Consider the following 54,622-nt stretch of genomic DNA (forward strand, 5'->3'; position numbering starts at 1 on the left):
CAGCAGTTTGTCGTAGCTAATCTCGTCGCCCTCGTGGGTCTCGACGGTGTGGGCGTCGGGGTTGACGTCCGTGACGAGCGTGTTCAGCCGGAGGTCGATGTCGCGCTCGTCGTACCAGTCGGTCTCGTGGATGCTGATGGGGGCTTCCGGGAGCTTCCCCTTCGCGAACTCCTTGATGAGAATCCGGTTGTAGAGGGCCTCGCCCTCGTCTGTGACGACGGTGACGTCGGCGTCGGGAGCCTCCTCGCGGATCGCCTCGGCGGCGGAGCTGCCCGCGATGCCGTCGCCGATTATCACGTAGGACTCGCTCATAGTTGGGGTGTCGCCTTCCGGGTTAAAGTGGATTGCTATCTCTCCGGCGGGCGGAGAATGTTGCGCGAACGCGGCGCACGCGGGCGATTCCACCCGGCCGGCGCGCGCAGTCGGCGCCGCGTCGGGACGTTCTTTAGGCCCGCGTCCGTACCCGCGGACGTGAAACTCCACCAGAACGCCAAGCACTTCGCGTCCCGGAAGGCGCTGGAACTGCCCGGCGTGCGCTCGGTCGCGAAGAAGGGGCTGGTCGACCTCCACGTCCGCATCTTCTCGGGGAAGGCCGACGAGGCCCACCGGGAGCAGCGACGCGCCCACCTCGAAGACTTCTTCGACGCGACGATGGACATGTACCTCGCCGCACTGCAGGCGGGCTACACGGAGGCGGAGGCCCGCGAGACCACGCACATCGTCGCGAACTTCGACTTCTACAACCACGGCTGGGCGGAGATGCTGGAGTTCCCGCCGAGCGAGCTCACCGACCACTACGAGCGCTACGAGGCGTTCTTCGACGCCCACGGCATCAGCGTCGACGACCCGCTCGGCGAGTTCCGGCCCGCCGACGGCGTCGCGGACGCCCCGGCGACGCCCGAGCGCCTCGACGAGGCGGACTTCGAGCACGCGGAAGGCGGCTACGCCGACGACGTCTACGTCGAGACCGAGGACGGCGAGGTACAGCGCGGCGACGTCGAGGAGCCCGAGGACGTCGACCCCTCGAAGAGCCCCGGGACGTAGCGCCGGTACAGCTACGGGCGTGGGCGCCGAACACTCGCCCGACATGTCGGACTCGTCAGTCGGTCGCCGCCGCTTCCTCGAACTCTGCGGCGCCAGCGCACTCGCAGCACTCGCCGGCTGCTCGTCGTCCGCGCCGCAGGAAGGGGAGACTGCGATTACCGACGCGCCGCAGTCGACAGCGCGACGAGCCGAACCGGACAGCCCGTACGCGGAGGTCTACCGGGAGACCATCGACTCCGTCGTCCTCGTTCGCGCCGGCGGCAGTCAGGGCACCGGGTTCGTGTACGACGACTCCCACGTCGTCACGAACGCCCACGTCGTCGGCCGGGCGAGCGAGGCCGCCGTCCGGTTCAGCGAGGGCGACTGGAGCACGGGCCCGGTCGCGGGCACCGACCCCCACAGCGACCTCGCGGTCGTCGAACTGGAGTCGCTGCCCGACGGCGCGGCCCCGCTGCCGTTCGCGGACGGCGAGCCCGTGGTCGGGCAGGAAGTGGTCGCCATCGGCAACCCCTACAACCTGAACGGTTCGGCGACCACCGGCGTCGTCTCCGGCGTCGACCGGCTCATCCCGTCGCCGACCGGCTACCGGATTCCGGACGCCATCCAGACCGACGCCGCCGTCAACCCCGGCAACAGCGGCGGGCCGCTGATGTCGCTTGACGGGTCGGTGTTCGCGGTCATCAACTCCGGCGGCGGCGAAAACATCGCGTTCGGCATCTCCGCGGCGCTCACCCAGCGGGTCGTCCCCGAACTCGTCGCGTCCGGCGACTACGACCACGCGCACGTCGGCGCGTCGTTCACGAACGTCACGCCCCAGATTGCCGCGGCGAACGACCTCGACGAGCCCCGTGGCTTGCTCGTCGTCGACGTCGCCCCGGACGGCCCCGCCGCGGGGACGCTGCGGCCGTCGGAGCCCGCCTACGTGGACGGCCGCGCGCTCCCGGTCGGCGGCGACGTCCTCCTCGAAATCGACGGCACGACCGTGCCGACGCCGGAGGACCTCTGGAGCTACCTCGCGCTCGAAACGCGGCCCGGCGACGCCGTCGAACTCGCGGTGCTCCGGGACGGGAGCCGCGAGACCGTCGACCTCGAACTCGGAACGCGGCCGGCGACGCGGTTCTGACTACCGCTCGCCGGCGATGCGGTCCGCGCACTCGTAGCCGGCGACGATGCCGCCGTTCAGCGAGCGCTCGGGGTACTGGGCGCGCGAGGCCATCCCCGCGTAGTAGACGCCCTCGGCGACCTCGGTGTCGAGGTGGTACGGAATCACCATGTCGAGGTAGCCGCGCTCGTAGACGGGCGCCGTCCGGGGGTTGCGCGCGGTCGAAATCCAGTTGACGTGCGAGCGGTCGAACTCGGGGAACAGGTCTTCGATGCCGTCGAGCCAGTGGTCGGCGACCTCGTCGTCGCTCATCTGCCAGACCGGGTCGTCGGGGCTCTGGATGTACTTGGGGACGTAGAGGAGGTGTTCGCCGCCGTAGCGCTCGGGCGGCACGAAGTTCGTGTGCTCGATGAGCGCGCCGAAGGGCGCGTCGTCGGCGATGTTCAGCCAGTACGTGTCCGTGAGCTGGCGGTCCATGCTGACGATAGAGCAGACCGTGCCTTGGAACGTAATCTCGCACTCGTAGCCGGTCAGGGCTTCGAGGACGTTCGGCATCGCGGCGACGACGACGGCGTCGGCGTCGACGGTCTCGACGTTCGTGAAGCCGTCCTCGTCGGGCGCGTGCTCGACGGTCACCGTCTGGAGTTCGCCGCCGGCGGTGCCGACGTTCGTCACGCGCGCGTTCGTGTCGATGTTGTCGCGGCCCACGTCCTCGACGAGCGCGTCGTTCAGCCGGCCGAAGCCGCCGTCGAGGTAGCCCAGCGGCTCGCCGCGCAGGAGGTCGCGCTCGCCGCGGAACTTGATGCGGCCGAGCAGCCACGCCGCCGAGACGTCCTCCATGCGCTCGCCGAACTTCGCTTCCAGCAGCGGTTCGAAGAACGTCTCGTAGACGTTTCGCGTGGTGTGTTCGATGCAGAACTCCTTGACCGGGACGTCCTCGAAGTCTTCGAGGTCGTCGTACGTGTCGAAAGAGGGGATGCCGCCGCGCACGTCCACGTCGAGCGTGAGCATCCCCAGCCGGAACTTGTCGTAGAGGCTCCAGTGCGGGAACGCCAGAATCTCCCACGGCTTGTCCATCGGGTGGACGGTGCCGTCGACGTAGTAGGCGTTCTTCCCGATGGGCCACTGGAGGTCGTCGCCGAGGCCCAACTCGTCCAGCAACTCGACGATGGTCTCCTCGCTGGCGGAGAGGTGGTGGTAGAACGTCTCGATGGGGTCGCCGGCCGTCTCCGTCGTCGCCGCGAGGCCGCCCACCTGCTCGGAGGCCTCGAAGACGCGCACGTCGTGGCCGTGGCCCTGCAGCCGGCGCGCGACGGCCAGTCCCGCGATGCCGCCGCCGACGATGGCAATCATGCTCGCAGGTCGGGCGCGACTCCGGGTTAACGTTGTGGTCGCCGCGCGGTTGCGGAGTCCGCTACGCTTTTGCGAGGGCCCCGGTAACTGACGGGCATGGTTACCGTCCGCGCGCCGGCGACGAGTGCGAACCTCGGCAGCGGCTTCGACGTGTTCGGGGTGGCGCTCGACCGACCTGCGGACGTCGTCCACGTCGAGCGCGCCGCCGAGACGACCATCGACGTGACCGGGATGGGCGCGGACTTCATCCCGGAGGAGCCGATGGACAACACGGCCGGCGTGGTCGCCGAGGAGCTCGGCGCGCCCGCCCACATCAGCATCGACAAGGGCGTGCGGCCCTCCTCCGGGCTGGGGTCGTCCGCCGCCAGCGCCGCCGGCGCCGCGGTCGCGCTCGCGGAGCTGTACGACCGCGACCTCAGCAAGCGCGAGCTCGTCCGCGTCGCCGCGGAGGGCGAAGCGGCGGTCTCCGGGGACGCGCACGCGGACAACGTCGCGCCCGCCATCCTCGGCGGGTTCACGGTCGTCCGCGAGGACGGCATCGAGCGCGTCGCCGCGGACCTCGCGCTGGTCGTCTGCCTCCCGGACATCGTCGTCTCCACGCGCGACGCCCGCGGCGTCGTCCCCGAGTCGGCGTCCATCGAGGACGTCGTCGACACCGTGGGGTCGGCGGCGACGCTCTCCATCGGGATGTGCCGCAACGACCCCGAGCGCGTCGGCCGCGGCCTCGAAGAACACCTCGTCACGCCCGCCCGCGCGGCGCTCATCGACGGCTACGACGCCGCCTGCGAGGCCGCCCGCGAGGCCGGCGCGACGGGCGTCACGGTCAGCGGCGCGGGCCCCGCGATTCTCGCGGTCTGTCGCGACGACGACCAGCGCCGCGTCGCCAGCGCGCTCGTGGACGGCTTCGAGCGCGACGGCGTCGACGCCACCGCGTACCGCTCGCGAGTCGGGGGCGGCGCGCGCGTCCTCCGGGACTGAGCCGCGCGACGCCGCCTCCCGAGCGCTATATTGTCCTCCGTACGGTTCCTGATTCAAGCTCCCCCTGAAGCGGAAAAACGACCGCGTAAGCCCGTGAAGCGTCACTGGGGTTTTTCTTTGTCTCCGGCGACGTGAGCGTATCCGGGTCGGTGCGGCCGTCGCCGAGGCGGGTGCCGCCGGATGGCTGCTCTCTGCCGACGAGAGACATCTCAACCATGAAACGACGCAACGTCCTGTTCGGAATCGGTGCGACAGTCAGCGCGGGTGCCGCCGTCGGCACCGGCGCGTTCTCGAACGTCTCCAGCCAGCGACAGCTCACCGTCACGGTCGCCGGCGACGCCTCGGGCCTGCTCTCCCTGCGACCGCACGCCGGGCCGAACGGCGAGTACGCCGACGACGCCGGCGACAAGCTCGCGCTGTCGCTGGGCGACGGCGGCGCGGGGCTGACCCGCGGCTCCCAGTACGAGTTCGACGCGGTGCTCCGCGTCGGCAATCAGGGCACCCAGCCGGTGTACGTCTGGACGGAGGTCGACTCCGAGGCGTTCGCCGACGACGCCCTCCACCTCTACCAGTCGGACGCGGAGGTGCCGTTCGACGCCTCGAACCCCGCCGAGGTCGGCGTCGGCGGCGACCGCGCGCTCGGCGTGTACGTCGACACGACGGGCGTCGAGACGGACAGCTACGACGCGACGATTACGGTCCACGCGAGCGACGAACCGCCCGAGGGGAGCGCGCCCGGCGACGAGCCCGACGAGGAGCCCAGCGAGTACGTCGACTCGCTGGTCTTCGACTCGACGGCGAGCCTGCTCGCGGAGGACGGCTTCCTCGACGAGAGCAGCGTCGTCGTCTCCGCGATGGACACCGCTGCGTCCACGGACGCGGACGGGAACGGCGACGCCACCGCGTACCCGGACGGCGAACCGCTCCCGCTGGTCGCCGCCGACGGCCCCGTGGTCGCGTTCGGCGTGCCGTTCGCGCAGAACAGCGTGAACTTCGGCGAGTACGGCAACGAGGAAGTGCTGTTGAACGTCCTCGACGAGTACGCCGGCTCCGGCACCGTGCTCTGGGACGAGAGCCACGGCCAGTTCTACGACCTCGCCAGCCACTCCGCGTTCGAGGCGTACGCCGAGGAGAACGGCTACGAGGTGACCGCCGCGTCGTCGCTGCCCGGGAACCTCGCTGGCGCGAGCGCCGTCGTCGTCACGTCGCCCGCCGACGCGTTCACGGACGACGAGCTGAGCGTCCTGTCGATGTTCGCCAGCGACGGCGGGCTCGTCGTCCTGATGGACCAGTCCGACTTCAGCGACTACGACCAGACGGCGAACCTCAACGAGGTCGCGGAGGCCCTCGACACCTCGATTCGGTTCAACGACAACCAGGTCGTCGACGAGCAGAACAACGCCGGAACGGACTTCGTGCCGGTGACGTCGTCGTTCAACACCGACGACTACGCGAGTCTGCTCGCCGACCGCGAGGGGCTCGGCCTCGAACTCGACGTCACCGAGGAGTACGAGGTCGAGGTCGTCAGCGTGACCGACGGCGACACCGTCGACGTGCAGTTCGACGACGGCACGACGGCGGAGGTGCGGACGGTCGGCCACGACACGCCCGAAACCAGCGCCGAGAACGAGCGCCCCCAAGAGTGGGAGGGCATCGACGACCCGGACACGCTCCTGACGTGGGGCGACGAGGCCACGAGCTACGCCGAGGACCGCCTCGCCGGGGAGACGGTGACGCTGTCCTTCGACGAGGGCGAGGGGCTGCGCGGGAACTACGGGCGACTACTGGGCTTCCTCGAAGTCGACGGCACCCTCTACAACGAGCAGGTCGTCGCGGACGGCTACGCCCGCGTCTACGACTCCGGGCTCGGCCGCCACGACGAGTTCTGGAGCGCGGAGGCGACCGCGCGCGCCGAGGGCCGCGGGCTCTGGGCGGACAGCGACGTCGACGCGACGCCCGTGGTCGGCGACGACCCCGTCGAGGAGCTGTTCGTGCCGTACGCGACGAGCGTCACCGCGACAGGCGAGCTGCCGGGCGAGCGCGTCCCCGTCGAATCCGAGGCCGGCGACCCGCTGGTCGCGGTGGACGACGACGCGAACGTCGCGATGCTCGGCGGCCCGCTGCCCGACGAGTCCTTCGAGAGCGCGGAGGGCGGCCCCGGCGTGGACGGCTACGGGAACTACGTGTTCCTGACGAACCTCGTGGACGCCCTCGCCGGCGACCGGGGCGGCGACGTGCTCGTCGACGGCGGCCACGGCCAGTTCGGCGCCGACCACGCGCTCGCCGCCGAAGACGCCGCCTACTACCTGCGCTATCTGGAGGGCCACGGCATCGGCCTGGAGGGCACGAACGACTACGGCGACGAGTACGGCCCCGACCTCGCGGACGCCCGCGCGCTCGTCGTCACCGCGCCCAGCGAGCCGTTCACGGACGACGAGGTTGCCGCGGTCGCGTCGTTCGCCGAGAGCGGGGGCGCCGTCGTGCTCGCGAGCGCGAGCGGCGACGCGGCCGCGGACGCCCGCCGGCACCTCGACGACCTCGCCGCCGCACTCGGTACTGACCTCCGGACCGGAACGGCGGTCACGGACGACGCGAACAACGTCGGCAGCGCCGACAACCCCGCGACCACGAACTTCGACGAGTCGAGCGCGCTCTTCGACGCGTACGGGGGCGGAGACGGGGACGACGGCGGCAGCGGTTCGACGCCGAGCGTCGAAATCACGGAACTGAACGACACCGACGAGTACGTCGTCTTCGAGAACACCGGGACGGGTGTGGTCGACGTCGGCGGGTGGACGCTCTCGGACAGCGACGGGAACACGTACACCTTCTCTAGCGGGACGCTCGCTTCGGGCGAGACCGCCGTGTTGACCACCAGTCAGACCGGCGACGCCGCGCCGAACGCGGACTACACCTACGACTGGGGGAGCCCGGGATACCGCGGGTACGTCTGGGGTGGGAGCGGCGACACCGCGACGCTCCGCGACGGCGGCGTCGACGCCGGAACGGTCGTCGACACGTTCAGCTACTGACCGGCCCGCGTTCGCCGTCCCGCGACCGCGGGACGCGTAACCGTTATCGGCTTCGCGGCTCCGGCTCCGGGATTCCCGGGGAACCCACCAGAACCGGTTCTTTCTGCCCCTTCGTGGGGTTCGGCGCCGTCGCGTTCCCCCGTCGAGGTAACTGTTTTCCGGTGCAAACTGACAACACTTTTGCCGGTGGAGCCCACCGATGTATCCATGCCAATACAACGACGACAGTTCCTCGCAGCACTCGGCACGGGCGCCACCGCGGCACTCGCCGGCTGTTCGAACCCCTTCGGCGGCTCCAGCGGCGGCGCGGAAGTGAGCGGCGAGACGCTCACGCTCACCACGACCACGAGCACGTACGACACCGGCCTGCTCGACGCGCTGAACGCGCCCTTCGAGGACATGTACGGCGTCACAGTCGACTCGGTCGCGCAGGGCACCGGGCAGGCGCTGGAGACCGCCCGCAACGGCAACTCCGACGTCATCATGGTCCACGCGCGCTCGCTCGAAGACGAGTTCATGCGCAACGGCCACGGCGTCAACCGCCGCGACCTGATGTTCAACGACTTCGTCATCGTCGGGCCGTCCGACGATCCCGCCGGCATCGAGGGGATGGACTCCGCCGCCGAAGCGTTCGCCACCATCGCTGACTCGGGCGCCGGGTTCATCTCGCGGGGCGACAACTCCGGAACCCACACCAAGGAGCTCGGCATCTGGGAGGAAGCCGGCGTCGAACCCGGCGGCAGCTGGTACCAGGAGACCGGCCAGGGGATGGGTGCGGTGCTCAACATCGCCAACGAGCAGGGCGCGTACACGCTCGCGGACCGCGGCACCTACCTCTCCCAGCAGTCCGAAATCGACCTCACGATTCTCGTCCAGGGCCCCATCGAGGGCGGCCCGGAGCTGCTCTCGAACCCCTACGGCATCCTCGCCGCCAACCCCGCGCGCCACGAGGACGCCAACTACGACCTCGCGATGGCGTACATCGGCTACGTCACCAGCCCGCAGGGCCAGCAGGTCATCGAGGACTACACCGCGAACGGCGAGCAGTTGTTCTTCCCGCGCGCGCTCTCCGAGGACCCGGACTTCCAGCAGTACGTCCCCGAGGGCTGGAGCTCCGACTCGAACGAGTGAAGATGGTCGCGGCGCAGGCTGCACTCGTGCCGCTGACAGACGCCCTCTCGCTGCTCGTGCAGGCCGCCGGGCCGCTACTCGTGGAGTTCCCGTTCGAGCCCCAGTACGTCGGCAGCATCATCTACGTCTCGCTGTACGTCAGCATCACCGCGGTCGCGCTCAGCACGCTGTTCAGCGTCCCCGTCGCGCTCGTCGTCGGGTTCACCGACTTCCCCGGCGAACGCCTCGTCAAGGCCGTCATCAACACCGGCATGGGGTTCCCGAGCGTCGTCGTCGGGCTGCTCGTGCTGTTCGCCGTCTCGAACCAGGGGCCGCTGGGCGACCTCAATCTCGTGTTCACGAAGGAAGCGATGATCATGTCGCAGTTCGTGCTCGCGACCCCGCCCATCACGGGCATCGCGCTCGCCGCCGTCACGAGCGTCCGCGAGGACGTCCGGGACGCCGCGTTCGCGCTCGGCGGCACCCGCCTCGACGTGGCGCTGACCGTCGTCAAGGAAGCCCGCTACGGCATCGCGACCGCCGTGCTCGCGGGGTTCGGGCGCGCCATCAGCGAGGTCGGCTCCGTGCTCATCGTCGGCGGGAACATCGCCGGCTCGGACGGCGTCTCGAAGACGCGCACGCTCACCACCGCCGTCCAGCTGGAAGCCCGCCAGGGCCGCTACGAGACCGCGCTCGTGCTCGGCGCCGTGTTGCTCGTGCTCGTGCTCGGCGTGAACGCCGTCGTCGTCCGGTTCGGTGAGGGAGGGCAGATGCGATGACGCTGCGCGCCGACGGCGTCACGCACGCCTACGACGACAGCGAGGCGGTCTTCCGCGACGTCGACCTCCGGGTCCCGCAGGGCGAGGTCGTGGCCATCATCGGGCCGTCCGGCGTCGGGAAGACGACGCTGCTGCGGCTGCTGGGGCTGTTCGCGCCGCCCGACGACGGGACCGTCTCCGTGGACGGCACGGACGCGTGGTCGCTGTCGAGCGACGACCGCCTCGACCTCCGGCGCCGCGTCGGCGTCGTCTTCCAGGAGGCGAGCCTCTTCGACGCGTCGGTCGCGCGCAACGTCGAGTACGGCCTCCGCGTGCGGCGATCGTGGCGCGAGCGCGTCCGCGACGAACTCCGCTCGCTCGTCGGCGACGCGGCGGCGCCGGACGCGGTCCACGACGCCCTCGACGTCGTCGGCCTCGCGGACTACGCGGACCAGCGCGCGGACTCGCTGTCCGGCGGCGAAGCCCAGCGCGTCGCGTTCGCGCGAGCGCTCGCGTACGACCCCGACTTCCTGCTGCTCGACGAACCGACCTCGGACCTCGACCCGCGGAACACCGCCGTCATCGAGGACGCGATGACTGCGGCCGCCGAGCGCGACATCGGCGTCGTCGTCGCCACCCACGACATGAATCAGGCCCAGCGCGTCGCCGACCGCGTCGCCGTCCTCCTCGACGACAGCGTCATCGAGTCGGGGCCCGCGGACCGCGTCTTCGAGGACCCCCGCGACGAGCGCGCGCGGAAGTTCATCGACGGCGAACTCGTCTACTGAGCGACCGCCCAGAACCGCGCGCTCCGCGGGACGTCCCACAGCACGTCGGGTAGGTCGCTGTCCTCGGGGTCGCTGTGTTCGACCTCGTGGCCGCGGTGCTCGAAAATCCGCCGGACGTCGAAGCCGGCGTCCACGAGCGCGTTGTGGAGGTCGCCGACCGAGCGGTCGAAGACCGCCAGCTCCGACTCGTACGTCTCGTCGACGGTGATTTCGCGCGCCTCGTCCCGGAAGTAACTCCCCTCGAAGGTCGCCGTCTCGGCGTCTAGCCCCTCGTAGAGCGGGTGGGGGACGCTCAGCACGAAGACGCCGCCGTCCCGGAGGACGCGGCGCGCTTCCGCGAGCGCGCCGTCGAGGTCCGCGACCATCTGGAACGCCGCCTCCGAGGACGCCAACTCGAAACTGTCGTCGGCGAACGGCACCGCGGTCACGTCCCCCTGCACGAACCGGGCGTCGACGCCGTAGAAGTCACGGAGGCGCCGCGCGTGCGCCAGTTGCTCGCCGGAGAAGTCCACGCCGACGGCGGTGGCGGCGCCGAGGTCCGCAGTCCCGACGGTCCCCTGTCCGCCGCCGCAGCCGAGTTCCACGTAAGCCCGCCCGGCGACGCCGTCGAAGAACGCCGGGAGCCCGCCGGGCGCGTCCGACGCGAACGGCGACGGCGCGGGCGGCGCCTCGCCGTCCGCGGTGTTCGCGTTCCAGATGGCTTGGAAGTCGTCGCTCCACTCGTCCCACAGCCGCCGGTTCTCCCGTCGGTGGTCCGTCATTGGCGACGCTGGCGGCGGCCGCCTCTATCAGTATTTCCCCGGCGTGACACGGAGCCGCACGACTTGTGGCCGCGGCTGGGCGGCGCGGCGAGCGGAGAGAAGCGGGAAGCGGCCTTACAGCCGGTCGAGAATCGCGTCGGCGACCTGCTCGGTGGTGGCGTCGCCGCCGAGGTCGGGCGTCCGCGGGCCGTCCGCGAGCACGCCCTCGACGGCGTCGCGGACGCGCTGGCCCTCGTCGTCGTAGCCGAGGAACTCCAGCAGCATCGCCGCCGACAGCACGGTCGCGCCGGGGTTGGCGACGCCCTGCCCGGCGATGTCCGGCGCGGTGCCGTGGACGGGCTCAAACAGCCCGCGCTCCTCGCCGACGTTCGCCGAGGGCAGCAGGCCGAGCCCGCCGACGAGGCCCGCGGCGAGGTCCGAGAGCACGTCGCCCGCGAGGTTCGGACAGACGACCACGTCGTAGTCGTCGGGGTACAGCGGCAGCCGCGTCGCGAACGCGTCCATCAGCTCCTCGTCGGTCTCGACGCCGCGCTCGTCGGCGACCGAGACCACGGCGTCGCGGAAGCGGCCGTCCGTCTTCCGCATCACGTTCGCCTTGTGCGCGACCGTGAACCCCTCGGCGCCGTCGGGGCCGCGGCCCGCTTCGACGAACTCGCAGGCGAACTCCGCGAGCCGGCGGGACGCCGACGACGTGACGACGCGGGTGAGCGTCGAGAGGTCGTCGCTGAGGTCGTCCTCGTGGCCCGCGTAGACGCCCTCCGTGTTCTCCCGGAGGAACACCACGTCGGTCTCCGGGCGGAGCGCGTCCACGCCCGGGTACGCGCGGGCTGGCCGGATGTTCACGAACGACTCGACCGCCGAGCGCAGCGGCAGGATGACGTCCGCCGCAGTCTCGCCGGCCGCGCCGAACAGCGTCGCGTCAGCAGCTTCGACCGCCGCGCGCGTCTCCGCCGGGAGAGCGGTGCCGGTCTCCTCTTTCACCGCGTCGCCGGCGTCGGCGTGCACGAATTCGAAGTCCCCGACTTCGTCGAGGACGTCCACGGCGACGGGGACGACTTCCTGCCCGATGCCGTCGCCGGGGATGACCGCAATCTCCTCAGACATCCGTGTAGGGGAGACTCTCGGCGGTTTCGCGCACGGTGTCGGCGTTCGCGCCCATCAGCGCGGTCGTGTCCCAGACGCCGTCGACGAGCGCGCGCCGCTGCGCGTCGTCGACCTCCGCGTCGATGGTCGTGTCGCCGTACCGGACTTCCTCGTTCACGACGTCGACCTCAACTTCCTCGTCGGGGTGCTCGTCGATGAAGTCCTGGAGGGCTTCGACGTCCTCCTGCGAGGCGGTGACGGTGGGGATACCGAGCGCGAGGCAGTTGCCCGCGAAAATCTCGGCGAACGACTCGCCGACGATGGCGTCGATGCCCCAGCGCATCAGCGCCTGCGGCGCGTGCTCGCGGGAGGAGCCACAGCCGAAGTTCGAGTTCACCGCCAGGACGGACGCGCCCTGGAAGTGGTCCTCGTTGAACGGGTGGTCTTTGGGGTTGTCGTCGTCGTCGAAGCGCACGTCGAAGAACGCGAACTCGCCGAGGCCGTCGAACGTGACGACCTTCATGAATCGCGCGGGGATGATCTGGTCCGTGTCGATGTCGTTCCCGCGCACGGGGACGCCCGTGCCCGAGACCTGCTTCACGGTCTCTGCGGGCCCGTCGTCGCTCATGCGCGCACCTCCTCGAAGCGCTCCAGTTCACGCACGTCCGTGACCTCGCCGGTCACGGCGGCCGCGGCGACCATCGGCGGGCTCATCAGGACGGTGCGGCCGTCCTTCGAGCCCTGGCGGCCGACGAAGTTCCGGTTCGACGAGGACGCGCACCGCTCGTCGCCGACCAGCTGGTCCTCGTTCATGCCCAGACACATCGAACAGCCGGCGCCGCGCCAGTCGAAGCCGGCGTCCTCGAACACCTCGTCGAGGCCCTCGGCTTCGGCGGCGGCTTTCACGCGCTGGCTGCCCGGTACGACCATCGCGCGCACTGAGTCGTGGACTTCGTGGCCTTTCACGACCTCCGCGGCCTCCCGGAGGTCCGGCAGGCGCGCGTTCGTACAGCTCCCCAGGAACGCCACGTCGATGGGATAGCCCGCCATCGTGTCGCCGGGCTCGACGTCCATGTGTTCCTGCGCGGCGCGCGCGCTGTCTTCCTTGTCCGCGGGCAGGTCCTCGGGCGCGGGAATCTCCTCGGAGATGCCGATGCCCTGGCCGGGCGTCGTCCCCCACGTGACCGTGGGTTCGAGGTCGTCGCCGTCGATCTCCACGACGTCGTCGTACTCGGCGTCCGCGTCGGAGGCGACGGACTCCCAGTAGCGCTTGAGCTCCTCGAACTCCTCGCCGTCGGGGACGCGGTCGCGGCCTTCCAGGTACTCGTAGGTGGTCTCGTCGGGGTTGACGTAGCCCGCGCGAGCGCCGCCCTCGATGGACATGTTACAGATGCTCATGCGGCCCGCCATGTCCATGTCGCGGATGGCTTCGCCGCCGTACTCGTAGACGTAGCCGACGCCGCCGTCGGTGCCGAGCTTCCGGATGACCTGCAGGATGACGTCTTTCGGCGTCACGCCGTCGTCGAGTTCGCCGGTGACCTCGATGCGGCGCACCTTCTGTTTCTCCATGGCGACGCAGCCGGTCGCCAGCACGTCCCGAATCTGGGAGGTGCCGATGCCGAACGCGAGCGCGCCGAACGCACCGTGGGTCGCCGTGTGCGAGTCCCCACAGACGATGGTCATCCCGGGCTGAGTGAGCCCCTGCTCCGGGCCGACCACGTGCACGATGCCCTGCCGGCCCGTCGTCGGGTCGGCGAAGTCGATGTTCGCCGCGCGCACGTTCTCCTCCAGCTCGCTCATCATCTCCTCGGCCGCGTCGTCGCTGTACGGCCGCGACTGGTCGGCGGTCGGGACGATGTGGTCGACGGTCGCGTACGTCCGCTCGGGGTACGCGACGTCGAGGTCGCGCTCCTTGAGCATCCCGAACGCCTGCGGGCTCGTCACCTCGTGGATGAGGTGGAGGCCGACGAACAGCTGCGTCTGCCCGGTCGGCAGTTCGGTGACTGCGTGGCGGTCCCAGACCTTGTCGTAGAGCGTGTGCTCACTCATCGCGTCCGTCCTCGTCCGCTACGGGTTCGCCGCCGCGCTCCCAGACGGGGTTGGCACCCTCGTCCTCGGCAGGCGGCGTCTGGTCGACGTCTTTCATCGTCTGTTCTTCGGTCGCCTCACGTTTACCTCCGTCTGCGGCGACCGCGGGCCCGCGTCGGAACACGGAATCGACGCCGTCGGGCGCCTCCGGGTTCCGCTGGCTGACGTCCGCGAGCGTCTGCTCAGTCATCCGCGGACACCTCCGGCTCCTGCTCGACCTCGGGCTCGTCGTCGGCCCACGCGAACAGCCCGCGCAGGCGCTCGCCGACGTCCTCGATGTCGTGGTCCTGCTCGGCCTGCCGGCGCTGGCGGTACGACGGCCGGCCCGCCTGGTTCTCGGCAATCCACTCGCGGGCGAACTCGCCGTTCTGGACCTCTTCGAGGACCGCCTCCATGTTCTCGCGCACGGAGTCGTCGACGATCTCGTCGCCGCGCGTAAGCCCGCCGTACTCGGCGGTGTCGGAGACGGAGTCCCACATCTCGGTGTTCCCGCCCTCGTACATCAGGTCCACGATGAGCTTGAGCTCGTTCAGCACCTCGAAGTACGCCATCTCGGGGCTGTAGCCGTTGTCCACGAGCGTCTCGTAGCCGTGCTTGACGAGGCTGGTGACGCCGCCGCAGAGGACGGCCTGCTCGCCGAACAGGTCGGACTCGGTCTCCTCCTGGAACGTCGTTTCGAGGACGCCAGCGCGCGTGCAGCCGATGCCGTCGGCGTACGCCAGCGCCTCCTCGCGGGCGTCGCCGGTGGCGTCCTGGTAGACCGCCAGCAGCGCGGGCGTGCCCTCGTCGGCCTCGTAGTTCCGGCGGACGAGGTGACCCGGGGACTTCGGCGCGATCATCGTCACGTCGACGTCCGCCGGCGGCTCGATCTGGCCGTAGTGGATGTTGAACCCGTGCGCGAACTGGAGCGTGTCGCCGGCGTCCAGCTCGGGCTCGATGGCCTCGAAGACGGACGGCTGGACGGTGTCCGGCACGAGCACGGAGACGACGTCCGCCTGCCGGGCGGCTTTCTTCGGCGTGGCGACGCGCAGGCCGTCGGCTTTCACCGCGGACCGCGACGACGAGTCCTCGCGGAGGCCGACGACCACGTCCACCCCGCTGTCGTCGAGGTTCTGGGCGTGAGCGTGGCCCTGGCTGCCGTACCCGAGTACGGCGACGGTCTTGTCGTCGACGTAGCTGCGGTCGACGTCCGATTCGTGGTACACTGGCTGCGTGAAGTCTTCGTCTGCTGTCATTTGAGGTGGTCTGGAACGACTGCTGTCTTGGTCTCGCCACGCGCCAGCGCCGTCTGCCCGGTCCGGGCGATCTCCCGGATGCCGAACTGCCGGTAGGCGTCGATGGCGTCGTTGATCTTCTGCTCGTCGCCGGTCAGCTCCACGGTGATCGTCCGCGGGCCGGCGTCGAGGGTCTTCCCGTTGTACATCTCCGTGATGGCGTGGACCTCGTGGGGGCGGTCGGCGTCGACTTTCACCACCACGAGCTCGCGGGCCACCGCGTCGTCCTCGAGTTCGCGGACGTGAATCACGGGCACGACCTTCTCTAGCTGTTTCTCCACTTGGTCGATGCCGGGGTCGGGCTCCTCGACGACGACCGTGATGCGCGCCCAGTCGTCGTTCTGGGTGTCCGCGACGGTCAGCGACTCGATGTTGAACTGCCGGCGGCTGAACAGCCCGGAGACGCGCGCGAGCACGCCCGGCTCGTGTTCGACGAGCGCGGAGATGACGGTCCGGCGCGGCGGGTGTTCGGCCTCCACTTCGGGGTCGACGCGGATGCCTTGGGAGTTCCGCCGTCCCTTCGGCCGCGGGCGGTCCTCCGGGGCCGGCCCCGGCAGCCCCTCCCGCTCGGTGTTTCGCTCGCTCATAGGTGGTCCTCCGTGAGCGCGAACTGGCCGTTGTCGCCGCCCGACGGCACCATCGGGTAGACGTCCTCGGTCGGGTCGATGTAGACGTCGACCACGGCGGGGCCGTCGGTGGCGAGCGCCTCCTCGATGACGCCGGGGGCGTCGTCGTAGCCCTCGATGCGGAAGCCGTCCGCGCCGAACGCCTCCGCGAGGTCGTCGAACTTCGGCACCCACGGGTACTCGGAGGCCATCCGGCGGCCGTCGAAGAACGCGTCCTGCCACTGGCGGACCATCCCGATGGCCTCGTTGTTCAGGATGAACACCGTGATGTCCATCTGCTCGCGCACCGCGACGACCAGCTCCTGACACGTCATCAAAAACGAGCCGTCGCCGTCGAAGCAGACGACCGACTGGTCGTCGTCGGCGGCGACGCGCGCGCCGATGGCCGACGGCAGCCCGTACCCCATCGCGCCGAGGCCGTGGGAGGACACCCACGTCCGCGGCTCCGTGTACGTCCAGAACTGGCAGGCCCACATCTGGTGTTGGCCGACGCCGGTCGTGACCACGGTGTCGCGGTCGGTCGCCTCGTCGACGGCCTCCACGACGTACTGGGGTTTCAGCGGTTCGTCCTCGGGCGCCGCGTAGTCGAGGCGGTACTCCTCGCGCCACTCGCGGCACTGCTCGACCCACTCGCTGGTCTCCGGCGAGCCCGGCATCGCCTCGTCTAACTGGTCGAGGACGGTGCCGGCGTCGCCGACCAGCGGGTGGTCGGCCTCGACGTTCTTCGAAATCTCGGCGGGGTCGATGTCGACGTGGACGACGTCGGCGTCCGGCGCGAACGAGTCGACGCCGCCCGTGAGGCGGTCGTCGAAGCGCGTGCCGACCGCCAGCAGGCAGTCGGTCAGCGTGATCGCCATGTTCGCGTAGCCGGTGCCGTGCATCCCCGCCATCTCTAAGGCGAGGTCGTGGTCCTCGGGGAACGCGCCGATGCCCGGCATCGTCGTCACGACCGGAATCTCGTGCTCGGTCGCGAACGCGTACAGCTCCTCGGTGGCGTCGCCCTTCACGACGCCGCCGCCCGCCAGAATCACGGGCTCGTCGGCGTCCACGATGGTCTGCGCGGCGGCCGCGACCGTCTCGTCGTCGGCGCGCGTCTGCACGTCGACGGTGCCCGGGACCTCGGGTTCGACCGGGTCGACGTCGGTCTCGCCGGTCGTCACGTCCTTCGGCAGGTCGACGACCGTCGGCCCCTGTCGGCCGTGGTTCGCGAGCGCGAACGCCGTGCTCACGTCCTCGCCGACGCTGTCCGGGCTGGACGCGAAGTAGTTCGACTTCGTGATGGGCGTCGTCACGCCGACGGTGTCGGTCTCTTGGAACGCGTCGTTCCCGACGAGTTCCGTGGGGACCTGTCCCGTGAGCGCGACGACGGGCTCGGAGTCCATGTCGGCGTCCGCCAGCCCGGTCACGAGGTTCGTCGCGCCCGGCCCGGAAGTCGCCATGCAGACGCCGGGGTCGCCGCTGACCGCGCCGTACGCGTCGGCGGCGTGCGCGGCGCCCTGCTCGTGGGCCATCGTCACGTGGTCGAGTTCGGAGTCGTACAGCGCGTCGTAGACGGGCATGATAGCGCCGCCCTGCACGCCGAACACCGTCTCGACGCCCGCCGTCTCCAGCGACGCGACGACGGACTCCGCGCCCGTTCGCGCCGCGGATTCGGTCGGCTCGCCGTCTTCGGCCGGCTCGTCGGCGGCCGCGTCGTCGGCGTCGCCGGGCTCGGTCACTGCGCCGTGGTCTGTCATCGATACCCCTCCCGCGGTGTGGTGTGCGTGGACTGTGTCATTGCGGATGCTGCGGTGGCTGTCGGTCGGTGGTGAGTCGAGTCGGTTCGTGGAGAAGTGATAGTAGGGGAGCTTACGCCCCTACGATACCGACGAGCGCACCGCTGCCCGCGAGAAAGACCGCGCGTGTGGCGTCGGGCAGCATCGTAGCCAGACGGTCGGGCTCGACGAATAAAGCCGTTGCTGGGCGCGCAATACCTGCCGGCGGGCATTACGCCGTCACCTCCTCCGTCTCGCGGTCGATGCCGACCTCGCCCGCGAACGCGCGGAGGACGGCGTCGGTGACGACTTCGTCGTCGCCGGCGTGGGCTTTCACCTTCTTGGTGACCTCGCGTACCTCCTCGTCCGTCGGGACGAACCCGGCGTCTTCGAGGTGGTCGCGGACGGCGTGCGTGCCCGTGTGCTTCCCGAGCACGACTTCGCGCTCGGCCCCCACCATCTCGGGGGTCATCACGCCCGGTTCGAACGTCTCGCTGTTCTCGATGACGCCGGCCGCGTGGATGCCCGACTCGTGGGCGAACGCGTGCGCGCCGACCACGGGCTTGTTCACCGGGACCGGGACAGACGAGCGCTCCGAGACCAGCTTCGAGAGGTCCGTGATGGCGGTCGTGTCGACGCCGGTGTCGGCGCCGTACAGGCTCTCGGCGGCCATCACGACCTCCTCGAAGGCGGCGTTGCCGGCGCGCTCCCCGATGCCGTTGACCGACACCTGCATCTGGTCGGCGCCGTACTCCACGCCCGTCAGGGCGTTGGCGGTCGCCAGCCCGAAGTCGTCGTGCGTGTGCACGTCGATGCGGGCGTCGGTGTGCTGGCCGACGTACTCGACGAGCTCGCCGAACCGCTTGGGCGTGCCGACGCCGCAGGTGTCCGGGATGTTGATCCAGTCGACGCCGACGTCGTCGACCGCTTCGACGATTTCGGCGAGGAACTGGGGGTCCGTGCGCGTGGCGTCCATCGGCGAGAACATCACTTCGGCGCCGGACGCGGCGGCCTGCTCGACCGCGGCGACCGAGCGCGCGACGACGTCCTCGCGCGTGCTGTGCATCGAGTCTTCGATCTGGACGTCGCTGGTGGACGCGAAGACGTGGATCATCCCCACGCCGGCGTCTATCGCGGCTTCGACGTCGGACTCCACGACGCGGGCGAGCCCGCACGTGGTGGCGTCTGTCGAAGCCGCGATGTCGGCGACCGCCTCGGCCTCCTGCTCGCTGTTGGCCGGGAACCCGGCCTCGATGACGTCGACGTTCGCGTCGTCGAGCGCGGCCGCTATGGCGCGCTTGTCGTCGTAGCTGAATGAGGTCCGTGGCGTCTGCTCGCCGTCACGCAGCGTCGTGTCGAAGATTCGTACCGTGTCGAATTCGTTACGCTGGGCTAACGTGCCCTGGAAGAACTCGTTCCCCCGGACTTGCACCGGGCGCCTCGTTGTGAGACATCGTACCACTCTCGCGGAGCCCCGACTATTTACGTGTTTCCCCCTGACAGATACTTGCCCGCGACGGTTCTGCATCATCGTTCGGGTTAGACACCGACAATCGCAGGACGGCAGTACGTCAAAGGGAATATTAGGGAGCTTATCCAGAGGAAGGGTGTGAATGTCCGAACGTCCGAGTGATTCGCCGATTCGGGGGTGGAAATCGGACATTCGTGGAGGGCGCGCGGCGTGCGCGCGCTCACCACACCCCCTCGCGGCCTGCGTAACGGTTATGATACGCGATTGAAACGTGTCGGTGTGCGGTACCGACAGGTGTCACCCAGCACGCATCGACTCCCGACTCGGAGCGGCCCGGAGGCGGTCGCATGAGCGTTCGTGGAACGATACGCGGCCTCGCCGAGCGCGCGAACCCCGCGTTCGCCGTCGGCGTCGTCGGCGTCTCCCTGCTCGCGCTCGTCTACGCCACCACGGTCGCGGACGTCGTCCACCACACGTACGTCCACGTCCTCGCCGGCGTCCTCTGGACCGGCATCGACGTCTTCATCGCCGCCGTGCTCGGCCCCGTCCTCGGCGGCCTTGACGTCGAACAGCGCGCGAACGTCTTCCGGCGGCTCACCCCGAAGACGTCGTTCCTGTTGCCATCGCTGGCGGCGGTCACCGTCGCCAGCGGCATCACGCTCGCGCTCCGCCTGCCCGGGCTCTTCGAGCACGCACAGGTCTGGCTCGCACTCTTCACGTTCGCCGCGCTCGTCCCGACGCTTCTGCTCGTCGGCTGGCAGTTCGACGCCTTCCGCGACTGGCGGTGGCAGGCGTGGTTCGGCGTCGTGCTCGTCGGGTCGCTGGCATTCCTCGCGGTCACCCTGCCGGAGTTCGGGTGGACGGAACCCGTCTTCGTCGTCGCGCTCGCCATCGTCGCCGTTCTCAACGTCCTCGGCTTCGGCGTGCTGATGCCCGGGGAGGTCCGGATGTACCAGCAGATGACCTCCGACGACCCCGACACCCAACTCATCGCCGACATCGGCATGCGCAACGCCAAACTCGGCGGCGTGCAGGGCGCCTTCCAGTTCGTGGTCGTCGCCACGATGGTCTACATCCGGTACGGCGGCTTCTGACCCCAGCGCCGACCACTAGGGTCAGCGCTTCCAGAACGACGGCGTGAACACGACCAGCACGGACAGCACTTCGAGGCGGCCGATCCACATCAGGAAGACCATGTAGAGCTTCCCCAGGTCCGAGAACAGCCGGAAGCTCTCCATCGGGCCGACGACGCCGAAGCCCGGGCCGACGTTCCCCAGCGTGGCGATGGCGACGCTCATCGCGTCCAGCCCGGACAGCGTCACCTTCGGCGTGCGGAAACTGTCCAGATAGAGCAGTACCGTCGAGACCGCGAACAGCCCGAGGAACAGCAGGACGAACGCGAAGACGTCCCGAATCGTCTCCTCGTCGACGGCCTCGTCCTCCAGCCGTATCGCCCGCACCGCCTCGGGGTGGACGGCCGTGAACAGCGACCGGCCGATGGCGCGCTTGACCAGCACCCAGCGCACGATTTTGATGGAGCCGGCCGCCGAGCCCGCCGAGCCGCCGAGGAAGTACGCGAACAGCAGAATCGTCTGCGCCGAGGCGTCCCAGTTGTTGACGTCCATGCTCGCGTACCCGGTCGTCGTCACGACGGCGACGACCTGGAACACCCCCTGTCGGAGCGCGTTCTCGACGTTCCCCGCGATTGCGCCCACGTTCGTCGGCGTCTCCGCGATGCCGACGCCCGCGAACAGGACGCCGGAGACGACCGCGCCGAAGCCGGCGACGGCCAGCAGGTACGACCGGAACTCCGTGTTGTTGGTGAGCCGGCGGGGCTCGCCCTTGAGGACGTACCAGAACAGCGCGAAGTTCGTCCCGGCGACGAGCATGAACGGCACGAACGCCCACTGCACGACGGGCGCGAACGCCTCGACGCTGCGGCCCTCCGGGGAGAAGCCGCCGGTGGGGAGCGTCGTGAGCGCGTGCGCGACCGCGTTGTAGAGGTCCATGTTCGGCGCGACGCCGACCACGTTGAGGGCGTAGTAGACCACCGCCGCCAGCACCGTACACCCCGCGTAGATGACCCACAGGGCGCGCGCCGTCTCCTGAATCCGCGGCGTCAGCTTCTCCAACGAGAGCCCGGGCGCCTCCTGGTTGATGACCTGTGCGCCGCCGACCGAGAGCTTCGGCAGGATGGCGACCATCAACACGAGGATGCCCATGCCGCCGAGCCACTGCGTGAGCTGGCGCCACATCAGCATCGCGTGGCCGTGCTTCTCGACGGATATCTCCCCGAGGACGGTCGCGCCCGTCGTCGTGAACCCGCTCATGCTCTCGAAGAGGGCATCGACGGGACTCGCGACGGTGCCTGTCCCGGCGACCAGGTACGGGACCGTCCCGACGAGCGGGACGACGAGCCACGCGAGGCTCACGAGCAGGAACGCCTCCCGGTTCCCGAGTTCCTCGTCGGTGCGTACCTGTTCCAGCAGCGCGCCGACGCCGACCATGACGGCGGCCCCGGCGGCGAACGGGAGCGGGTCCTCCCCGTAGTAGAGCGCAAGCACGAGCGGGAACAGCGGCGTCACGCCGATGTACTTGAGGACGGTCCCGACGTAGGCGACGCTCACCCGGTAGTTGACGTACGTGCTCGGCGTGCGGACCATCGAACGTCCCCCACAACTGACCGGGGACGGATGGCCGTTTCGGCACGGCTCCGCGGCTCACCGGTGGACAGTCGCCGAACGAAGAAGCCAGAACCGCAGCGCTAGCAGCGACCCGTCAGTTTCCGCGACCCTGCAGTTTCTCCTCCTCGGGGAGGTCGACGTTCGCCTCTCCCTTCATGCCCGAGCCGATGTTCGCGGAAATCTCGGCGAGGCGCTGCGGGTCGTCCCAGTTGTTCACGGCGTCGACGATGGCGCGGCCCATCGCCTCGGGGTCCTCCGCGCCGAAGATGCCGGAACCGACGAAGATACCGTCGCACTCGTGGTGCATCATCAGTGCGGCGTCGGCGGGCGTCGCGATGCCGCCCGCCGCGAAGTTCACGACCGGCAGCCGCCCCATCTCGGCGGTCTCGTGGACGAGGTCGGCGGGCGCCTCGATGTCGCGGGCGTAGTGCTCGCACTCCTCGTAGGTCATCCCTTCGAGCTCGCGGATGGCGCTCTTGATGGTGCGCTGGTGGTGGACGGCCTGATTCACGTCGCCGGTGCCGGCCTCGCCCTTCGTGCGAATCATCGCCGCGCCCTCGTCGATGCGCCGGAGCGCCTCGCCGAGGTTGCGCGCGCCGCAGACGAACGGCGACGTGAACTCGCGCTTGTCGATGTGGTACTTGTCGTCGGCGGGCGTCAGCACCTCGGACTCGTCGATCATGTCCACGCCGACGGCCTCCAGAATCTCGGCTTCCTTCGTGTGGCCGATGCGGGACTTCCCCATCACGGGGATGGAGACCGCGTCGATGATCTCCTGGACGTCCGCGGGGTCGGCCATCCGCGCGACGCCGCCGCGCTTGCGGATGTCCGCCGGCACCGCTTCCAGGGACATCACGGCGACCGCGCCGGCTTCCTCGGCGATCTTCGCCTGCTCGGCGTTCACCACGTCCATGATGACGCCGCCCTTCTGCATCTTCGCGAACCCGCGTTTCACGAGGTCGCTGCCGCGCCGCAAGTCCTCCAGGTCAGTCTCGGTAGCCATACGAGGGTGTTGCGGGCGCCGCCGCTTAATTTGGTTGGTTGCGGAACGACCGCACGGCGCCGTCCCGCGGCTCCCGTGATGGCAAACGATTAGGGAGCCGCCGCCGACGCACCGACAATGACTGACGGAAACGACTCGGACGCGCCGTCCGCGCCCGACGCCCACCCCCCGGAAGGGGACACGGACGTCGACCTGGCGTCGCCGGACGCGCCAGACCCGGAGGAGTCGGTCCGCGAGGCCATCGAGCGGTCGCGCAGCGGCGCGCCCGCGGTCGGCTCGGTCGTCCGCGACCGCTTCACGTCGAACGAGATCTTCCAGCGCATCATCGCGGCCGCCGACGAGGAGATCACCTCGGGCAGCCGCGAGCTGTTCTTCAGCGCGCTCGCGGCCGGCTTCGCCATCACCATCACGTTCATGCTGTACGTGTCGCTGACCGCGACGACGGGCGGCGACCCCGTGCTGAGCGCGCTGCTGTACCCGCTGGGGTTCATCTACATCATCATCGGCGGCTACCAGCTCTACACGGAGAACACGCTCCCGCCGGTCGCGCTGACGCTGGAACGGCTCGCCAGCGTCCCCGCGCTGCTGCGGAACTGGTCGGTCGTGCTCGCGGGGAACTTCCTCGGCGGCGCGCTCGGCGCCGCGGCGCTGGCGTTCGGCAGCGTCATCTCCCCGGAGGCCGCCGCGGTCGCGGTCGAACTCGGCGAGAAGGGCGTCGCGACGGCGTGGTGGAGCCTCTTCTCGAAGGCCGCGTTCGCGGGACTGGTGGTCGCCGGCGTCGTCTGGGTGGAGTACGCCGCCCGCGACACCATCTCGCGGATGGTCGTCGTCTACATCGCGTTCCTCGCGATTCCGCTCGGCGGGCTCTACCACTCGGTCGTCTCGTTCACGGAGATGATGTTCCTCGTCTTCCAGGGGTCGCTGTCGGTGACGACCGGCCTCTGGGAGTTCGTGATTCCCGTGCTGCTCGGGAACACCATCGGCGGCGTGTTGCTGGTCACGGTCGTCAACTACTTCCAGACGACCGAACACCGGCTCGCGTCCGCGCGCTTCGAGGGGTCTGACCGCCAGCTCTCCCTCCGCGAGTGGCTGTTCGGCGGCCTCGTCGGCCGGTCGTACGTCCCGCTCATCGACCACACCGAGGGCGCGCTCGCGGGAGCCGACGAGTACCGCATCGTCGTTCCCATCTCGAACCCGCGCACGGAGACGAACCTCGTGGAGCTGGCGTGCACACTCGCCAGCCAGAAGCCGGGCGCGACCGTCCACGTCGTCCACATCGTCCAGATGCCCGACCGGACGCCCCGGGGCTACCGGGTGGACCAGCACGAGCGCATCGTCGAGAACTCCGACGAGCTGATGGCGGACATCCGCGACCTCGCGGCGGGCTACGACGTCCCCTGCGAGACGTCGACCGTGGTCTCGCACCGCTCGTTCGAGGAGCTGTTCGACGTCGCGAAGCGCAAGCGCGCCGACCTCATGGTGATGGGGTGGGGCGACGACCGCCTCTGGTCGAACGGCCGCGCGGAGCGCCCGCTGGACGAACTCACGAACCGGCTGCCGTCGGACGTGCTCGTGTTCCGTGACCGCGGGCTCGACGCCTCCCGCATCCTGCTCCCGGTCGTGGACAACCCCCACGCCGACCTGAACGCGGAGGTCGCGCGCACGCTCCGCCAGACCGCCGGCTCGGAGGTCACGCTCCTGCGGGTCGTCGGCAGCCCCGCCGAGCACGAGGCCGGCGAGCAGTTCCTCGCCGACTGGGCGGCCGAACACGGCCTCGAAGACGCGACGTTCCGCGTCGACGACTCCGGCGACGTCGAGTCCGCCATCGCCGGCGAGTGCGGCGACCACACGCTGCTGTTGATCGGCGCGACCTCGCAGGGCCTGCTCGCGCGCCTCGCGCGGAACGCCCTCCACTACGACGTCGTCCAGGACGTGGAGACGTCGATGATTCTCGCGGAGCGCGCGACCGACCGCGGCATCCTCCAGCGGCTGTTCGGCCGGTAACCCCGGTCGTTCCGCCAGAGCTATGCGGCGCTGTCGCGACCCCCCGGACATGTCGCTGCCGCCCCGGTCGGACCTCCCGTGGTATCTCGCGCCGCTGCCCGGCTGGCTGGAGGACCTCGCGCTCCGGCTGGCGTGGGTCATCGTCGCAATCAACCTCGCGGGCACCGCGTTCGGGTTCTGGTACTACCGCGTGCAGTTCGAGGCCACGCCGCTGCTGGCGTGGCCGGTCGTCCCGGACAGCCCGGTCGCGACGCTGTTCATCGGGCTGTCGCTGGCCGCGTACAAGCTCGACTTCGACGCGGACTGGCTGCACGCGCTGGCGTTCTTCGGCTGCATCAAGCTCGGGTTGTGGACGCCGTTCGTCCAACTGGTCGTGAACGGACAGGGCGACCTCTGGTGGGTCATGTACTGGTTCCTAATTTTGAGCCACCTCGCGATGGCCGTCGAGGCGTTCGTGATTCACCGCTACGCGAGATTCTCGGTGGGCGCGGTCGCCGTCGCCGCGGCGTGGTACGGCTTCAACGACGTCGTGGATTACTTTGTCACCTTCGCGGGCGGCCCCCACCACACGCTCTTGCGCGCGGAGGTCGTCGCGGGCGTCGGCCACTCGATTCCCGCCCACGACCTCGCGGCGGCTGGCGCGGTCGTGCTCACGCTCCTCGCGACGTGCCTCGCGCTCGCGACGCGCGTGAAGACGCTGGAAGCCCGGCTCGCGGACTGACGCCTGCGGCTTTTTCCGTCCGCCGCCCGTCCGTCCGGTCGTGTACGACGCGATTGCCGACCTCCCCCTGACAGTCGAGGGCGTCGCGCTCGACCGCGTGGAACGCGAGACGCCCGCGTTCACGCGCGCCACCACGGTCGTCTCGCTCTCCGGCGCCGGCGAGACGGGGCGCGGCGAGGACGTCACCTACGAGACGGCCCACCACGACGCGCTGCGGGAACACGAGCGGAAAACACCGGATGGCGAAGCGTTCGACCTCGCGGGCGAGTACGCGCTCGCGGAGTTCTCCGAACTGCTCGCCGAGACCGACCTCTGGCCCGTCGACGACCCGGCACGCGAGGCCTTCCGGAACTACCGCCGCTGGGGGTTCGAGGCGGCCGCGCTCGACCTCGCGCTCCGACAGGCCGGCGAGACGCTCGCCGACCGCCTCGACCGGACGCTGGACCCCGTGCGCTTCGTCGTCAGCAGCCGCCTCCCCGAGGGCGACACCGCGCGCGTGGAGACGCTGCTGGACCGCTACCCGGACGCCGAACTCAAACTCGACCCGACGGGAGAGTGGCCCGAGGAGACGTTCGACTACCTCGCCGACACCGGCGCCGTCCGCGTGCTCGATCTGAAGGGCCACTACGAGGGCACAGACGTCGACCAGTCCCCGGACCCCGACCTCTACGAGCGCGTCTTCGAGACGTTCCCCGACGCCACCGTCGAGGACCCCGCGGTCACGGACGCCACGCGCGAGGTCGTCGCCGACCACGCCGACCGCGTCGCGTGGGACGCCCCGATTCACGGCCTGGACGACGTCCTCGACGCGCCGTTCGACGTGCGCTGGCTGAACGTCAAACCCTCGCGGTTCGGCACGCTCCAGTCCCTCTTCGAGACCCTCGACTGGGCGTTCGAGCACGACGTCGCGCTCTACGGCGGCGGCCAGTTCGAACTCTCGGTCGGCCGCGGTCAGATTCAGGAGCTCGCCGGCCTCTTCTATCCCGCCGGCCCGAACGACGTCGCGCCCGGCGCCTACAACGACGTCGAACTCCCCGAAGAACCGCCGAAGAGCCCGATTTCACCGCCAGACGACCACGCCGGGTTCGGGCTGTAGCTACTGGAATTTAGATTTCCTGGCGGATTGGAAGGGTGAGGGCTTTCAGAAGGTGTTAGCAGCGCCGTCGAACGCGGGACCCACCGACCAAGCTACGAGCCCGAGTCGTCGTTGCGGTGCGCGCGCACCCAGAGTTCCCCGATGCGGGAGAGTCGCGTCCGGTAGGACTTCCCGTGTTCCTCGCGCTCGACGTAGCCCTTGCCGCCGGGGCCGAGTTTGTCGACGGTGTACGTGACTTTCGATCGGAAACTGTCCGTGTACTCCTCGTTGAGGTCGGCGGCGAGGGTCTTCGCGAGGTCGCTGACGGAGTCGAACTCGCCGTGTTCGCCGAGCGTGAACAGGATGAGTTCCTCGAAGGGTTTGACGTTCGAGAAGGAGGCGACGGGGAGTTCGACGACGTGGCTGCCGTCGATTTCCTTCGCGCCGATGGTGGTGCCGCGCTCGTCGAACTCCGCGAGGAGGTCGCGGGCGTCCGCGAGTTGGTCGCGCACGTCGCCGGCGTCGACGTCGCCGTCCGCGACGGCTTCGAGGAGGTCCGCGCTCGCGCGCAGTTCCTCGGCGAGTTCGGTTTCGAGGTACTTCTCGGGGGCCGTGTAGTAGGTGTGGATGCGCTCGCGGTCCCCGGGGCGTTCGACCATGATGGAGTGGGCGGCGGTCGCGAACGCGAACGAGACGGTGCGGGGCATCGACGCGATGTTCACCCAGACTTCGCCGTCGGGGTCGGCGTCGAGTTCGTCCTCGATGAGGTCGTAGGCCTGCTCGAAGGCGTCGTCGTAGTCGTAGACGTCGGCGACGGAGACGCGCTCGGTCTCGGCGCCGAGGAGGTTCCGGAAGTCGTCTTCGAGCTTCTGGGAGATGCGCTGGCTGTACTCGACGTTCGCCTCGCTGCCGACCGCACCCTCCAGGAGCACGACGCGGTCGACGGAGAGCTGTTCGCGCACGAGCGGCGCGATGAGCCGGTCGTAGTCGAAGCCGACCGGGACGACGTGCGTCTGCATGCCCGAGCCTTGGGCAATCCCGCTGAAAAGGCTACCGCGGCGGGGCGTACTTACTTCCCGCGGGACCCCGACGTGGCGACCATGGACTCGGGTCGCGCTCGCACGCTCGCCGGCACGGCGCTCGTCGTCGGCGGCGCGCTCACGGTGCTGGGATTCGTCACGGCGGAAGCGCTCTACCCGGGGTACAGCGCCGCCGACCAGACGATAAGCGCGCTCGGCGCGGCCGACGCGCCGGCGGCGTCGCAGACGACGTTCAACGCGACGATGGTCGTCACCGGCCTGCTCCTGTTGCCCGTGGCGTACGCGCTCCACGAAGTGTACGGCCGGCCGGTGCTCACCGGTGTCTTCGCGGTCACGGCCGTCGGCGTCGCCGGCGTCGGCGCGTTCCCGACCCAGACGGGCGTACCGCACGTCGTCGCGGCGTTCGTCGCGTTCGGCGGGCTCGGTGCGTCGGCGCTCGCGGCCGGGGCGACCGTCCGCGGGCCGATGCGGTACGTCGCGGGCCTGCTCGGCGTCGCGGAACTGCTCGCGCTCGTCGCGTTCGTCGCGCTCGGCGGCGGGACGCCGCTCGGCATCGGCGGGCTGGAGCGGTGGGTCGCGTACCTCGGGGTCGCGTGGGTGCTGGCGTTCGGCGGGTTCCTGTTCGGCGGCGTCGACGCGAGCTAGCAGAAGTCGTCGGTCGATACGACGGTCGCGAACTCGCCGCGGAGGTGGGCGAGCGCCGCGCGGTGGTTGGCGTCGGCGTCGATAGTGTCGCCGTCGCGGGTCTCCCGCTGGAAGGTCGCGGTGGCGTCCGCGACGACCGAGACGTCGAAGCCGAGGTTCTCGGCCATCCGGGCGGTCGTGGAGACGCAGTGGTCGGTCGTTAGCCCGCAGACGACGAGTTCGTCGTGGCCGCGCTCGCGCAGCCACGCTTCGAGGCCGGTGCCGACGAACGCGCTGTTGACGCGCTTCGTGAAGACGGGTTCGTCGTCGCGGGGTTCGGTCTCGGGCTTCCACGCGAACCCGGGTCCGTCGGCGCGCAGCGGGCTGTCGGGCTCCGTGGAGTCGTGGCGGGCGTGGACGACGGGGTCGCCGCGCTCGCGCCACGCCGCCAGCAGCCGGGCGGCGTTCGCTTCGGCGTCGGGGTTGTTGCGCGCGCCGTACGCGGGGTCGTCGAACCCCGTCTGGAAGTCCACGAGCAGGAGGACGGCGCTCATCGCGGCGGCCTCACGCGGTCACCTTCAGCGGGCACGTCTCCGGCGCCTGTTCGTCGTCCTCGCTGAGGAGGTACTGGGGCCACTCGCGGTCGCCGTCGTTGCCCCACTCGCCGAGGTCGGCGTGCGGGCACGCGGCGTCGTCGTAGTCCTCCAGCCGGCTGCGGATGCGGTCGCGGGCCCGCTGGCCGGCGTCGGTGTCGCCCGTGATGCCCTCGAAGATGGTCCGCGGCTGGAACGTCACTTCGAGGCCGACGGGGAACTTCCGGCTCTGCCGGGTGTCGTAGAACGGCGCGCGGGCGGTCGGGAAGATGGGTTCGCCGCCGAAGCAGAACTCCCAGTAGGGGTCGTCGGGGTCGGTGGGGATGTCGGCGGGCCACGGCTCGGGGTCCTCGACGTGGAGGAACTGGAGGACGTGCCAGAAGTGCTCGTGCCAGCGCGCCTCCGGCAGCGACTCCTCGGGGGGCGCGAAGAACACCGCGAAGCTCACGCGGTCGCCGTGGTCCTCGTAGACGTCGAGGAACTCCAGCAGCGCGTCGCGGAGCGCGAACAGCGCGTCCGGGCGCGTCATCGAGTCCACGAACGCGTACAGCGGGCGGCCCTCCTCGACGGACGCCTTCCCGAAGAAACAGGGGAACGGCTCGCCGTCGCGCTCGCCGGTCACGGACTCGGTGAAGTTCCGGAAGTGGCGCTGCGCCCACTCGGGGACGGCGCCGGCCTCGACGCGCTCGGTGGCGGTCTCGTGGTCGAGGACCGCGCCCAGTTCGACCTCGTTCATGGCCGAACGTGTGCGGCCGTCCCCCTTCTGTGTTTCCCGCGGCCACAGTTCGTTCGACGCTCGTTCGAAACGCCGCCGGAGAGCCGGGGATTTCTGGTGGTTCGTCCGGACCGTCAGCGGTTTCTCCGGCTCGCGCCAACTGCGGCTATGAGCAAGTGGCTGTCGTCGGGGCTGCGCCGCGACGTCTGCGTGGTCGTCGCCAGCGAGGGCTCCCCCACCCAGCAGTCGGTCAAGCGCGCGATAGAGCGGAAGAACGACGAGCGCATCCGCCCGAAGCGGTTCAACGGCGCGGTGAACAAGCTCGAAGACGCCGGGATACTCGAGCGCGAGCGCGACGGCGTCCACGACCGCCTCCTGCTCACGGAGGCGGGCGAGCGGCGCCTCCGCGAGCACCGCGAGTGGGTCGACGAGCGCCTCGCCGACTGGTAGCTAGTCGGCGGCCTCGAAGTAGACGCTCGCGTCCTCGCTGGTGGCCTGCGCGGTCACCGCGGAGACGCCGACCGTGAGCACGAGCCCGATGGCCATGCCGACGACCGAGGGGAGCCAGCCCCAGTAGGCGTCCGCGAACACGGGGACACCCTCGACGTACACCGTCGGGCCGAAGACGGTGAGGAGGTAGAACAGCTGGCTGCCGCCGATTCCCGCGAGCATCCCCGAGCGCGTGGTGTCGCGCCAGTAGAGCGCGACGCCGACCGGGAGCGCGAGCTGGGCGAACCCGCCGAAGGCGGTCTCCCCGATGGAGACGAGCGTGCCGGGCGTGAACAGGCTCGCGACGAACGTCGCGGAGGCGAAGACGACGACGCCGATGCGCCCCAGTTTGTTCTCGTAGGCCTCGCTGGCGTCGGCGTTCACGAACGGCCGGTAGAGGTCGCGCGTGAAGTACGACGCGCCCGAGAGCAGCATCGAGTCCGATGAACTCATCATCGCAGCGAGCGCGCCGGCGACCACGAGCGCCGCGAACCAGCCCGGGGTGTATTCGGCGAGCAGCACGGGGAGGATGTTCCCGCCCTCTGGCATCGCGAGCCCGACGCCCTGCGCCCACGACCCGAGCAGGAACGCCGGCACGAACAGGAGCACGACCAGCACCGGCCACAGCGCGAACGTGCGCTTCAGGACTTTCTCGGACTTCCCGACGAAGAACCGCTGGTTCACCTGCGGGAACATCGTCACGCCGAACGCGATGCCGATTGCTTGGGAGAGCATCCACTGCGGCGAGTAGACGCCGCCGCCGAGCGCGCGGAACTCCGTCGGCATCGCCGCGCCGATGCCGCCGGGTTCGGCGGCGAGCGCGCTCGCAATCCACGCGAACGCCAGCCACACCATCGACAGCATGAACACGCCCTGCAGGGTGTCCGTCCACGCGACCCCGCGCATCCCCGACAGCACGACGTAGGCAATCATGAACAGCGTGATGAAGCCCGCGCCCGCCCAGTACGGGACCACTCCATCAGTAAGCGCTTCGAGCGCGGTGCCGGCGCCGACCTGCTGTAACATTACGTACGGGAACAGCCAGAAGATGCTGACCGCGGCGACCAGCCCGCGGAGGGTCGTCGAGCCGAAGCGGTCGCCGAGCATCTCGCCGAGCGTGACGTAGCCGTGCGCGCGGCCGAGCAGCCACTGACGGTAGCCAAGCAGGTACCACAGCAGGCCGAACAGCACGCCGTCCATCAGCCCCATCACGAGAATCCACTCGGGGCCGGAGGAGAACGCGGTGTTCGGGCCGCCGAAGAACGTGAACGCCGACAAGAGGGTGGCGAACGTCGTGAACAGCAACACGCCGGTCCCGAGGCCGCGGCCCGCGAGGTAGTAGTCCTCGGCGGTCTGGTCGGTGACGCGGTAGGCGACCGCGCCGACGGCGAGCGCGACGACCATGTACGCCGCGACGATGCCGATTTCCAGCAGCGCGCTCATTTCGCCACCCCCGCGAACGTCCCCCAGTCGCGGCGCGCGAACGCGGCGAACGCCGCCGCGGTGACGACCATCCAGCCGACGTGCCACCACACCCAGACGGGGAGGCCGGCGACCATCGAGGCGTCGTTCCACAGGAACCACGGAATCGCGAGCGCGATGAGGACGACGAAGGCGATTCCCCAACCGAGCGCCGAACGTGACGTCATCTTACCACCACGTGTCTACTAATGTGGGTTAAATGTTGCTGTAATCCTCTACACTCCGTTCCATAGAAAATTTTTCTCCTAACTCCGAATCGGGCACCTCGACGTCTCCCAACGGTGTTCGGCGACGACCGCGTCCCAGGCGGGCCGAGTCCCGGGACGAGAGCGGGGACGGGCGGTCGACGCTGACGGCCGTCGCGACAGCTATTTCCCGGACGCCTCCATAGTTCTAGGAGAGAACAATACTGATGGAGGACACCGCGAAGTACCTCATTCACGCGGACTTCGTCGCCGACGGGGTCGTCGAGCGCACCGACGTGGTCGGTGCCGCCTTCGGGCAGACCGAGGGCCTGCTGGGCGACGACCTCGACATCCGCGACCTGCAGGACTCCGCGAAGCTCGGCCGCATCGACGTCGCCGTCGACAGCGAGGGCGGCCAGTCCTTCGGCACCATCACCATCGCGTCCAGCCTCGACCGCGTCGAGACCGCGACGCTGGCGGCCGCGCTCGAAGCCGTCGAGCGCATCGGCCCGTGCCGCGCGCAGGTCGAAGTCGACCGCATCGAGGACGTCCGCGCCGCCAAGCGCCGCGAAATCGTCGACCGCGCGAAGGAGCTGCTGGCGTCCGCGTTCGACGAGGGCGCCATCGACTCCGACGACATCCTCCGCGAGGTCCGCGAGAGCGTCCGCGTCGAGGACGTCACCGAGTACGAGGGCTTCCCCGCGGGTCCGAACGTCGCCACCAGCGACGCCGTCCTCGTCGTGGAGGGGCGCGCGGACGTCGTGAACCTCCTCCAGTACGGCATCAAGAACGCCGTCGCCGTCGAGGGGACGAACGTCCCCGACGCCGTCGCCGACCTCACGCGCGAGCGCACCGCGACCGCGTTCCTCGACGGCGACCGCGGCGGCGACCTCATCCTCCGCGAGCTCCGGCAGGTCGGCGACCTCGACTACGTCGCACGGCCGCCGGACGGCGAGTCCGTCGAGGACCTCTCCCGGGGCGCCGTCGACGCCGCGCTCCGCGAGAAGTCCCCCGCGGACACCGCGACGCTCGTGAGCGACCGCGAGGACGACGAGACGCGGCAGGACGCGGTCGCAGACGCGCCCGCCGGAACGACGTCCGCGGTCGAATCCGTCGAGGAGGCGACCGCGGCGACCGACGGCAGCGCGACGCCCGCGCCCGAAGCGACCGCGGCGACGGCGGTGCAGACCGACCCCGAATCCGCGGCGGAGCCGGCCGAACCCGTCTCGAAGACGGTCGGCGACCACGTCGAGGCGGTCGTCGGCTCCGGGACGGTTCGGCTGCTCGGCGACGACCTCGACGTCCTCGCGGAAGCCGACGCCGACGAGGCGATGGAGGCGCTCGAATCCGCCGCCACGGTCCCGCGGGTCGTCGTGCTCGACGGCCCCATAACGCAGCGCCTGCTCGACGTCGCCGCTCAGCGCGGCGTCGCGAAGCTCGTCGGCACCAGCGCTGGCGAGTTCGTCAAACAGCCCGCCGGCGTGCGCGTCCACACCGCCGACGACTACTGATTCTGCAGAAGTTAGGCGAGGCCGACCAGCAGCGCGAGCGCGCCGCCGGCGACGCCGCCCGAGAGGGTCGCGATGAAGTTCACGGCCTGATTCCCGACGACGCCGCCCTCGATGAGCGCGCCGGCGACGCTGTCCGCGGTCATCCCGACGAACCCGGCGGCGACGACGACGCCCGCGCCCGCGAGCCCGAACCCGAAGACGGCGACGCAGATGGCGGCGATGAGACCCGCGCCCGCGAGCCCCGCGAGTTCGCCCTGCCACGTCACCGCGCCGTCGGTCCCGGGTTCGACGCGCTCGAACGTCGTCACGAGCCGCGGGGTGTCGAAGAGGCCGCCGACCTCGCTGGAGAGCGTGTCCGCCAGCGCGGTGGCGACGGCGCCCGCGTACGCGAACTGGTACGCGAGGTCCGACAGCGGCACGTGGGCGTGCGCGGCGTACAGCAACAGCGCGAGCAGCGCCGCCGCGGAGTTCCCGAGGACGTTCCCGGTGCCGCGCGCGCCCTCGTTGTCCTCGGCGACGCCGCGTTCGAGCTTCTGGTCGTAGCGGAATTTCGTCGTGAGACTGCCGATGGCGAAGAACGCGATGAGCACCACGAACCAGCCGTAGTCGCCGAGCACGACCGCCAGCAGCCCGAGGAGCACGCCCGTCAGCATCCCCGCGACCGAGGTGGCGTCCAGCGCGTAGGAGACGTAGCCGAACCCGGAGGTGACCGCGAGCGCGACGGCGACGCGCTCCCACGCGGTCGCCGCCGACACGTCCGCGAACGGCGCCAGCACCGCGAACAGCCACAGCAGCAGCGTCACGGTCACGAGCACCACGGGGTCGTCCCGGCCGACGAACACCGAGCGCAGGATGCCGGCGGCGAGCGCGCCGCTCGCCGCGAGGAACACGTGCGTCGGGGCGACGACCGGCTGGCCGCCGACCGACGCGACCACGCCCTGTCCGGCCAGCGCCGCGAGCGCGCCCAGCACGACGAAGCCAACCATCGAGAGCGCGCGGTTCTCGCGGGCAGCGAGCACGAGCCGCCGCCCGAGGTCGCCGTACCCGACGACGAGCACGCTCGCGACGAACACGCCCACCGGCACCTCGAACAGCGGCACGAGGAGGCCGACGCCGGCGGCCGCCAGCGAGAACCCGACGAGCGCCAGCAGCCGCCCCTCGCGGCGGTCGCGCGGCGTCGAGAACACCTCGAACAGCCGGCCCTCGGGGACGACGGCGGCTGCCGCGGCGACGAGCACGAACGGGGCGGCCGCTGCCCGGCCGAGCAGCGGCGCGAGCAGCGAGAGCGACGCCACGAGCGCGAACGCCGCGGCGCGCCGGAGACTCCAGTTCACGTCCGTCGTGCGTTGCCCGGGACCGTACTTAACTTCCCCGAAGCGGGAACCGCGACGCGCGCACCGGTCGGGACCCGGATCGCGGCGCCCGCAGACCCACAGGGTTTTGGGCCGCGGCGGCGGATGCGACGGTGTGGGCCTCTACGACCGCTACCTCGCGCTCCGCGTGCGCCGCCACGACGCCGACGCGCCCGACCACGTCGCGCTCGTCATCACGGAGCGCGACCTCCTCGAAGCCGGCGCGTACGACACGCTCGCGGAGTTCTTCGGGTGGGCGTTCGACTACGGCGCCGACCGCGTCACCGTCTACGTGAGCGTCCTCGACGAGGCCGCCGTCCCCACCCTCGAACGCGAACTCGCGCGCGTCGACGCCCCCCGCGAGGTCGCCGTTCGCGGGCCGGACGACGACCAGCGCGCGGACGCCCCGATTCAGGTGAGCGTCGGCCACGGCGGCAAACAGGAGTTCGCGACCGCCGTCCAGAGCGTCGCGGAGGCCGTCGCCGCCGGCGAGATGGACCCCGAGGACATCGACGAAGACGTCGTTGAGTCCGAACTCGTGTTCCCCGAGGAGCCCGACCTCGTCATCAAGACCGGCGCCGAGCGCCTCTCGGACTTCATGATCTGGCAGTCCGTCTACTCGGAGCTGTACTTCACGGACGTCAACTGGCGGGACTTCCGCAAGCGCGACTACCTGCGCGCGGTGCTGGACTACGAGAACCGACAGCGGCGGTTCGGGCGGTAACGAACTACCTGTAGTATTTTGGCGAGTGCCGGGGGTCACCCAACTTAATTATTCGAACCGTCAATACTGAGACTCAGAGAGCGTATGAACATTCTTCCCTATCACCATCCGGATGATAAGCAATTCTCGCTCGTTTTCGTCACTGACGACCGCACGGCGTTCGAGGACCGCCTTCAAGCGGAGCGGGACAAAGACAACGTGGACGCGAAGCGTTTCATCGATTCGGTAGACGACAGTACTCGGTATGCGGTTTTCACTGACACCCACCGGTCAGCGGACTCTGTTCCTAGTTTCGACAACACAGACGAGCTTCGGCAATGGCTGCGTTCAGAGTTCAACGACGACCTCCCGGTAATCAACGCTATCTACACGTTCTTTGACGAGCTAATGTCGACGAAACGTGAGCAGGGGGACCCGTTAGAGGCGTACAAACAGATCGAATTAGAGAAGATTCCCGAGATTCTGGACAGCGTTGAGTGGCAGCAGTCCGTTCCAGAGGTTGGCGCAGAGTTACTCTCTGAATTTGTGCTCACTCATCCGATGCCGAACACCAACCACCGTACTGGCATCATTCTGCTTGACCGCTATCTACAGTCATTCGACGACGAGGTGAGCATTCCGGATACAGGTGAAACCGGGGAGTGGTATGACTGGGCCTCGAACTACGTCGAGGATTCGAAACGACTGCTTACACTGCGACGCCGATACCGTATTTTCAGATACGCGCAGAAATTAGGCTACGACGCTATCGAACGCAAGCACAGCGTCATGATTCAGCTAGACGAATACGACATCCATCGCTCGGACGCGTTCGACCACTTTACACGGGCACACCTGAAACGAACTGAGGAATTTGTCTATACGGTATTGAAGAAAACAGATGCTACACACTTAGTCAACGTCGAAGATGATGGAAAACGCGCGTTCATCAGCCGTCTGTAGCGTCGTATTCGTCAGTCTGGAAGTACGACGAGCTTGCGGGCCACCTCTCGACCGTCTTCCGTGAGGTCAGACGGAGCCCCCGCTTCTTCGCGGAGCACTCGCTTGAACTCGCTGTTATCGATGGCCATCTGTACTCGAAGGTAGTACGGCCGGCATATAAACTCTGTCGTCCAGCAGCGGCCCTTGCCGGCGAACAGCGTTTCTGGCTTCAGTCCGCAGACTGCCCGTCGGCCTCGACGTCCTCGGGCGGCTCGGGGAGCGTGCTCTTGAACCGGTCGAGGACGCGCCGCGCCTCGCTGACCTCGCTGCCGAGCGCGCGAACGAGCGCGAGCGCGCGCTCCGCTCGCGTCCGCCGCCACGACGCCTCCCGGGACTCGTAGGTGCGCACCGCGCGCAGGAAGTCGACTTTCGAGAACTCCGGCCAGTACGGCGTGCAGAAGAACACGGCGGCCTCGCTGCCGTTTGCGTGCCACGGCAGGAAGTTCGACGTGCGCTCGTCGCCGCCGGTGCGGATGATGAGGTCGACGTCCTGCACGGGGCTGGTGTGGAGCCGCGACTCGATGTCTTCGAGGTCCACGTCCTCGGGCGCGAGGTCGCCGTCGGCGACGGCCTCGGCGACACCGCGGGCAGCGCCGAGCAGTTCCGCGCGGCCGCCGTACGCGAGCGCGACGTTCAACGCGAAGCCGTCGTAGCCGGCAGTCCGGGACTCGGCGTACTCGACGGCGTCCTGCACGCGCTCGGGGAGGCGGTCGGTGTCGCCGATGGCGCGAATGCGGACGCGCTGGTCGTGGACGCGGTCGGCGTCCGCGAACTCCGTGAGCTTCTCCTCGAGGAGGTCGAAGAGGTGCTGTTGCTGTTCCTCGGGGCGTTCGAAGTTCTCCGTGGAGAACGCGTACAGCGTCAGCTCCTCGACGCCCAGCTCCGCGCACCAGTCCAGCACCTGTTCGGTGGTCTGGGCGCCGGACTGGTAGCCCTGGGTGGCGTCCTCGCCGCGCTGGCGGGCGTACCGGCGGTTGCCGTCCTGGATGACGGCGACGTGCGCGGGCGCGCCGTCGACCTCGCGGCGGAGGACGCGCTCGTAGCCGGCGTTCAGCGCCGAGCGGAGCCAGTCTCGCATCACGCGAGACGACGACAGTGGGACGTATCAGCCTTCTGTTCGCGCGCGAACCGCCGCGCAGCGCCGAACCGCCACACGTATGGCCGGTAGGCGTGTCGTCTCAGCCATGAGCGAGACGGTCAACGAGGACCTCTACCGGGACACGATGGAACTCCTGCGGCCCGGCGACATCGAGCTCGCCGGCGCGGTCGTCCACACGAGCTACGACTCCAGCGCGGAGAGCATGCTCCACCAGCTCACCCTCGACGCCGGCGACGCGGTGGCCGAGCGCGCCGACGTCGGCGACACGTACGTCTACTCGGGCAACGACAGCGACGAGTTCGGCGTGAACCAGCACCAGGGCCTGACGCTGGACGGCGACGAGTTCGTCTGGGAGTGCCAGCAGCTGCTCCGCGAGGGCACGTTCGACCTCGTGCTGTACTGGAAGGCGACCGACGAGCACGACGCGCTCGTCGAGGACATCGAGGGCCTCGACGGCGTCGAGCGCGTGGTCGGCATCACCGAGGACGGCTTCGACGCGTAATCCGGCGACGGCTGCGGGCCGCGCGACGAACCGGTCGTTTCCGCGGTGGCGGCGGCGCTGTCGGTGTTTCTCCGTTCCCAGTTCGCGGCGCGAGTCGGGCCGTTTATGGTTCGCGCTCCCCCAGTGGTGGCTATGGATATCGCGGACCTCGACGACCGGGACCGCGCGGTACTGAACGCGTTTCAGGGGGGGTTCCCGGTCGTGCATCGGCCGTTCGAGCCGGCGGCGCACGCGCTCCGGTCGCGGGGCGTGGACATCGACCCGGCGGGCTTGCTCGACCGCGTCCGCCGCCTCGACGACGAGGACGTGCTGACGCGGTTCGGCGCGCTCATCAACGCCGAGGAGATCGGCGGGAGCGCGTCGCTGGTGGCGATGCACGCGCCCGAGGACGAGTTCGAGGAAATCGCGGAGACGGTCAACGGGTTCCGGGAGGTCGCGCACAACTACGAGCGCGAGCACCCGCACCTGAACATGTGGTTCGTCGTGTCGGTCGCGGACGACGAGTCCGTCGAGGACGTGCTCGCGGACATCGAGGCGGAGACCGGCCAAGAGACGTACAACCTCCCGAAGCAACAGGAGTTCCGCGTGGAGGCGAAGTTCCTCGTGGACGGTCCGATTTCGGACGGCGACGTGGACCTCTCGCACCTCGGGCCGACGCCGGACCCGACCGACCGCGAGACGCTGACGCCCGCGGAGCGCGACCTCGTGCTTGAGGTGCAGGACGGCCTCCCGGTCGTGGAGACGCCGTATCAGGCGGTCGCCGAGGAAATCGGCCAGGAGACCGACTGGGTCGTGGAGACGCTGCGGCGGTTCAACGAGGAGGGGAAGGTCCGCCGGGTCGGCGTCATCCCGAACCACTACTCGCTGGGGTACACGGAGAACGGGATGACCGTCTGGGACGTCCCCGACGACCTCGTCGAGGAAGTCGGACCGGCCGTGGCGAGTCTGGACTTCGTGACGCACTGCTACGAGCGCCCGCGCCACGACGGCGTCTGGGAGTACAACTTCTTCGCGATGACACACGGCCGCAGCGAGGAGGAGAGCCAGCAGCGCATCGAGCAGGTGCGGGACGTGATGGCCGACTACTGGGACGTCGGCGAGGACGACTGGGACACGCTGTTCTCCACGCGCATCCTGAAGAAGACGGGCATCCGGCTGGCCGAGCGCGCGGACGCGAACACCGCATGAGCGGGGGGCAGACGCAGTGATTCCGCTGTTCCACGACTTCGAGGGGGAGACGGTGCTGGTCGTCGGCGGCGGGCCGGTGGGCGCGCGGAAGGCCCGGAAGTTCGCTCGCGAGGCCGACGTGGTCGTGTTGAGTCCCGAGTTCGCGGACGCGGACTTCGGTGCCGCCGAGCGCGTGCAGGCCGCACCCGGTCCGGAGGACGCCGCCGACTGGGTGGCGCGGGCGGACCCGGCGCTGGTGGTCGCGGCGACCGACGACGCCGACGTGAACGACGCGTTCGCGGGCGCGGCACGGGAGGCCGGCGCGCTCGTGAATCGCGCGGACGAGTCCGGCGGTCGGGACGCCGACAGCGTGGTCGTACCGGCGACGATTCGGGACGACCCGGTCGCGGTCGCGGTCTCGACGGGCGGCGCCAGTCCCGCGCTCTCGAAGTACCTCCGCGAGCAGCTGGAGGACGAGCTGGCGGGCGCGGGCGGTATGGCGGACCTAACCGCGTCGCTGCGCGCGGAGCTCAAGGCCGCCGACGTCCCGCCCGAGACGCGCCGAGATGCAGTCAGAGCGGTGGTACGTTCGGGGCCGGTTTGGAAGGCTTTACGTACTGGTGGGACAAACGCCCGGCAAACAGCCGACGACGTCGTCGCAGGCGTCGTGGGGAACACAGAGTGGTCCACGTGAACGGAAACACAGGCGTCGTCTCGGGCGTGCGCGTCTCCCACGAGTCGGCCTCCCTCTCGGAGCTGGAGGCCGCGAGTGCGGACAGCGAAGCGGACGCGCTCGACGCGCTGCTCGTCGAGCCGGCCGTCGAGGAAGCGTTCGTGATTCAGACGTGCCACCGCTCGGAGGCGTACGTCGTCGCTGACGAACCGAGGGACGGCCGCCGCGCGCTCGCCGCCGCCGGCTTCGACCCGGCCACGGAGGGCGCCGTCGCGATGGGGCACGAGGAGAGCCTGCGCCACCTGCTCCGAGTGGCCGCCGGCCTCGAATCGCTCGTGGTGGGCGAGGACCAGATTCTCGGGCAGGTGCGGGACGCCTACGACACCGCGCAGGACGCCGGCGCGATCGGGCACGTGCTCCGGCAGGCGGTGACGAAGGCCATCCACGTCGGCGAGCGCGCGCGAACCGAGACCGCCATCAACGAGGGCGTCACGTCGCTGGGGAGCGCGGCGGTCCGCCTCGTCGAGGACGAAGTGGACGTCGACGGGGCGACCGCGCTGGTCGTCGGCGCCGGCGAGATGGGCGCGCTCGCGGCGAAGGCGTTCGCGAGTTCGGGCGTCGAGCGCGTCGTCGTCGCGAACCGGACGCCCGCTCGCGCCGACCGGGTCGCCGACGCCGTGGACGCCGACGCCGAAACCGCGTCGCTGGCGGAGGCCGCCGACCACGCCGCGGACGCGGACGTCGTGGTCACTGCGACCAGCAGCCCCGACTACGTGCTGGACGAGGACGCGCTGTCGGCCGCCGGCGAGACGGTCGTCGTTGACCTCGCGCGGCCGCGGGACGTCGCGCCCGACGCGGCGACGCTGGACGCGGTCTACGTCCACGACCTCGACGACCTCCACGCGGTCACGGAGTCCACGCGCGAGCAGCGCGAGGACGCCGCTCGCGAGGTCGAGTCGATGCTGGAGGCGGAGTTCCAGCGGCTGCTCGCCCAGTACAAGCGCAAGCGCGCCGACGAGGTCATCGCGCGCATGTACGAGAGCGCCGACCGCCTGAAGGCCCGCGAGGTCTCGACGGCGGTCTCGAAGCTGGAGGCCGCGGGCGGCGAGGTCTCCGAGGAAGAGCGCGAGGTCTTGGAGTCGATGGCGGACGCGCTGGTCAGCCAGCTGTTGGCGGCGCCGACGAAGAGCCTGCGGGACGCCGCCGAGGAGGACGACTGGTCGACCATCGCGACCGCACTCGAACTGTTCGACCCGGACTTCGAGGACGGGATGCCGTTCGACGCGCCCGCCGGCGAGGCGACGCCCGCCGAGTCCGAGGACTAAGCGTACCCGAGCCTGATTCCTGCGGCGACGACGATTCCGGCGGCCAGCGGCGGCACTACCGCGGCTGCGCCCGTGAGGCCGGCCGCGTCCGCCGCGGCCGCGACCGCGAGGACGAGGACGACGCCGATCGCGGTCGCGGCCGTCAGCGACCAGTTCGCGTCCATCAGTTCCGGGGTCGTCTCGGAGGCCCTTCGTCGTGACGGCGGGTACGATTATGTGACTGGCGCGTGACGCCACGACCATGGCAGAACTCCTCTCCGACGACGAGGTCGAGGAACGAGTCCCCGAGGGCTGGGAGCGCGAGGGCGACGAAATCGTGCGCACGTACGAGTTCGACGACTACCTGAAGGGCGTGGCGTTCGCCTCCGAGGTCGGGGAACTCGCGGAGGAGCAGTTCCACCACCCCGAGATTCGGATTCGCTACGAGGAAGTGGAGGTGCGGTTCACGAGCCACGAGGCGGGCGGCATCACGACGCAGGACGTCGAACTCGCGGAGCGCTGCGACCGCCTCCGGTAGGATGGACGCGCAGTACGCCTTCGCGGTGCGGTTCCGCCTCGACCCCGACTACGAGGTGCGCGTCGAGCCGCAGGTCTTCGAGACGCGCGTGGAGCGCGTCGCCGCCGAGCCCGGCGAGCCCGGCTGGCTGTTCTTCCGGGACAACCTCTGGCGGGGAGAAATCGGCGACCGCGACCACTTCCGCGAGCTGACGGCGGACGCGCTCGGCGTGCCGGTGGACTCCGTGGAGTACCGCGCGCTGGAGACCGACCGCGAGTACTACGACGCGCTCAAAGAGGAGGTCGGCGCGCACCTCGACCTGTTCAAGGCCGACAGCACGGCCGAGGTGCTGAACAAGTACCTCGGCAGTTCGGTGGAAGTGACGGACTGACACGCCGGGGCAAAACACTTGACGGCGAACCCCTTACGCACTGGCCTGATGCAGCCCGCCGACTACGACGTCTGGCTGTTCGACCTCGACGGCACGCTCGTGGACACCGAGTGGTCGTACACCCGCGAGGTGTTCGACCGCGTCGGCGACCGGGTCGGCCACGAGTTCTCGGACTACCAGGCGGAAGTGCTGTGGCACGGTCTGGGCGGCTCGCGGGACGCCCAGCTCCGCGAGTGGGGGTTCGAGCCGTCGGCGTTCTGGGACGCGTTCCACGACGTCGAGGACCCGACTGCGCGCGCGGAGGCGACGTACCTCCACGAGGACGCCGCGCAGGTCGCGGACCTCGACCGGCCCACGGGCGTCGTCACGCACTGCGCGGAGTTCCTCACCGAGCCCGTGATGGACAGCCTCGACATCGGCGACTGGTTCGACGTCGTGGTCTGCTGTGACGACGACACCGGCTGGAAGCCCGACCCGCGCCCCATCGAACTCGCGCTCGACGGCCTCGACGCGGGCCCGAACCACGACGGCGTCTACGTCGGGGACGCCGAGAGCGACGTGGGCGCCGCCCGGAACGCCGGGCTGGACGGCGTCCACGTCGAGCGCCACGACCCGCACAAGCGCGGGCACTGCGTGCTCGGCGACCACCGCGTCGAGTCTTTCGACGACCTCTTCCTCGCGCCCCGGTGCGCGGACTAGGCCTCGTAGCCCGCGAGGTCCGCGAGCACGTCCTCCACGTCGGCGAGCACGTCCGCGAGTTCCTGCACGCCACGTTTCTCGACGCGCTCGGGGTTCGCCAGCGCGCGCACCGTCTGCTCGCCCAGCGGCACGAATTCGAGCCCGAGGCGGTCCGCGGTCGCGCGCAGCGCGAGGCCGGCGTCCGCGTCGCCCTCCAGTACTGCTCGCGCCGGGCTCTCCGTGCCCTTCGTCTCGCGCTCGTAGCCGTCGATTTCCTCTGCGAGCGTGCGGCGGTCGCTGTCGCGCTCGTCGGCCAATTCGGCGAGCGCGTCGTCGAACGCGTCGCGCAGCCCGCTCGCACCGGTGCGGTTCGACAGCGTTACGTCCGCGTCCACGAGGTCCGCGATACCGGAGACGGCGAGCGGATTGCCGGCGGGGACGACGAGCCCCCACTCGCGCGTCCACGACGCGAGTTCTTCGCCCTCACCTCTCCCATCCGTCGTTACAGCGACGTCCGGCACGCCGTTGCGGAGGCGGCGCGCGCCCTCGCGGGAGCCGAGTCCGAGGAATCGCGGGTTCGAGAGGCGGTCAAGCACGCGGTCGAAGCCGGGGTCGCGCTCGCCGACCGCGAACACCGACGGCGGGCGGACGTCCGGCGAGAACAGCTCCACTTCGACGGTCTCGCCCTCGTCGAGGTACTCCGTGTCGGCATCGACAGTCACGGTGCCGTCGGCCTCAACGAGACTCGTGGTCGCGCCCGAGCCCTTGTCCACGGGGTAGACGAGCGTCTCGCCGTCCCCGGACTCCACGAGGCCCGCCGGCATCAGGCGCGTGCGCCCCTCGCTGTAGCGCTCGCGGACCGCCATCGTCCCCTCCACGGTCGCCGAGCGCGGCTCCGGGAGGCCGGCGGCGTCCCGAATCTTCGGCGCGACGAACGTCCGGAAGATGGTGAGCGCGGACACCGGGTAGCCCGGCAGGCCGACGTACGCCGAACCCCCCATCTCGCCGAGGAGCATCGGCTTCCCGGGTTTGACGCTGACGCCGTGCAGGAGGAGTTCGCCGCGCTCCTCGACGACCTGATACACCACGTCGACGGCGCTCGCGGAGGTCGAACCGGAGGAGAGCACGAGGTCGCAGTCGTCGGCGGCGTCCCGCAGCACGCGCTCCAGTTCCTCGTAGTCGTCGCCCGCGTGGGGGTACAGCACGGGCTCGCCGCCCGCGTCCCGCACGGCAGCAGCGATGGAGTAGCTGTTCACGTCGTAAATCTGGCCCGCGCGGTGGCTCACCTCGCCGCCCGGACGCACCAGTTCGTCGCCCGTGGAGACGATGCCGACGCGGGGCTTCGCGCGCACCGGCACCGTCTCCATCCCGAGCGCCGCGAGCAGGCCGATTTCCCGGGACGTGAGCAACGTTCCCGGGCCGAGCACGCGGTCGCCCGCCGCCACGTCCGCGCCCGCCACCATCACGCCGTCCCCGGGCGCGAGCGACGTGCGGACGGTCACGGTGTCCTCGTCGCGCGCGGTGCGTTCGACCATCACCACCGCGTCCGCGCCGGGCGGCACGGGCGCGCCGGTCGAAATTTCGGCGCAGGTCCCTTCGTCGACGCTGACGTCGGGCTCGCTGCCCGCGTGGATGTCGCCGACGCACTCCACTTCCACGGGGTCGGTCTCGCTCGCGCCGAACGTGTCCGCCGCGCGGAGCGCGTAGCCGTCGACTTTCGCGCGGTCGAACCCCGGCACGTCGAGGCGGGCGTCCACGCGGTCCGCGAGCACGCGGCCGTCGGCGTCGTCCAAGTCCACGCGTTCGACGCCCGGCGACAGGTCGAGGCCGTCGATGACCTCGCGGGCTTCCTCGGGGCTGGCGAGGTCGCGGAACTGCTTGCGGTCGCTCATCGGTGCGCCTCCCAGTTCTCGACGGCGACTGTCTCGCCGGCGTCGACGCCCTCCGTCTGCTCGGGGACGACCACCCAGCCGTCCGCGAGCGCGACGCTTGAGAGCACGCCGCTCCCGCTCGAACTCACCGGTTCCGCGACCGTCTCCGCGCCGTCCTCGCGGAGGCGGACGCGCGCGAACGTCCGCACGCCGGGCTCGGAGCGAATTTTCCCGTCCAGCCGCGCCTGCACGCTCGGTGGATCGTCGAGCGGCATTCCGCCGACGCGCTTGAGTGCGGGTCGCAGGAACTGCACGGCGTTCACGATGCAGGCGACCGGGTAGCCCGGCAGCATCACCACGAGCGTCCCCGCGACTTCGCCGAGCGCGACGGGGTGGCCGGGCCGCAGCGCGACGCCGTGGACGAACACCTCGCCGAGATTATCGGCGACTTCCGGGATGAGGTCGCGTTCGCCGACCGAGGACCCTCCCGTGGTCACGACGACGTCCGCGTCCACGTTCGCCTCAATGGCGTCCGCGAGCGCGTCCTCGTCGTCGGTCACGACGTCCTCGTAGCGCGCGCTCGCGCCCCAGCGCTCCGCGAGTCGCGAGACGGTGAGCCCGTTCGTCTCCACGACCTCGCCGGGCTCGGGGTCGTCCTGCACGAGCTCCTCGCCGGTCGGAATCACGGCGACGTCCGGGCGCTCGTACACCTCGACCTCGCGCAGGCCGACGGACTTCAGCAGCCCAAGGTCCGAGGGTCGGAGGCGGTGGCCGGGCTCGTAGAGCCGGTCGCCCGCTTCGACGTCCTCACCGACGGGCGCGACGTTCTCGCCCTCGCCGACCGCCGAGAATACTTCGACGTCACCGCTGGCGGTGTCGGTCTGCTCTATCATCACGACCGCGTCCCCCCACTCCGGGACCGCGCTCCCCGTGTGCACGCGCTCGGCCTCGTCCCCGCGGAGGACCGCGGGCGACCGGTCGCTCGCGCCGAACGTGTCCTCGGCGCGCACCGCGAACCCGTCCATCGCCGCGCGCCGGTAGTGCGGGACGTCCCGCTCGGCGGTGACGGCCGTGGCGACCGTCCGCCCGTCCGCGTCGAGGAGAGGGACGCGCTCGGTGCGGTCGTGGACCGCCACGCGGTCGAGCAGCCGCTCGCGAGCGGCCTCGACGCGCGTTCGTTCCTTGAAGCCGGCGTCGTGCCGGTCGTGTTCGGTCATGAGCGTCCGTTGGGTGTGAGTAGGGGTAAAGGCTGCGTGGCCGACCGAAGGGAAGCCACGTTACCGCGAGCGGGGAGTGCGTGCCCGACCGTAGGGAGGGCACGATGGCGAGCGGTGACCGCAGGGAACCGTGAGCGCAGCGACCCGCGAACAGCGTAGGCGACTCGCGACCGTACCGCGAGCACCGTCAGCCCCCACCCGACAGCCGAACATCTTCCACAGACACGCCGATAACCGCGCTTAATTCGGCTTAACCGTCGCTAATCCGGGGCGAGCGACTGCATCGTTGAATACCCCGGCAGTCCACGAGTCGGGTGGCGGCAGTCGTTCGCCGCCGGTCAGGGCACACTGAGCGTCAGCGTGCGTCGCCGGACATCCCCCCTCTCGTCGTCGGCGACGCAGTCGGACCGCGCCACTCCCCCATCGGCGTGGGCCGCGTCAGCGTCTGTCAGGACGCCACCGGTGTGTCGAAGCACAGCCGGTTCCGCGCGCTCGCGGTCGTCCCCCGCCGCGAGCGCGCCCGTCCACGGTGGACGGTCCACTTCGTTTTCGCGGTCGTTCCCGCCGACGACCACCGGGTTTAACGCCGCGCCGACCCAACGTCGGAGTATGTCCCGCTTGCGCGAAGCGCTGGGGAGCCTGCCCGACTCCGTGTTCGTCGACGTCCTAGAGAGTGACGACGCCTACGCGTTCGTCGTCGACGTGCCGGGGGCGACCGCGGACACCGTGGACGTCCGCGTCGAGGGGAGGACGCTCGCGGTTGACGCGCGCCGCGAGAAGGACGTGCCCGTCGAGTTCGACTACCGCAGCGAGGAGCGGTCGCTGTTCCTCGAACTGGAGCTGCCGCTGCCGCCGGACGCCACCGACGAGGGGGCGTCCGCGAGCGTCGAGGACGGCGTGCTCGACGTGCGGCTGCCCAAGCGCGGCGACGACAGCCACAGCGTGCCCATCGAGGGGTAGACGGGTGGCGCTGTTCAAGGCGTACCGGCGGTTCGTCGTCGTGGTCTGGCAGTTCCTCCCGCTCGTGTGGGGGTACCTGCGCGACCGGCGGCGGTTCGTGTTGTTCGGCGGGAAGCGCCGCGTCACGACGGAGATGCGGGTGGCGCGCGCCCGCCGCCTGCTGGACTCGCTTCTGACGCTCGGCCCGACGTTCATCAAGCTCGGGCAGCTGTTGTCCACACGGCCGGACGTGCTGCCGCCGGAGTACGTGGAGGTGCTGGCGGACCTCCAGGACCGCGTGCCGCCCGCGGACTACGAGGACGCGAAGGTCGTCCTCGAAGACGAACTCGGCCCGGTCGAGGAGCGGTTCGACGACTTCGACGACGAGGCCATCAGCGGCGCGAGCCTCGGGCAGGTCTACACCGCGAAGATAGACGGCGAGGAGGTCGCGGTGAAGGTGCGGCGGCCGGACATCGAGGAGCTCGTGGAGGCGGACCTCCGCGTCGTCCGGTGGACGCTGCCGCTGGTCGCGCGGTTCGTCGGGGAGTCGCGGGCGTTCAGCCTCCAGAACCTCGCCGACGAGTTCGCGAAGACCATCCGCGAGGAGATGGACTACGCCCGCGAGGCGGAGATGCTCACCGAGATTCGCGGGAACTTCGCGGACGACCCGAGCGTCGTGATTCCGGCAGTCTACGAGACGCACTCCAGCAACCGCGTGCTCACGATGGAGTACGTCCCGGGGACGAAAATCTCGGACGTCGAGGAGCTGGACCGCCGCGGCATCGACCGCGAGGGGGCCGCGGAGACCGTCGAGCGCGCGTACCTCCAGATGATAATCGAGGACGGCGTGTTCCACGCCGACCCCCACCCGGGGAATCTGGCTGTTCGGGACGACGGCGCGGTGGTGTTCTACGACTTCGGGATGAGCGGCCGGGTCGACGAGTTCGTGCAGTCGAAGATCGTGGACTTCTACGTCGCGGTCGCCAACCAGGACATCGACGCGATTCTGGACGCGCTCATCGAGATGGGGACGCTCTCCCCGGAGGCCGACCGCGCGACGATGGCGGACGTGATGGAGCTCGCGATTCAGGACGCCCGCGGGGAGGACATCGAGACGTACCGCGTCCAGCAGATCGTCGGGCAGGTCGAGGACACCATCTACGAGTTCCCGCTGCGCCTGCCGTCGAACCTCGCGCTCGTGTTGCGGGTGGCGACGGTCGTGGAGGGCGTCTGCGTCACCCTCGACCCCGACTTCGACTTCATCACGGTGGCGACCGACTACCTCGCGGAGGAGGGCTACCGCGAGGAGTCCGTGCGGCAGTTCGCCGAGGAGACCGCCGACCAGTTCCAGCGCTCGGCGCAGTCGGCGGTCCGCATCCCACCGAAACTGGAGTCCGCGCTCGACCGCGTGGAGCGCGAGGACCTCCACGTGCGCGCGGACCTCGAAGACAGCGACGGCGTCGTCGACCGGCTGGCGCGCCGGGTGGTGCTCGGGCTCGCGTTCGCGACGAGCGTCCCGACGACCGCGTTCCTCTACGTGGAAGCGGACCTCGCCGCGGCCGGCGTCATGGCCGCGTTCACGGCGGCGGTCGGGGTCGGGCTCTACCGGTCGTTCCGGAAGCGCCGCGGGACGCTGGCGACCCCGCAGTTCACGCGACAGAACCTCGGGCAGCGCCGCGAGGACTGACTGCCGGCGCCGTCCCTGTTTTCACGCCGCCGCGAGAACGTCGGGTATGGACGTCGAACCCTTCGAGTTGGAGCGGTGGTTCGCGGAGTACGAGCACGACGCCGACGTGATGCTCGCGGAGAGCGGCGTCCGCAGCCTCCCGGCGGACCGCTTCGACACCGACCCCGGCGACCTCGGCTACGTCATTCCGACGGCGGGCGCGCCCGACGTCCGCGAGACGATTGCCGCGGACTACGCCCGGAGCGCCGACGAAGTGCTGTGTACGGTGGGCACCCAAGAGGCGAACTTCCTCGCGTTCCAGTCGCTTTTGTCGCCCGGCGACCACGCGGTCGTCGTCACGCCGACCTACCAGAGCCTCCACGCCGTCCCAGACTCCATCTGCGACGTGACGCGAGTCCCGCTGGACGAACCCGGCTGGACGCTGGACGTTGACGCGGTCGCGGAGGCAGTGCGGCCCGAGACCGAGTTAGTGGTCGTCAACAACCCGAACAACCCGACCGGCCGCAAGCACCCCGAGGACGCGATGCGCGCGCTCTACGAGGTCGCCGCCGACAACGACGCCTACCTGCTCGGCGACGAGGTGTACCGACTGCTCGCCGAGGACCCGGTGCCGCCGGTCGCCAGCATGGGCGAGTACGGCATCAGCACCGCCAGCCTCTCGAAGGCGTACGGGCTCGCTGGCCTCCGGTTCGGCTGGCTCGCCGGCTCCGAGGAAGTGGTCTCGGCCGCGGAGCGCTGGAAGGACTACACGACGATTTCCCCGTCGAAGTTCGGCCAGCACGTCGCCCGACAGGTCCTCGACGGCGAGCAGGAGGCGCTGCGCTCGGAAGCCCTAGAGCACGTCCGGGAGAACCACGAGATTACCGCGGAGTGGGCGCGCGGCCACGGCCTCGACTGGCCCGACCCCGTCGGCTGCAACGTCTTCCTACGCGTGCCCGACGGCTTCGAGGGGTCGCGGGACTTCTGCCGCACGGTCGTCGAGGACGCCGGCGTCGTGCTCGCGCCCGGAGACTGCTTCTCGACGGGCGGCGAGTCCTACGACGGCTACTTCCGGCTCGGCTTCGGGCTGCCGACCGACGAACTCCGCGAGGGGCTGGCGCGCGTCGACGACGTGCTCTGAACTGCACGGGTCTGCCCCAATCTCACGTTGCCGTCTCCGCGAGTGTGGGGGCCTCTCCCGGCCGGCCGGCGTTCCAAACCGTTTATACACGGCAGGCGTGAATCCGGGCGTATGGCGAAAGAGCAGACAGAAGTCCGGGAACTGCAGGAAGGCAACTACGTGATGATCGAGGACACGCCGTGTCAGATCAACGCCTACAGCACCGCCAAGCCCGGCAAGCACGGGAGCGCGAAGGCCCGCGTCGAGGCCGAGGGCGTCTTCGACGGGAAGAAGCGCAGCTTCAGCCAGCCCGTCGACGCGAAGGTCTGGATTCCCATCATCGAGCGAAAGCAGGGCCAGGTCGTCTCGCTGGAGTCCGAGACCGTCGCGCAGGTCATGGACCTCGACACCTACGAGACCGTGACGATGCAGATTCCCGCCGACCTCGACCTCTCGGCGGACGACAACATCGAGTTCCTCGAGTTCGAGGACAAGCGCAAGATTCTCCAGTAACGGATGTTCCCCGGCGCCAGCCCCGTCGACGAGTCCGCGGACGCGCCGTTCGACGACGCGGACTACGTCGCCGTGGGCGCGCCGCTGGACGTCTCTACGTCGTTCCGTCCGGGCGCGCGCTTCGGCCCGGACCGCATCAGGAAGTTCGCGCGCACCTTCGAGGACTTCCACCCCGCGACGGGGACGCACTTCTCCGAGCTGAACGTCGCCGACCACGGCGACGTCCACGCGTGGCACGACACCGCCGAGTACCTGGAGTACCTCGAAGGCGTCCTGACGGACGTCCACTGGGCGGACGCCGTGCCCGTGGTGCTCGGTGGTGAGCACACCGTCTCGGTCGCAGGTGTGCGCGCCGCTGACCCCGACGTGTTCGTCGCGCTGGACGCGCACCTCGACCTCCGCGAGGAACTCGGCGGCGACGAACTCAGTCACTCGACGGTCACCCGCCACGCGCTCGACGTCGCCGACGAAGCGGTCGTCGTGGGCGCGCGCTCGGGCAACGAGGCCGAGTGGGAGCGCGCCACCGAGAGCGACGTAACGGTCGTCGAACCCGGCGACGCCGCCGACTGGACGCCCGACTTCGACGGCTCGGTCTACCTGTCCGTGGACATCGACGCCGCGGACCCGGCGTACGCTCCGGGGACGGGGACGCCGGAGCCGTTCGGCCTCGACTCCGCGACGATGCGCGACCACGTTCGCGCGCTCGCGCCGCAGTCGGTGGGTTTCGACGTCGTGGAGGTCAACGACCGCGACGACGGCCAGGCCGCCACGCTCGCGGCGAAGCTCGTCCGCGAGTTCGTCCACGCCCACGCCGACGCCTGACTACTCCTCGACGACGTCCGCTCCGGGCGCGTTCCGCATCACGCTCCGCAGTCCCTTCCACGCGTTGTGCTTGCGCGTGTACCCCTCGCCGCTGCTCGCGATGACGTTGCCGTTGCGGTGGCGGAGCCGCCACCGGAACTCACCGGCCGCGTCCTCGAACACCTCGAAGCGCGCCAGCGACTGCGAGCCGTCGGCCGCCCCGACCGGAACCGCGCGGTCGGCGACGTCCGGAACGTCGGCCGGGGTATCGGCGTCGCTCTCGTCGCCAGTCGTTTCGCTCTCCTCGTCGGTCGTTTCGGCTTCGCTGGCTTCGTTGCCGGTCTCGACTGTAGAGACGGCGTCCCCCGCGTCGTCCCACTCTAACTCCAGTTCGAGGCTCAGTTCGTCGTCCTCGCGCTCGAACTCCACTTCTAGCGAGAGTTCCGCGGGCACGTCCACGGCGACTGCGTCGTCGCCCTCGCCGAGTCGAATCGACCCCGCGAGCAGGCCGTCGGCCACGTCGCCCAGCACGGCCGCGGCGTCCTCGGGGCTCGCAGTGACTTCGGATTCGTAGTCGTCTCGTGTCACAACGGGACTACGCGTCCGGTCGTGTTAAACGGTTGCAGCGGTGGAGGCAGTCGGGCGCTCGCGGCTCGCTCCGCTCGCCGCTCGCGATTCGAGGCCTCCCTTCGGTCGGCCTCGCTGCCGACGCCTAGAAGTCCCCGGAGCCCGCGCACTCGCACATGGACCTCTCGGACATCGTCGCGAAGTACGACCAGCGATTGCGCGTCGACGACTACGAGGACGCCGCAACGAACGGCCTGCAGGTCGGCCCCGGGGACGCCGAAATCGAGCGGGTGGCGTTCGCGGTGGACGCCGCGACCGCGACCATCGAGGCGGCCGTCGAGTGGGGCGCGGACCTGCTGGTCGTCCACCACGGCGTCGTCTGGGGTGGCATCGACGCGGTGACGGGCCGCGAGTACGACCGCGTGCAAGCGCTGTTGGACGGGGACTGCGCGCTGTACGCCGCCCACCTCCCGCTGGACGGCCACCCGGAACTCGGGAACGCCGCGCGGCTCGCCGACCGACTCGGCTTGGAGAACCGCGCGCCGTTCGGCGCGCACGCCGGCGAACACCTCGGCTCTCGGGGGACCGCGCCGACGGGCTTCACCGCCGACGAGCTCGCCGCGACGCTCGACGACGAACTCGACCCCGAGGGCGGCGTGCAGGCGCTTGACTTCGGCCCGGACACCATCGAGGACGTGGCGGTGCTGACCGGGAGCGGCGCCGACTGGATTCGGGAGGCCGAGGCCGACGGCGTGGACGCGCTCGTCACCGGCGAGGGCAAGCAGAAGCTCTACCACGAGGCGCGGGAGGCCGGTATCTCGGTGTTCCTCGCGGGCCACTACGCCACGGAGACGCTGGGCGTGCGCGCGCTCCAGTCGGTCGCCGACGACTGGGGCGTGGAGACGACGTTCCTCGACCACCCGACCGGGCTCTGAGCGCGCGACCCGCAACCGGCGAACCTCGCCGCGAGACAGTATCACGAGCGAAAATCGGGGGCGAACCCTTTTGTCGTATCCCGGTGACCCGAGGAAGGAAGATGGGGATTGCCCGCCAGTTCGAACGAGTCAGGGGGAGCTACGGAGCGAAGCTCGCCGTAGCCCTACTCGTCGTCGTCGCGATTGCCGTCGGCGTCGGCGCGATGGTGTACCAGCAGACCAACGACCAGCTACAGGAGGACGTGCGCTCGGAGCTGTCCGCGACCGCGGACGCCCGCGCCGCGCAACTGGACGCGTTCCTCGACAACGTGCGCGGCCAGACGCGGCTGGCGTCCTCGCGGCCGGAACTGGCGTCCGGGGACCGCGACCAGATTTCGTCGTTCCTCGACGAGCTCGCCGCCAGCGACTCGCTACCCGACGGCGTCGCCGCGGTCAGCTACTACGACGCCGACAGCCAGCGCATCGTCGAGAGCTCCAGCGACCAGCTAGCCGGCGTGGACGCCGGCGAGCAGGGCGCGGCGTTCGCCACGGACCCGCCGGCGTTCGAGAGTGCCGACGGCGTCGCCGTGACCGCGCCGTTCGAGCTCGACGCCGTCGACTTCCCGGTCGTCGCCGTCCTGTCGCCCGTGGACGGCGCCGCCGAGAAGCGCCTCGTCTACCTGGTGAACGTCAACGAGCTCACCGGCGGCTTCGGCGAGGTCGTGGACGGGAGCGACACCGTCGTCGTGAACAGCGAGGGGACGAACGTCGCACACACCGATGGTTCACAGGTGCTGGCGAGCCACGAGGGCAGCGCGTCGATGCTCGAGCGCTCGCTGTCGGAATCGACGTTCATGAACCACGGCGGCACCGTGATGGCGGCGGCGCCCGTCGCCGGCGCGGACTGGACCGTGATGGTCCACGCGCCCGCGAGTCAGGCGTTCGCGCTCGGCGACTACGTCGCGTCCAGCGTCGTCGGGCTCATCCTCCTGACCGTGGTGAGCCTGGCGCTCGTGGGCGTGACGCTCGGCTCCACGACGGTCGTCTCGCTGCGCCAGCTCTCGGCGCGCGCCGACGAGATGGCCGACGGCGACCTCGACACCACCATCGAGACCAACCGGAACGACGAGTTCGGGACGCTCGCGGCGTCGTTCCGCCGGATGCGGGACTCGCTGTCCGAGTCGCTGTCAGAGGCGGAGGCCGCGAAGGCCGACGCCGAGGCCGCCCGCGAGGACGCCGAGGCCCAGCGCGAGGAAGCCGAGCGGGCCCGCCAGTCCGCCCAAGAGACCGCACGCGAACTGGAGGCCGCAGCCGCGGACTACGACGACGCGATGACCGCGGTCGCGGACGGCGACCTGACGCGGCGCGTGGACGCCGACCGCGACCACGACGCGATGGCGCGGGTCGGCCGCTCGCTGAACGCGATGCTCGACGACATCGAGGACAGCGTCGCCGCCGCGTCGTCGTTCGCCGACCACGTCTCCACCGCGGCCGCGAGCGTGGACGACGGCGCGACCGCCGCGATGGACGCCAGCGCGGACGTCTCCGGCGCAGTGGACGAGATTTCCGACGGCGCGACCGAGCAGACCGAGCGCCTCCACGAGGTCGCCGGGGAGGTCGACGACCTCTCCGCGAGCGCCGAGGAGGTCGCCGAGACGGTCGCGTCGCTGGCCGACACCGCGGGACAGGCCGCCGACGCGGTCGAGGACGGGCAGGACGCCGCCGACGACGCGGTCGCGACGATGGACGAGGTCGCCGAGGAAGCCGAGGCCGCGGCAGCCGCGATGGACGCCCTTGACGGCGAGATGGACGACCTCGGGGAGGTCGTCGACGTCATCGCGGACATCGCCGAGCAGACGAACCTGCTGGCGCTGAACGCGTCCATCGAGGCCGCGCGAACCGGCGCGGAGGGCGACGGGTTCGCGGTGGTCGCCGACGAGGTGAAGGGACTCGCGGAGGAGTCCCACGCCGCCGCTCAGGACGTCGAGGACCGGCTGCTGGACTTACAGGAGCAGGTCAGCGACGTCGCCGACGAGATGCGCGAGACCAGCCAGCACGTCGCCGACGGGCGCGCCACCGTCGACGAGACCGCGGACGCCCTCGACGACGTCGTGGAGTTCGTCGCGCAGACGGACTCCGCCGCGGGCGAGATTCGGGAGGCGACCGACCGGCAGGCCGAGGCCGCCTCGCGGGTCGCGTCCGCGGTCGACGAGGTCGCCAGCATCAGCGAGGAGACCGCCGCGCAGTCCACGGACGTCGCGGACGCGGCGGACGAACA

General features: G+C 70.1%; 56 protein-coding genes (2 of these 56 only partly in view). 30 read left to right on the forward strand and 26 right to left on the reverse strand.

Annotation, left to right across the window (positions count from 1 at the left end; genetic code table 11):
- Positions 1 to 312, reverse strand: partial view of an FAD/NAD(P)-binding oxidoreductase gene (locus ABSL23_RS15040; RefSeq protein WP_353634350.1) — the 5' end (the start) only. Its footprint begins 942 nt before the window's first position; only the first 312 of its 1,254 coding nucleotides appear in the window; the start codon lies at positions 310 to 312; its stop codon lies beyond the left edge, outside the window.
- Positions 313 to 471: 159 nt separating this feature from the next.
- Between ABSL23_RS15040 and ABSL23_RS15045 the strand changes: the two genes are divergently transcribed.
- Together ABSL23_RS15045 and ABSL23_RS15050 are read left to right on the forward strand one after the other, a co-directional pair.
- Complete coding sequence (locus ABSL23_RS15045; protein ID WP_353634351.1) at positions 472 to 1,044, forward strand: DUF6149 family protein; 573 nt, start codon at positions 472 to 474, stop codon at positions 1,042 to 1,044.
- Positions 1,045 to 1,087: 43 nt separating this feature from the next.
- Positions 1,088 to 2,167 carry a trypsin-like peptidase domain-containing protein gene (locus ABSL23_RS15050; protein ID WP_353634352.1) on the forward strand — a complete coding sequence of 360 codons (1,080 nt, stop codon included), beginning with the start codon at positions 1,088 to 1,090 and terminating at the stop codon, positions 2,165 to 2,167.
- Here the strand turns inward: ABSL23_RS15050 and ABSL23_RS15055 are convergent, their stop codons facing one another.
- Positions 2,168 to 3,499: an NAD(P)/FAD-dependent oxidoreductase gene (locus tag ABSL23_RS15055; RefSeq protein WP_353634353.1), complete on the reverse strand. Its 1,332-nt coding sequence runs from the start codon at positions 3,497 to 3,499 to the stop codon at positions 2,168 to 2,170. It abuts the gene before it with no gap.
- Between the two features lie 96 nt (positions 3,500 to 3,595).
- On the opposite strand from ABSL23_RS15055, the gene ABSL23_RS15060 reads away from it, so the two are divergent.
- Positions 3,596 to 4,477 (forward strand): homoserine kinase, encoded by an 882-nt coding sequence (locus ABSL23_RS15060; protein ID WP_353634354.1) that lies wholly within the window; start codon positions 3,596 to 3,598, stop codon positions 4,475 to 4,477.
- A gap of 25 nt (positions 4,478 to 4,502) precedes the next feature.
- On the opposite strand, the gene ABSL23_RS15065 is transcribed toward ABSL23_RS15060, so the two are convergent.
- The gene (locus ABSL23_RS15065) at positions 4,503 to 4,694 is read right to left on the reverse strand and encodes a hypothetical protein (protein WP_353634355.1); all 192 of its coding nucleotides are present in this window, start codon (positions 4,692 to 4,694) and stop codon (positions 4,503 to 4,505) included.
- Here ABSL23_RS15065 and ABSL23_RS15070 point away from each other — a divergent pair.
- The 4 genes from ABSL23_RS15070 to ABSL23_RS15085 all read left to right on the forward strand — a co-directional run bounded on the left by ABSL23_RS15070 (position 4,693) and on the right by ABSL23_RS15085 (position 10,165).
- Complete coding sequence (locus ABSL23_RS15070) at positions 4,693 to 7,509, forward strand: DUF4350 domain-containing protein (protein WP_353634356.1); 2,817 nt, start codon at positions 4,693 to 4,695, stop codon at positions 7,507 to 7,509. The genes ABSL23_RS15065 and ABSL23_RS15070 overlap by 2 nt on opposite strands.
- 207 nt (positions 7,510 to 7,716) lie before the next feature.
- A complete protein-coding gene (locus tag ABSL23_RS15075) occupies positions 7,717 to 8,640 on the forward strand; it encodes a substrate-binding domain-containing protein (RefSeq protein ID WP_353634357.1) in 924 nt (307 codons plus the stop codon).
- Between the two features lie 2 nt (positions 8,641 to 8,642).
- Positions 8,643 to 9,398: an ABC transporter permease gene (locus tag ABSL23_RS15080; RefSeq protein WP_353634358.1), complete on the forward strand. Its 756-nt coding sequence runs from the start codon at positions 8,643 to 8,645 to the stop codon at positions 9,396 to 9,398.
- Complete coding sequence (locus tag ABSL23_RS15085) at positions 9,395 to 10,165, forward strand: phosphate ABC transporter ATP-binding protein (protein ID WP_353634359.1); 771 nt, start codon at positions 9,395 to 9,397, stop codon at positions 10,163 to 10,165. Before ABSL23_RS15080 ends, ABSL23_RS15085 begins: the two co-directional genes overlap by 4 nt.
- Here the strand turns inward: ABSL23_RS15085 and ABSL23_RS15090 are convergent.
- The 9 genes from ABSL23_RS15090 to ABSL23_RS15130 all read right to left on the reverse strand — a co-directional run bounded on the left by ABSL23_RS15090 (position 10,159) and on the right by ABSL23_RS15130 (position 19,183).
- On the reverse strand, positions 10,159 to 10,926 hold the full coding sequence (locus ABSL23_RS15090; protein WP_353634360.1) for a methyltransferase domain-containing protein: 768 nt from the start codon (positions 10,924 to 10,926) through the stop codon (positions 10,159 to 10,161). The genes ABSL23_RS15085 and ABSL23_RS15090 overlap by 7 nt on opposite strands.
- 114 nt (positions 10,927 to 11,040) lie before the next feature.
- On the reverse strand, positions 11,041 to 12,030 hold the full coding sequence (locus ABSL23_RS15095; protein WP_353634361.1) for an isocitrate/isopropylmalate family dehydrogenase: 990 nt from the start codon (positions 12,028 to 12,030) through the stop codon (positions 11,041 to 11,043).
- Positions 12,023 to 12,637, reverse strand: a complete 615-nt coding sequence (leuD, locus tag ABSL23_RS15100; protein WP_353634362.1) for a 3-isopropylmalate dehydratase small subunit — start codon at positions 12,635 to 12,637, stop codon at positions 12,023 to 12,025. Before leuD ends, ABSL23_RS15095 begins: the two co-directional genes overlap by 8 nt.
- The gene (gene leuC, locus ABSL23_RS15105) at positions 12,634 to 14,058 is read right to left on the reverse strand and encodes a 3-isopropylmalate dehydratase large subunit (RefSeq protein ID WP_353634363.1); all 1,425 of its coding nucleotides are present in this window, start codon (positions 14,056 to 14,058) and stop codon (positions 12,634 to 12,636) included. The genes leuD and leuC overlap by 4 nt, the downstream gene beginning before the upstream one ends.
- Positions 14,051 to 14,287, reverse strand: a complete 237-nt coding sequence (locus ABSL23_RS15110) for a hypothetical protein (RefSeq protein ID WP_353634364.1) — start codon at positions 14,285 to 14,287, stop codon at positions 14,051 to 14,053. Before ABSL23_RS15110 ends, leuC begins: the two co-directional genes overlap by 8 nt.
- Positions 14,280 to 15,332, reverse strand: coding sequence for a ketol-acid reductoisomerase (gene ilvC, locus ABSL23_RS15115; protein WP_353634365.1), 1,053 nt, complete (start codon positions 15,330 to 15,332; stop codon positions 14,280 to 14,282). Before ilvC ends, ABSL23_RS15110 begins: the two co-directional genes overlap by 8 nt.
- Positions 15,329 to 15,958: an acetolactate synthase small subunit gene (gene ilvN, locus ABSL23_RS15120; RefSeq protein WP_353634366.1), complete on the reverse strand. Its 630-nt coding sequence runs from the start codon at positions 15,956 to 15,958 to the stop codon at positions 15,329 to 15,331. Before ilvN ends, ilvC begins: the two co-directional genes overlap by 4 nt.
- Positions 15,955 to 17,733, reverse strand: coding sequence for a biosynthetic-type acetolactate synthase large subunit (ilvB, locus tag ABSL23_RS15125; protein ID WP_353634367.1), 1,779 nt, complete (start codon positions 17,731 to 17,733; stop codon positions 15,955 to 15,957). Before ilvB ends, ilvN begins: the two co-directional genes overlap by 4 nt.
- A gap of 250 nt (positions 17,734 to 17,983) precedes the next feature.
- Entirely contained in the window at positions 17,984 to 19,183 is a 1,200-nt protein-coding gene (locus tag ABSL23_RS15130) for a 2-isopropylmalate synthase (RefSeq protein WP_353634368.1), read from the reverse strand.
- Between the two features lie 386 nt (positions 19,184 to 19,569).
- Here ABSL23_RS15130 and ABSL23_RS15135 point away from each other — a divergent pair, with 386 nt between their 5' ends.
- Positions 19,570 to 20,316 (forward strand): hypothetical protein, encoded by a 747-nt coding sequence (locus ABSL23_RS15135; RefSeq protein ID WP_353634369.1) that lies wholly within the window; start codon positions 19,570 to 19,572, stop codon positions 20,314 to 20,316.
- 21 nt (positions 20,317 to 20,337) lie between these two features.
- Here ABSL23_RS15135 and ABSL23_RS15140 read toward each other — a convergent pair whose 3' ends face one another.
- Both ABSL23_RS15140 and pdxS read right to left on the reverse strand, forming a co-directional pair.
- Positions 20,338 to 21,885: a TrkH family potassium uptake protein gene (locus ABSL23_RS15140; RefSeq protein ID WP_353634370.1), complete on the reverse strand. Its 1,548-nt coding sequence runs from the start codon at positions 21,883 to 21,885 to the stop codon at positions 20,338 to 20,340.
- 115 nt (positions 21,886 to 22,000) lie between these two features.
- Positions 22,001 to 22,909, reverse strand: coding sequence for a pyridoxal 5'-phosphate synthase lyase subunit PdxS (gene pdxS, locus ABSL23_RS15145; protein ID WP_353634371.1), 909 nt, complete (start codon positions 22,907 to 22,909; stop codon positions 22,001 to 22,003).
- 192 nt (positions 22,910 to 23,101) lie between these two features.
- On the opposite strand from pdxS, the gene ABSL23_RS15150 reads away from it, so the two are divergent.
- The 3 genes from ABSL23_RS15150 to ABSL23_RS15160 are packed head-to-tail and all read left to right on the forward strand — an operon-like array spanning position 23,102 to position 26,730.
- Positions 23,102 to 24,913 (forward strand): formate/nitrite transporter family protein, encoded by a 1,812-nt coding sequence (locus ABSL23_RS15150; protein ID WP_353635391.1) that lies wholly within the window; start codon positions 23,102 to 23,104, stop codon positions 24,911 to 24,913.
- A gap of 49 nt (positions 24,914 to 24,962) precedes the next feature.
- Positions 24,963 to 25,634 (forward strand): DUF1405 domain-containing protein, encoded by a 672-nt coding sequence (locus tag ABSL23_RS15155; protein WP_353634372.1) that lies wholly within the window; start codon positions 24,963 to 24,965, stop codon positions 25,632 to 25,634.
- Between the two features lie 40 nt (positions 25,635 to 25,674).
- Complete coding sequence (locus tag ABSL23_RS15160) at positions 25,675 to 26,730, forward strand: hypothetical protein (protein WP_353634373.1); 1,056 nt, start codon at positions 25,675 to 25,677, stop codon at positions 26,728 to 26,730.
- A gap of 92 nt (positions 26,731 to 26,822) precedes the next feature.
- Here ABSL23_RS15160 and ABSL23_RS15165 read toward each other — a convergent pair whose 3' ends face one another.
- Positions 26,823 to 27,728 (reverse strand): DUF6293 family protein, encoded by a 906-nt coding sequence (locus ABSL23_RS15165; RefSeq protein ID WP_353634374.1) that lies wholly within the window; start codon positions 27,726 to 27,728, stop codon positions 26,823 to 26,825.
- Between the two features lie 81 nt (positions 27,729 to 27,809).
- Here ABSL23_RS15165 and ABSL23_RS15170 point away from each other — a divergent pair, with 81 nt between their 5' ends.
- On the forward strand, positions 27,810 to 28,394 hold the full coding sequence (locus tag ABSL23_RS15170) for a DUF998 domain-containing protein (RefSeq protein WP_353634375.1): 585 nt from the start codon (positions 27,810 to 27,812) through the stop codon (positions 28,392 to 28,394).
- Here the strand turns inward: ABSL23_RS15170 and ABSL23_RS15175 are convergent.
- Both ABSL23_RS15175 and ABSL23_RS15180 read right to left on the reverse strand, forming a co-directional pair.
- The gene (locus ABSL23_RS15175) at positions 28,391 to 28,927 is read right to left on the reverse strand and encodes a cysteine hydrolase family protein (RefSeq protein ID WP_353634376.1); all 537 of its coding nucleotides are present in this window, start codon (positions 28,925 to 28,927) and stop codon (positions 28,391 to 28,393) included. The two genes, ABSL23_RS15170 and ABSL23_RS15175, sit on opposite strands and share 4 nt — an antisense overlap.
- Before the next feature lie 10 nt (positions 28,928 to 28,937).
- The gene (locus ABSL23_RS15180; RefSeq protein WP_353634377.1) at positions 28,938 to 29,702 is read right to left on the reverse strand and encodes a YqcI/YcgG family protein; all 765 of its coding nucleotides are present in this window, start codon (positions 29,700 to 29,702) and stop codon (positions 28,938 to 28,940) included.
- Positions 29,703 to 29,849: 147 nt separating this feature from the next.
- Between ABSL23_RS15180 and ABSL23_RS15185 the strand changes: the two genes are divergently transcribed.
- A complete protein-coding gene (locus ABSL23_RS15185; protein ID WP_353634378.1) occupies positions 29,850 to 30,131 on the forward strand; it encodes a PadR family transcriptional regulator in 282 nt (93 codons plus the stop codon).
- Here ABSL23_RS15185 and ABSL23_RS15190 read toward each other — a convergent pair whose 3' ends face one another.
- Entirely contained in the window at positions 30,132 to 31,613 is a 1,482-nt protein-coding gene (locus tag ABSL23_RS15190) for a sodium:solute symporter family protein (RefSeq protein WP_353634379.1), read from the reverse strand.
- On the reverse strand, positions 31,610 to 31,819 hold the full coding sequence (locus ABSL23_RS15195; RefSeq protein ID WP_353634380.1) for a DUF3311 domain-containing protein: 210 nt from the start codon (positions 31,817 to 31,819) through the stop codon (positions 31,610 to 31,612). The genes ABSL23_RS15190 and ABSL23_RS15195 overlap by 4 nt, the downstream gene beginning before the upstream one ends.
- Positions 31,820 to 32,064: 245 nt before the next feature.
- Here ABSL23_RS15195 and dnaG point away from each other — a divergent pair, with 245 nt between their 5' ends.
- Entirely contained in the window at positions 32,065 to 33,348 is a 1,284-nt protein-coding gene (dnaG, locus tag ABSL23_RS15200; protein WP_353634381.1) for a DNA primase DnaG, read from the forward strand.
- A gap of 11 nt (positions 33,349 to 33,359) precedes the next feature.
- On the opposite strand, the gene ABSL23_RS15205 is transcribed toward dnaG, so the two are convergent.
- A complete protein-coding gene (locus ABSL23_RS15205; RefSeq protein WP_353634382.1) occupies positions 33,360 to 34,682 on the reverse strand; it encodes a DUF92 domain-containing protein in 1,323 nt (440 codons plus the stop codon).
- Positions 34,683 to 34,815: 133 nt separating this feature from the next.
- On the opposite strand from ABSL23_RS15205, the gene ABSL23_RS15210 reads away from it, so the two are divergent.
- A complete protein-coding gene (locus tag ABSL23_RS15210) occupies positions 34,816 to 35,424 on the forward strand; it encodes an undecaprenyl diphosphate synthase family protein (RefSeq protein WP_059057458.1) in 609 nt (202 codons plus the stop codon).
- Positions 35,425 to 35,508: 84 nt separating this feature from the next.
- Positions 35,509 to 36,366: a hypothetical protein gene (locus ABSL23_RS15215; RefSeq protein WP_353634383.1), complete on the forward strand. Its 858-nt coding sequence runs from the start codon at positions 35,509 to 35,511 to the stop codon at positions 36,364 to 36,366.
- Between the two features lie 208 nt (positions 36,367 to 36,574).
- Here ABSL23_RS15215 and uppS read toward each other — a convergent pair whose 3' ends face one another.
- On the reverse strand, positions 36,575 to 37,483 hold the full coding sequence (gene uppS, locus ABSL23_RS15220) for a polyprenyl diphosphate synthase (RefSeq protein WP_353634384.1): 909 nt from the start codon (positions 37,481 to 37,483) through the stop codon (positions 36,575 to 36,577).
- 106 nt (positions 37,484 to 37,589) lie between these two features.
- Between uppS and ABSL23_RS15225 the strand changes: the two genes are divergently transcribed.
- The 4 genes from ABSL23_RS15225 to hemA all read left to right on the forward strand — a co-directional run bounded on the left by ABSL23_RS15225 (position 37,590) and on the right by hemA (position 41,171).
- Positions 37,590 to 38,006 (forward strand): DUF5778 family protein, encoded by a 417-nt coding sequence (locus ABSL23_RS15225; RefSeq protein WP_353634385.1) that lies wholly within the window; start codon positions 37,590 to 37,592, stop codon positions 38,004 to 38,006.
- A gap of 123 nt (positions 38,007 to 38,129) precedes the next feature.
- Positions 38,130 to 39,194: an Lrp/AsnC family transcriptional regulator gene (locus tag ABSL23_RS15230; RefSeq protein ID WP_353634386.1), complete on the forward strand. Its 1,065-nt coding sequence runs from the start codon at positions 38,130 to 38,132 to the stop codon at positions 39,192 to 39,194.
- 16 nt (positions 39,195 to 39,210) lie between these two features.
- Positions 39,211 to 39,867, forward strand: a complete 657-nt coding sequence (locus ABSL23_RS15235; RefSeq protein ID WP_353634387.1) for a bifunctional precorrin-2 dehydrogenase/sirohydrochlorin ferrochelatase — start codon at positions 39,211 to 39,213, stop codon at positions 39,865 to 39,867.
- Positions 39,864 to 41,171 (forward strand): glutamyl-tRNA reductase, encoded by a 1,308-nt coding sequence (hemA, locus tag ABSL23_RS15240; RefSeq protein ID WP_353634388.1) that lies wholly within the window; start codon positions 39,864 to 39,866, stop codon positions 41,169 to 41,171. Before ABSL23_RS15235 ends, hemA begins: the two co-directional genes overlap by 4 nt.
- On the opposite strand, the gene ABSL23_RS15245 is transcribed toward hemA, so the two are convergent.
- Complete coding sequence (locus ABSL23_RS15245; protein WP_353634389.1) at positions 41,168 to 41,335, reverse strand: hypothetical protein; 168 nt, start codon at positions 41,333 to 41,335, stop codon at positions 41,168 to 41,170. The genes hemA and ABSL23_RS15245 overlap by 4 nt on opposite strands.
- A gap of 77 nt (positions 41,336 to 41,412) precedes the next feature.
- Between ABSL23_RS15245 and ABSL23_RS15250 the strand changes: the two genes are divergently transcribed.
- From ABSL23_RS15250 to ABSL23_RS15260, 3 genes are read left to right on the forward strand one after another with little or no spacing between them, the layout of a single operon-like run.
- Positions 41,413 to 41,688 carry a 4a-hydroxytetrahydrobiopterin dehydratase gene (locus tag ABSL23_RS15250; protein WP_059057463.1) on the forward strand — a complete coding sequence of 92 codons (276 nt, stop codon included), beginning with the start codon at positions 41,413 to 41,415 and terminating at the stop codon, positions 41,686 to 41,688.
- 1 nt (position 41,689) lies between these two features.
- Positions 41,690 to 42,058: an LWR-salt protein gene (gene lwrS / locus ABSL23_RS15255; RefSeq protein WP_353634390.1), complete on the forward strand. Its 369-nt coding sequence runs from the start codon at positions 41,690 to 41,692 to the stop codon at positions 42,056 to 42,058.
- Between the two features lie 48 nt (positions 42,059 to 42,106).
- A complete protein-coding gene (locus tag ABSL23_RS15260; RefSeq protein WP_353634391.1) occupies positions 42,107 to 42,757 on the forward strand; it encodes an HAD family hydrolase in 651 nt (216 codons plus the stop codon).
- On the opposite strand, the gene ABSL23_RS15265 is transcribed toward ABSL23_RS15260, so the two are convergent.
- The 3 genes from ABSL23_RS15265 to ABSL23_RS15275 all read right to left on the reverse strand — a co-directional run bounded on the left by ABSL23_RS15265 (position 42,754) and on the right by ABSL23_RS15275 (position 46,399).
- The gene (locus tag ABSL23_RS15265) at positions 42,754 to 44,628 is read right to left on the reverse strand and encodes a molybdopterin biosynthesis protein (RefSeq protein ID WP_353634392.1); all 1,875 of its coding nucleotides are present in this window, start codon (positions 44,626 to 44,628) and stop codon (positions 42,754 to 42,756) included. The two genes, ABSL23_RS15260 and ABSL23_RS15265, sit on opposite strands and share 4 nt — an antisense overlap.
- Positions 44,625 to 45,824 (reverse strand): gephyrin-like molybdotransferase Glp, encoded by a 1,200-nt coding sequence (glp, locus tag ABSL23_RS15270; RefSeq protein ID WP_353634393.1) that lies wholly within the window; start codon positions 45,822 to 45,824, stop codon positions 44,625 to 44,627. Before glp ends, ABSL23_RS15265 begins: the two co-directional genes overlap by 4 nt.
- Before the next feature lie 338 nt (positions 45,825 to 46,162).
- The gene (locus ABSL23_RS15275; RefSeq protein WP_353634394.1) at positions 46,163 to 46,399 is read right to left on the reverse strand and encodes a hypothetical protein; all 237 of its coding nucleotides are present in this window, start codon (positions 46,397 to 46,399) and stop codon (positions 46,163 to 46,165) included.
- A gap of 34 nt (positions 46,400 to 46,433) precedes the next feature.
- On the opposite strand from ABSL23_RS15275, the gene ABSL23_RS15280 reads away from it, so the two are divergent.
- The 5 genes from ABSL23_RS15280 (at position 46,434) to speB (ending at position 50,884) form a co-directional block, all read left to right on the forward strand.
- On the forward strand, positions 46,434 to 46,784 hold the full coding sequence (locus ABSL23_RS15280; RefSeq protein ID WP_059057469.1) for an Hsp20/alpha crystallin family protein: 351 nt from the start codon (positions 46,434 to 46,436) through the stop codon (positions 46,782 to 46,784).
- A gap of 4 nt (positions 46,785 to 46,788) precedes the next feature.
- Positions 46,789 to 48,450: an AarF/ABC1/UbiB kinase family protein gene (locus ABSL23_RS15285; protein WP_353634395.1), complete on the forward strand. Its 1,662-nt coding sequence runs from the start codon at positions 46,789 to 46,791 to the stop codon at positions 48,448 to 48,450.
- 46 nt (positions 48,451 to 48,496) lie between these two features.
- Positions 48,497 to 49,570: an aminotransferase class I/II-fold pyridoxal phosphate-dependent enzyme gene (locus ABSL23_RS15290; protein WP_353634396.1), complete on the forward strand. Its 1,074-nt coding sequence runs from the start codon at positions 48,497 to 48,499 to the stop codon at positions 49,568 to 49,570.
- A gap of 111 nt (positions 49,571 to 49,681) precedes the next feature.
- On the forward strand, positions 49,682 to 50,062 hold the full coding sequence (locus ABSL23_RS15295; protein ID WP_059057471.1) for a translation initiation factor IF-5A: 381 nt from the start codon (positions 49,682 to 49,684) through the stop codon (positions 50,060 to 50,062).
- 3 nt (positions 50,063 to 50,065) lie between these two features.
- Positions 50,066 to 50,884, forward strand: a complete 819-nt coding sequence (gene speB / locus ABSL23_RS15300; RefSeq protein ID WP_353634397.1) for an agmatinase — start codon at positions 50,066 to 50,068, stop codon at positions 50,882 to 50,884.
- Here speB and ABSL23_RS15305 read toward each other — a convergent pair whose 3' ends face one another.
- Positions 50,885 to 51,451 (reverse strand): amphi-Trp domain-containing protein, encoded by a 567-nt coding sequence (locus ABSL23_RS15305; protein WP_353634398.1) that lies wholly within the window; start codon positions 51,449 to 51,451, stop codon positions 50,885 to 50,887. It lies immediately after the preceding gene.
- A 155-nt stretch (positions 51,452 to 51,606) separates the two neighbouring features.
- Here ABSL23_RS15305 and ABSL23_RS15310 point away from each other — a divergent pair, with 155 nt between their 5' ends.
- Together ABSL23_RS15310 and ABSL23_RS15315 are read left to right on the forward strand one after the other, a co-directional pair.
- A complete protein-coding gene (locus ABSL23_RS15310) occupies positions 51,607 to 52,365 on the forward strand; it encodes a Nif3-like dinuclear metal center hexameric protein (protein ID WP_353634399.1) in 759 nt (252 codons plus the stop codon).
- 101 nt (positions 52,366 to 52,466) lie between these two features.
- A protein-coding gene (locus tag ABSL23_RS15315) for a methyl-accepting chemotaxis protein (protein ID WP_353634400.1) crosses the window boundary here: on the forward strand, positions 52,467 to 54,622 show its 5' portion. It continues 118 nt past the right edge of the window; 2,156 of the gene's 2,274 nt are visible here — the first part of the coding sequence; it begins with the start codon at positions 52,467 to 52,469; its stop codon lies off the right edge, out of view.

The sequence above is a fragment of the Halobacterium sp. NMX12-1 genome (assembly GCF_040435975.1).
Taxonomy (GTDB): Archaea; Halobacteriota; Halobacteria; order Halobacteriales; family Halobacteriaceae; genus Halobacterium; species Halobacterium hubeiense.

What these genes read in the sequence shown, in the direction of transcription:
- ABSL23_RS15190 (WP_353634379.1), bottom strand. Translation starts at nt 31,613, where the DNA reads ATGAGCGCGCTGCTGGAAATCGGCATCGTCGCGGCGTACATGGTCGTC.
- ABSL23_RS15260 (WP_353634391.1), top strand. Translation starts at nt 42,107, where the DNA reads ATGCAGCCCGCCGACTACGACGTCTGGCTGTTCGACCTCGACGGCACG.
- ilvN (WP_353634366.1), bottom strand. Translation starts at nt 15,958, where the DNA reads ATGAGCGAGCGAAACACCGAGCGGGAGGGGCTGCCGGGGCCGGCCCCG.
- ABSL23_RS15215 (WP_353634383.1), top strand. Translation starts at nt 35,509, where the DNA reads ATGAACATTCTTCCCTATCACCATCCGGATGATAAGCAATTCTCGCTC.
- glp (WP_353634393.1), bottom strand. Translation starts at nt 45,824, where the DNA reads ATGACCGAACACGACCGGCACGACGCCGGCTTCAAGGAACGAACGCGC.
- ilvC (WP_353634365.1), bottom strand. Translation starts at nt 15,332, where the DNA reads ATGACAGCAGACGAAGACTTCACGCAGCCAGTGTACCACGAATCGGAC.
- leuD (WP_353634362.1), bottom strand. Translation starts at nt 12,637, where the DNA reads ATGAGCGACGACGGGCCCGCAGAGACCGTGAAGCAGGTCTCGGGCACG.
- ABSL23_RS15310 (WP_353634399.1), top strand. Translation starts at nt 51,607, where the DNA reads ATGGACCTCTCGGACATCGTCGCGAAGTACGACCAGCGATTGCGCGTC.
- ABSL23_RS15280 (WP_059057469.1), top strand. Translation starts at nt 46,434, where the DNA reads ATGTCCCGCTTGCGCGAAGCGCTGGGGAGCCTGCCCGACTCCGTGTTC.
- ABSL23_RS15170 (WP_353634375.1), top strand. Translation starts at nt 27,810, where the DNA reads ATGGACTCGGGTCGCGCTCGCACGCTCGCCGGCACGGCGCTCGTCGTC.
- ABSL23_RS15060 (WP_353634354.1), top strand. Translation starts at nt 3,596, where the DNA reads ATGGTTACCGTCCGCGCGCCGGCGACGAGTGCGAACCTCGGCAGCGGC.
- ABSL23_RS15080 (WP_353634358.1), top strand. Translation starts at nt 8,643, where the DNA reads ATGGTCGCGGCGCAGGCTGCACTCGTGCCGCTGACAGACGCCCTCTCG.
- ABSL23_RS15085 (WP_353634359.1), top strand. Translation starts at nt 9,395, where the DNA reads ATGACGCTGCGCGCCGACGGCGTCACGCACGCCTACGACGACAGCGAG.
- ABSL23_RS15065 (WP_353634355.1), bottom strand. Translation starts at nt 4,694, where the DNA reads ATGGTTGAGATGTCTCTCGTCGGCAGAGAGCAGCCATCCGGCGGCACC.
- ABSL23_RS15265 (WP_353634392.1), bottom strand. Translation starts at nt 44,628, where the DNA reads ATGAGCGACCGCAAGCAGTTCCGCGACCTCGCCAGCCCCGAGGAAGCC.
- ABSL23_RS15290 (WP_353634396.1), top strand. Translation starts at nt 48,497, where the DNA reads ATGGACGTCGAACCCTTCGAGTTGGAGCGGTGGTTCGCGGAGTACGAG.
- ABSL23_RS15250 (WP_059057463.1), top strand. Translation starts at nt 41,413, where the DNA reads ATGGCAGAACTCCTCTCCGACGACGAGGTCGAGGAACGAGTCCCCGAG.
- ABSL23_RS15075 (WP_353634357.1), top strand. Translation starts at nt 7,717, where the DNA reads ATGCCAATACAACGACGACAGTTCCTCGCAGCACTCGGCACGGGCGCC.
- ABSL23_RS15050 (WP_353634352.1), top strand. Translation starts at nt 1,088, where the DNA reads ATGTCGGACTCGTCAGTCGGTCGCCGCCGCTTCCTCGAACTCTGCGGC.
- ABSL23_RS15245 (WP_353634389.1), bottom strand. Translation starts at nt 41,335, where the DNA reads ATGGACGCGAACTGGTCGCTGACGGCCGCGACCGCGATCGGCGTCGTC.
- uppS (WP_353634384.1), bottom strand. Translation starts at nt 37,483, where the DNA reads ATGCGAGACTGGCTCCGCTCGGCGCTGAACGCCGGCTACGAGCGCGTC.
- ABSL23_RS15070 (WP_353634356.1), top strand. Translation starts at nt 4,693, where the DNA reads ATGAAACGACGCAACGTCCTGTTCGGAATCGGTGCGACAGTCAGCGCG.
- ABSL23_RS15225 (WP_353634385.1), top strand. Translation starts at nt 37,590, where the DNA reads ATGAGCGAGACGGTCAACGAGGACCTCTACCGGGACACGATGGAACTC.
- ABSL23_RS15095 (WP_353634361.1), bottom strand. Translation starts at nt 12,030, where the DNA reads ATGTCTGAGGAGATTGCGGTCATCCCCGGCGACGGCATCGGGCAGGAA.
- ABSL23_RS15165 (WP_353634374.1), bottom strand. Translation starts at nt 27,728, where the DNA reads ATGCAGACGCACGTCGTCCCGGTCGGCTTCGACTACGACCGGCTCATC.
- ABSL23_RS15185 (WP_353634378.1), top strand. Translation starts at nt 29,850, where the DNA reads ATGAGCAAGTGGCTGTCGTCGGGGCTGCGCCGCGACGTCTGCGTGGTC.
- lwrS (WP_353634390.1), top strand. Translation starts at nt 41,690, where the DNA reads ATGGACGCGCAGTACGCCTTCGCGGTGCGGTTCCGCCTCGACCCCGAC.
- ABSL23_RS15295 (WP_059057471.1), top strand. Translation starts at nt 49,682, where the DNA reads ATGGCGAAAGAGCAGACAGAAGTCCGGGAACTGCAGGAAGGCAACTAC.
- ABSL23_RS15155 (WP_353634372.1), top strand. Translation starts at nt 24,963, where the DNA reads ATGTCGCTGCCGCCCCGGTCGGACCTCCCGTGGTATCTCGCGCCGCTG.
- speB (WP_353634397.1), top strand. Translation starts at nt 50,066, where the DNA reads ATGTTCCCCGGCGCCAGCCCCGTCGACGAGTCCGCGGACGCGCCGTTC.
- leuC (WP_353634363.1), bottom strand. Translation starts at nt 14,058, where the DNA reads ATGAGTGAGCACACGCTCTACGACAAGGTCTGGGACCGCCACGCAGTC.
- ABSL23_RS15195 (WP_353634380.1), bottom strand. Translation starts at nt 31,819, where the DNA reads ATGACGTCACGTTCGGCGCTCGGTTGGGGAATCGCCTTCGTCGTCCTC.
- ABSL23_RS15180 (WP_353634377.1), bottom strand. Translation starts at nt 29,702, where the DNA reads ATGAACGAGGTCGAACTGGGCGCGGTCCTCGACCACGAGACCGCCACC.
- pdxS (WP_353634371.1), bottom strand. Translation starts at nt 22,909, where the DNA reads ATGGCTACCGAGACTGACCTGGAGGACTTGCGGCGCGGCAGCGACCTC.
- ABSL23_RS15110 (WP_353634364.1), bottom strand. Translation starts at nt 14,287, where the DNA reads ATGACTGAGCAGACGCTCGCGGACGTCAGCCAGCGGAACCCGGAGGCG.
- ABSL23_RS15090 (WP_353634360.1), bottom strand. Translation starts at nt 10,926, where the DNA reads ATGACGGACCACCGACGGGAGAACCGGCGGCTGTGGGACGAGTGGAGC.
- dnaG (WP_353634381.1), top strand. Translation starts at nt 32,065, where the DNA reads ATGGAGGACACCGCGAAGTACCTCATTCACGCGGACTTCGTCGCCGAC.
- ABSL23_RS15055 (WP_353634353.1), bottom strand. Translation starts at nt 3,499, where the DNA reads ATGATTGCCATCGTCGGCGGCGGCATCGCGGGACTGGCCGTCGCGCGC.
- ABSL23_RS15135 (WP_353634369.1), top strand. Translation starts at nt 19,570, where the DNA reads ATGAGCGTTCGTGGAACGATACGCGGCCTCGCCGAGCGCGCGAACCCC.
- ABSL23_RS15175 (WP_353634376.1), bottom strand. Translation starts at nt 28,927, where the DNA reads ATGAGCGCCGTCCTCCTGCTCGTGGACTTCCAGACGGGGTTCGACGAC.
- ilvB (WP_353634367.1), bottom strand. Translation starts at nt 17,733, where the DNA reads ATGACAGACCACGGCGCAGTGACCGAGCCCGGCGACGCCGACGACGCG.
- ABSL23_RS15140 (WP_353634370.1), bottom strand. Translation starts at nt 21,885, where the DNA reads ATGGTCCGCACGCCGAGCACGTACGTCAACTACCGGGTGAGCGTCGCC.